General features: G+C 63.8%; 54 protein-coding genes, 4 tRNA genes and 1 pseudogene. 32 read left to right on the plus strand and 27 right to left on the minus strand.

The genetic code is table 11. The features are described 5' to 3' along the window. Positions 1-240: 240 nt before the first annotated feature. On the minus strand, positions 241-684 hold the full coding sequence (locus tag P5705_RS07985; RefSeq protein ID WP_277460311.1) for a GNAT family N-acetyltransferase: 444 nt from the start codon (positions 682-684) through the stop codon (positions 241-243). A gap of 188 nt (positions 685-872) precedes the next feature. Between P5705_RS07985 and P5705_RS07990 the strand changes: the two genes are divergently transcribed. Then, the gene (locus P5705_RS07990; protein ID WP_277460315.1) at positions 873-1,433 is read left to right on the plus strand and encodes an isochorismatase family protein; all 561 of its coding nucleotides are present in this window, start codon (positions 873-875) and stop codon (positions 1,431-1,433) included. Positions 1,434-1,451: 18 nt separating this feature from the next. Here P5705_RS07990 and P5705_RS07995 read toward each other — a convergent pair whose 3' ends face one another. From P5705_RS07995 to P5705_RS08010, 4 genes are all read right to left on the minus strand, one after another. Next, the gene (locus P5705_RS07995; RefSeq protein WP_277460316.1) at positions 1,452-2,147 is read right to left on the minus strand and encodes a GntR family transcriptional regulator; all 696 of its coding nucleotides are present in this window, start codon (positions 2,145-2,147) and stop codon (positions 1,452-1,454) included. Positions 2,148-2,169: 22 nt separating this feature from the next. Next, positions 2,170-2,871 (minus strand): FadR/GntR family transcriptional regulator, encoded by a 702-nt coding sequence (locus tag P5705_RS08000; RefSeq protein WP_277460317.1) that lies wholly within the window; start codon positions 2,869-2,871, stop codon positions 2,170-2,172. 70 nt (positions 2,872-2,941) lie between these two features. Further along, positions 2,942-4,252 carry a C4-dicarboxylate transporter DctA gene (locus P5705_RS08005; protein WP_240065000.1) on the minus strand — a complete coding sequence of 437 codons (1,311 nt, stop codon included), beginning with the start codon at positions 4,250-4,252 and terminating at the stop codon, positions 2,942-2,944. 208 nt (positions 4,253-4,460) lie between these two features. Further along, positions 4,461-4,775 carry a helix-turn-helix domain-containing protein gene (locus tag P5705_RS08010; RefSeq protein WP_213660347.1) on the minus strand — a complete coding sequence of 105 codons (315 nt, stop codon included), beginning with the start codon at positions 4,773-4,775 and terminating at the stop codon, positions 4,461-4,463. Positions 4,776-5,051: 276 nt separating this feature from the next. Between P5705_RS08010 and P5705_RS26365 the strand changes: the two are divergent. The 3 genes and pseudogenes from P5705_RS26365 to P5705_RS08020 all read left to right on the plus strand — a co-directional run. After that, positions 5,052-5,333: pseudogene (locus P5705_RS26365) on the plus strand (PAS domain-containing protein); the annotation flags it as partial. A gap of 174 nt (positions 5,334-5,507) precedes the next feature. After that, entirely contained in the window at positions 5,508-6,617 is a 1,110-nt protein-coding gene (locus P5705_RS08015; RefSeq protein ID WP_431196933.1) for a methyl-accepting chemotaxis protein, read from the plus strand. 12 nt (positions 6,618-6,629) lie between these two features. After that, entirely contained in the window at positions 6,630-8,318 is a 1,689-nt protein-coding gene (locus tag P5705_RS08020) for a putative bifunctional diguanylate cyclase/phosphodiesterase (RefSeq protein ID WP_277460320.1), read from the plus strand. Positions 8,319-8,458: 140 nt separating this feature from the next. Here P5705_RS08020 and P5705_RS08025 read toward each other — a convergent pair whose 3' ends face one another. The 8 genes from P5705_RS08025 to folD form a co-directional block, all read right to left on the minus strand. Beyond that, on the minus strand, positions 8,459-8,950 hold the full coding sequence (locus P5705_RS08025) for an Lrp/AsnC family transcriptional regulator (RefSeq protein ID WP_213660351.1): 492 nt from the start codon (positions 8,948-8,950) through the stop codon (positions 8,459-8,461). A gap of 13 nt (positions 8,951-8,963) precedes the next feature. Further along, positions 8,964-9,782 (minus strand): ABC transporter ATP-binding protein, encoded by an 819-nt coding sequence (locus tag P5705_RS08030; RefSeq protein ID WP_277460322.1) that lies wholly within the window; start codon positions 9,780-9,782, stop codon positions 8,964-8,966. Positions 9,783-9,786: 4 nt separating this feature from the next. Beyond that, positions 9,787-10,500: a histidine ABC transporter permease HisM gene (gene hisM / locus P5705_RS08035; RefSeq protein ID WP_277460323.1), complete on the minus strand. Its 714-nt coding sequence runs from the start codon at positions 10,498-10,500 to the stop codon at positions 9,787-9,789. Continuing rightward, positions 10,497-11,204, minus strand: coding sequence for an ABC transporter permease (locus P5705_RS08040; RefSeq protein ID WP_277460324.1), 708 nt, complete (start codon positions 11,202-11,204; stop codon positions 10,497-10,499). Before P5705_RS08040 ends, hisM begins: the two co-directional genes overlap by 4 nt. Before the next feature lie 71 nt (positions 11,205-11,275). Beyond that, the gene (locus P5705_RS08045; RefSeq protein ID WP_431196932.1) at positions 11,276-12,058 is read right to left on the minus strand and encodes an ABC transporter substrate-binding protein; all 783 of its coding nucleotides are present in this window, start codon (positions 12,056-12,058) and stop codon (positions 11,276-11,278) included. A gap of 324 nt (positions 12,059-12,382) precedes the next feature. Beyond that, positions 12,383-13,429, minus strand: a complete 1,047-nt coding sequence (locus tag P5705_RS08050) for an ornithine cyclodeaminase (RefSeq protein ID WP_277460326.1) — start codon at positions 13,427-13,429, stop codon at positions 12,383-12,385. A gap of 19 nt (positions 13,430-13,448) precedes the next feature. Then, positions 13,449-14,366 (minus strand): citrulline utilization hydrolase CtlX, encoded by a 918-nt coding sequence (gene ctlX / locus P5705_RS08055; RefSeq protein WP_277460328.1) that lies wholly within the window; start codon positions 14,364-14,366, stop codon positions 13,449-13,451. Positions 14,367-14,659: 293 nt separating this feature from the next. Beyond that, positions 14,660-15,514 carry a bifunctional methylenetetrahydrofolate dehydrogenase/methenyltetrahydrofolate cyclohydrolase FolD gene (gene folD, locus P5705_RS08060; protein ID WP_011533109.1) on the minus strand — a complete coding sequence of 285 codons (855 nt, stop codon included), beginning with the start codon at positions 15,512-15,514 and terminating at the stop codon, positions 14,660-14,662. A gap of 252 nt (positions 15,515-15,766) precedes the next feature. Here folD and P5705_RS08065 point away from each other — a divergent pair. The 12 genes from P5705_RS08065 (at position 15,767) to P5705_RS08120 (ending at position 26,826) form a co-directional block, all read left to right on the plus strand. Further along, positions 15,767-15,843, plus strand: a tRNA-Arg gene (locus P5705_RS08065). Positions 15,844-15,878: 35 nt separating this feature from the next. Then, positions 15,879-15,954 (plus strand) — tRNA-His (locus tag P5705_RS08070). A gap of 56 nt (positions 15,955-16,010) precedes the next feature. Continuing rightward, a tRNA-Leu gene (locus tag P5705_RS08075) sits at positions 16,011-16,095 on the plus strand. Positions 16,096-16,131: 36 nt separating this feature from the next. After that, positions 16,132-16,207, plus strand: a tRNA-His gene (locus P5705_RS08080). A gap of 311 nt (positions 16,208-16,518) precedes the next feature. Further along, positions 16,519-17,298 (plus strand): class I SAM-dependent methyltransferase, encoded by a 780-nt coding sequence (locus P5705_RS08085; protein WP_011533111.1) that lies wholly within the window; start codon positions 16,519-16,521, stop codon positions 17,296-17,298. 134 nt (positions 17,299-17,432) lie between these two features. After that, positions 17,433-17,732: a DUF6388 family protein gene (locus P5705_RS08090; protein ID WP_277460329.1), complete on the plus strand. Its 300-nt coding sequence runs from the start codon at positions 17,433-17,435 to the stop codon at positions 17,730-17,732. A gap of 639 nt (positions 17,733-18,371) precedes the next feature. Next, positions 18,372-19,685, plus strand: a complete 1,314-nt coding sequence (gene tig / locus P5705_RS08095) for a trigger factor (protein ID WP_277460331.1) — start codon at positions 18,372-18,374, stop codon at positions 19,683-19,685. A 90-nt stretch (positions 19,686-19,775) separates the two neighbouring features. Beyond that, positions 19,776-20,417 (plus strand): ATP-dependent Clp endopeptidase proteolytic subunit ClpP, encoded by a 642-nt coding sequence (clpP, locus tag P5705_RS08100; RefSeq protein WP_011533114.1) that lies wholly within the window; start codon positions 19,776-19,778, stop codon positions 20,415-20,417. A gap of 108 nt (positions 20,418-20,525) precedes the next feature. Then, positions 20,526-21,809: an ATP-dependent Clp protease ATP-binding subunit ClpX gene (gene clpX / locus P5705_RS08105; protein ID WP_044487893.1), complete on the plus strand. Its 1,284-nt coding sequence runs from the start codon at positions 20,526-20,528 to the stop codon at positions 21,807-21,809. A gap of 155 nt (positions 21,810-21,964) precedes the next feature. Next, a complete protein-coding gene (lon, locus tag P5705_RS08110; protein ID WP_277460332.1) occupies positions 21,965-24,361 on the plus strand; it encodes an endopeptidase La in 2,397 nt (798 codons plus the stop codon). Positions 24,362-24,513: 152 nt separating this feature from the next. Continuing rightward, entirely contained in the window at positions 24,514-24,786 is a 273-nt protein-coding gene (gene hupB, locus P5705_RS08115; protein WP_011533117.1) for a nucleoid-associated protein HU-beta, read from the plus strand. A gap of 180 nt (positions 24,787-24,966) precedes the next feature. Further along, a complete protein-coding gene (locus P5705_RS08120) occupies positions 24,967-26,826 on the plus strand; it encodes a SurA N-terminal domain-containing protein (RefSeq protein WP_277460333.1) in 1,860 nt (619 codons plus the stop codon). Positions 26,827-26,952: 126 nt separating this feature from the next. On the opposite strand, the gene P5705_RS08125 is transcribed toward P5705_RS08120, so the two are convergent. Beyond that, positions 26,953-27,993 carry a patatin-like phospholipase family protein gene (locus tag P5705_RS08125; protein WP_277460334.1) on the minus strand — a complete coding sequence of 347 codons (1,041 nt, stop codon included), beginning with the start codon at positions 27,991-27,993 and terminating at the stop codon, positions 26,953-26,955. Between the two features lie 157 nt (positions 27,994-28,150). Here P5705_RS08125 and P5705_RS08130 point away from each other — a divergent pair, with 157 nt between their 5' ends. From P5705_RS08130 to P5705_RS08140, 3 genes are all read left to right on the plus strand, one after another. Next, positions 28,151-28,429, plus strand: a complete 279-nt coding sequence (locus P5705_RS08130; protein ID WP_046854892.1) for a hypothetical protein — start codon at positions 28,151-28,153, stop codon at positions 28,427-28,429. 15 nt (positions 28,430-28,444) lie between these two features. Beyond that, entirely contained in the window at positions 28,445-29,203 is a 759-nt protein-coding gene (locus P5705_RS08135; RefSeq protein WP_277460335.1) for a CHAD domain-containing protein, read from the plus strand. A gap of 81 nt (positions 29,204-29,284) precedes the next feature. Continuing rightward, complete coding sequence (locus P5705_RS08140) at positions 29,285-30,082, plus strand: acyl-CoA thioesterase (RefSeq protein WP_277460336.1); 798 nt, start codon at positions 29,285-29,287, stop codon at positions 30,080-30,082. Positions 30,083-30,198: 116 nt separating this feature from the next. On the opposite strand, the gene P5705_RS08145 is transcribed toward P5705_RS08140, so the two are convergent. The 3 genes from P5705_RS08145 to P5705_RS08155 form a co-directional block, all read right to left on the minus strand. Then, on the minus strand, positions 30,199-30,567 hold the full coding sequence (locus P5705_RS08145; RefSeq protein ID WP_277460338.1) for an Mpo1-like protein: 369 nt from the start codon (positions 30,565-30,567) through the stop codon (positions 30,199-30,201). A gap of 88 nt (positions 30,568-30,655) precedes the next feature. Beyond that, positions 30,656-32,134 (minus strand): methyl-accepting chemotaxis protein, encoded by a 1,479-nt coding sequence (locus P5705_RS08150; protein ID WP_277460339.1) that lies wholly within the window; start codon positions 32,132-32,134, stop codon positions 30,656-30,658. 86 nt (positions 32,135-32,220) lie between these two features. After that, the gene (locus tag P5705_RS08155) at positions 32,221-33,027 is read right to left on the minus strand and encodes a TatD family hydrolase (RefSeq protein WP_277460340.1); all 807 of its coding nucleotides are present in this window, start codon (positions 33,025-33,027) and stop codon (positions 32,221-32,223) included. 158 nt (positions 33,028-33,185) lie between these two features. On the opposite strand from P5705_RS08155, the gene P5705_RS08160 reads away from it, so the two are divergent. The 4 genes from P5705_RS08160 to greB all read left to right on the plus strand — a co-directional run bounded on the left by P5705_RS08160 (position 33,186) and on the right by greB (position 36,356). Beyond that, the gene (locus P5705_RS08160) at positions 33,186-34,592 is read left to right on the plus strand and encodes a transglycosylase SLT domain-containing protein (RefSeq protein ID WP_277460341.1); all 1,407 of its coding nucleotides are present in this window, start codon (positions 33,186-33,188) and stop codon (positions 34,590-34,592) included. A gap of 113 nt (positions 34,593-34,705) precedes the next feature. Further along, complete coding sequence (locus P5705_RS08165) at positions 34,706-35,140, plus strand: DoxX family protein (protein ID WP_277460342.1); 435 nt, start codon at positions 34,706-34,708, stop codon at positions 35,138-35,140. 340 nt (positions 35,141-35,480) lie between these two features. Further along, complete coding sequence (locus P5705_RS08170) at positions 35,481-35,789, plus strand: hypothetical protein (RefSeq protein ID WP_011533128.1); 309 nt, start codon at positions 35,481-35,483, stop codon at positions 35,787-35,789. A 90-nt stretch (positions 35,790-35,879) separates the two neighbouring features. Further along, positions 35,880-36,356 (plus strand): transcription elongation factor GreB, encoded by a 477-nt coding sequence (gene greB, locus P5705_RS08175; protein ID WP_277460343.1) that lies wholly within the window; start codon positions 35,880-35,882, stop codon positions 36,354-36,356. A 99-nt stretch (positions 36,357-36,455) separates the two neighbouring features. Here greB and P5705_RS08180 read toward each other — a convergent pair whose 3' ends face one another. Next, a complete protein-coding gene (locus tag P5705_RS08180; protein WP_277460344.1) occupies positions 36,456-38,963 on the minus strand; it encodes an ABC transporter permease in 2,508 nt (835 codons plus the stop codon). After that, positions 38,963-39,646 carry an ABC transporter ATP-binding protein gene (locus tag P5705_RS08185; protein ID WP_277460345.1) on the minus strand — a complete coding sequence of 228 codons (684 nt, stop codon included), beginning with the start codon at positions 39,644-39,646 and terminating at the stop codon, positions 38,963-38,965. Before P5705_RS08185 ends, P5705_RS08180 begins: the two co-directional genes overlap by 1 nt. 10 nt (positions 39,647-39,656) lie before the next feature. Between P5705_RS08185 and P5705_RS08190 the strand changes: the two genes are divergently transcribed. From P5705_RS08190 to P5705_RS08200, 3 genes are all read left to right on the plus strand, one after another. Then, complete coding sequence (locus P5705_RS08190) at positions 39,657-40,262, plus strand: arylesterase (RefSeq protein ID WP_277460346.1); 606 nt, start codon at positions 39,657-39,659, stop codon at positions 40,260-40,262. 58 nt (positions 40,263-40,320) lie between these two features. After that, on the plus strand, positions 40,321-40,602 hold the full coding sequence (locus tag P5705_RS08195) for a hypothetical protein (RefSeq protein WP_248919458.1): 282 nt from the start codon (positions 40,321-40,323) through the stop codon (positions 40,600-40,602). A 105-nt stretch (positions 40,603-40,707) separates the two neighbouring features. Beyond that, positions 40,708-41,685: a L,D-transpeptidase family protein gene (locus P5705_RS08200; protein WP_277460347.1), complete on the plus strand. Its 978-nt coding sequence runs from the start codon at positions 40,708-40,710 to the stop codon at positions 41,683-41,685. Between the two features lie 130 nt (positions 41,686-41,815). On the opposite strand, the gene oprI is transcribed toward P5705_RS08200, so the two are convergent. After that, complete coding sequence (gene oprI, locus P5705_RS08205; RefSeq protein ID WP_003259780.1) at positions 41,816-42,067, minus strand: outer membrane lipoprotei OprI; 252 nt, start codon at positions 42,065-42,067, stop codon at positions 41,816-41,818. A 501-nt stretch (positions 42,068-42,568) separates the two neighbouring features. On the opposite strand from oprI, the gene P5705_RS08210 reads away from it, so the two are divergent. Continuing rightward, on the plus strand, positions 42,569-42,850 hold the full coding sequence (locus P5705_RS08210) for a GNAT family N-acetyltransferase (protein WP_011533135.1): 282 nt from the start codon (positions 42,569-42,571) through the stop codon (positions 42,848-42,850). Positions 42,851-42,905: 55 nt separating this feature from the next. Here P5705_RS08210 and P5705_RS08215 read toward each other — a convergent pair whose 3' ends face one another. Continuing rightward, complete coding sequence (locus P5705_RS08215; RefSeq protein ID WP_277460348.1) at positions 42,906-43,982, minus strand: 3-deoxy-7-phosphoheptulonate synthase; 1,077 nt, start codon at positions 43,980-43,982, stop codon at positions 42,906-42,908. 158 nt (positions 43,983-44,140) lie between these two features. Then, on the minus strand, positions 44,141-44,575 hold the full coding sequence (locus P5705_RS08220; RefSeq protein ID WP_277460349.1) for a PilZ domain-containing protein: 435 nt from the start codon (positions 44,573-44,575) through the stop codon (positions 44,141-44,143). Between the two features lie 121 nt (positions 44,576-44,696). On the opposite strand from P5705_RS08220, the gene P5705_RS08225 reads away from it, so the two are divergent. The 3 genes from P5705_RS08225 to cysB all read left to right on the plus strand — a co-directional run bounded on the left by P5705_RS08225 (position 44,697) and on the right by cysB (position 47,341). Further along, a complete protein-coding gene (locus tag P5705_RS08225; protein ID WP_277460350.1) occupies positions 44,697-45,638 on the plus strand; it encodes a putative 2-dehydropantoate 2-reductase in 942 nt (313 codons plus the stop codon). A gap of 104 nt (positions 45,639-45,742) precedes the next feature. Further along, positions 45,743-46,240, plus strand: coding sequence for a universal stress protein (locus tag P5705_RS08230; RefSeq protein ID WP_240064970.1), 498 nt, complete (start codon positions 45,743-45,745; stop codon positions 46,238-46,240). A gap of 126 nt (positions 46,241-46,366) precedes the next feature. Beyond that, the gene (gene cysB / locus P5705_RS08235) at positions 46,367-47,341 is read left to right on the plus strand and encodes an HTH-type transcriptional regulator CysB (RefSeq protein WP_011533140.1); all 975 of its coding nucleotides are present in this window, start codon (positions 46,367-46,369) and stop codon (positions 47,339-47,341) included. Positions 47,342-47,480: 139 nt separating this feature from the next. Here cysB and P5705_RS08240 read toward each other — a convergent pair whose 3' ends face one another. The 5 genes from P5705_RS08240 to P5705_RS08260 form a co-directional block, all read right to left on the minus strand. Next, a complete protein-coding gene (locus P5705_RS08240; protein WP_252091088.1) occupies positions 47,481-48,215 on the minus strand; it encodes a phosphoadenylyl-sulfate reductase in 735 nt (244 codons plus the stop codon). A gap of 123 nt (positions 48,216-48,338) precedes the next feature. Beyond that, the gene (gene pabB, locus P5705_RS08245; protein ID WP_277460351.1) at positions 48,339-49,682 is read right to left on the minus strand and encodes an aminodeoxychorismate synthase component I; all 1,344 of its coding nucleotides are present in this window, start codon (positions 49,680-49,682) and stop codon (positions 48,339-48,341) included. Positions 49,683-49,857: 175 nt separating this feature from the next. Beyond that, positions 49,858-50,838: an alpha-L-glutamate ligase-like protein gene (locus P5705_RS08250; protein ID WP_277460352.1), complete on the minus strand. Its 981-nt coding sequence runs from the start codon at positions 50,836-50,838 to the stop codon at positions 49,858-49,860. Next, the gene (locus P5705_RS08255; RefSeq protein WP_277460354.1) at positions 50,838-52,373 is read right to left on the minus strand and encodes an inactive transglutaminase family protein; all 1,536 of its coding nucleotides are present in this window, start codon (positions 52,371-52,373) and stop codon (positions 50,838-50,840) included. The genes P5705_RS08250 and P5705_RS08255 overlap by 1 nt, the downstream gene beginning before the upstream one ends. Positions 52,374-52,378: 5 nt before the next feature. Further along, positions 52,379-52,915 carry an ATP-dependent zinc protease family protein gene (locus P5705_RS08260; protein WP_011533145.1) on the minus strand — a complete coding sequence of 179 codons (537 nt, stop codon included), beginning with the start codon at positions 52,913-52,915 and terminating at the stop codon, positions 52,379-52,381. 284 nt (positions 52,916-53,199) lie between these two features. Between P5705_RS08260 and P5705_RS08265 the strand changes: the two genes are divergently transcribed. Both P5705_RS08265 and prpB read left to right on the plus strand, forming a co-directional pair. Next, positions 53,200-53,916 (plus strand): GntR family transcriptional regulator, encoded by a 717-nt coding sequence (locus P5705_RS08265; protein WP_248919467.1) that lies wholly within the window; start codon positions 53,200-53,202, stop codon positions 53,914-53,916. After that, positions 53,913-54,803 carry a methylisocitrate lyase gene (prpB, locus tag P5705_RS08270; RefSeq protein ID WP_277460356.1) on the plus strand — a complete coding sequence of 297 codons (891 nt, stop codon included), beginning with the start codon at positions 53,913-53,915 and terminating at the stop codon, positions 54,801-54,803. The genes P5705_RS08265 and prpB overlap by 4 nt, the downstream gene beginning before the upstream one ends. The last annotated feature ends 86 nt before the right edge of the window (positions 54,804-54,889 follow it).

Genomic DNA, 54,889 nt, shown 5'->3' on the forward strand with positions numbered 1-54,889 from the left:
GGGGTGGGGCAGGTGGGCGTTTACCGGCGCAGCCGGCGACGGCCAGCAGCAGGCAGAGCGCGAATGCCACGAGGAGGGATTTCACGTGGATTGCCTCCTTGGTAAGAGGCCGCTGGTGATTTATCCGAAGTATAGATTGGGCCTGAGGGCCTCATCGCGGGTAAACCCGCTCCTACAGGTACCGCGCAATACCCGCGATGGGCCGCGAAGCGGCCCCTTTTGCAGGCTTGAACGACATGCTCAGCCCTCCAGCTTCAGGTGCAGCAACGGGTACGGATCACCCTGCCCATCCACCTCGGAGCGTCCGACCTGGACGAACCCCTGCTTCAGGTAGAACCCCACTGCCTGCGGATTCTGCTCATTGACGTCCACCTCCCGCACACCCAGCTCATCGACCACGCTGGCCAGCAGTGCCTTGCCGATACCCTGGCCACGGCAGGCGGGATCGACGAAGAGCATTTCCAGCTTGCCGTCATGCACGCCGGCAAAGCCGTGGATGCGTCCGTCATCATCGCGCCAGGCGCGCAGCTCGACGAAACCCAGGTACTGCTCGCGCACCAGCGGGCGCAGGCGTTCTATATAGCCTTCAGGCAGAAAGTCGTGGGTCGCCCGTACCGAGGCTTCCCAGAGCTCGGTGAGGCGGTCGTAGTGTTCCGTGCCCACCGGCACGATGCTGTGGTTCATGGTGTCTCCAGATGAAAAGGGTCTCATGGTGTTCGCGCATCCTTTCGGGATCAGAGGTGTGTGCTGACTGTACAGGCCTGTTCGCCGGCAAGGCCGGCTCCTACAGGACGTGCTTCGGGTGGCATGGTACTGGCCTGAAAGGCCACTGCGCTATGCTCGCATTCCGGTCCTTGAATCTGGAGACACGCGTGGCAGCCACCTCTGTTCCTCAAGCCGACGCTCTGCTGTTGGTGGATGTGCAATGCGCGTTCATGCAAGGCCAGGACGCCGTTCCGGGCCACCTGGCCTTGCAGGTGAGCATCGCCCGCCTGTTGGCCCGGGCGCGCGCGGCCGGCGTGCCGGTGATCTTCCTGCAGAACGATGGTGCTCCCGGTACGCCGGATGCCCCGCACAGCGCCGGTTGGTCGCTGTATTTTCCGCCAGCCCGAGGCGAGCACGTGCTGTTCAAATGCGAGGATGACGGGTTCGCCGAAACCCGGCTGGAAGCGTTGTTGCGTGAGCTGGACGTGCAGCGCCTGGCCCTGTGCGGCCTGCTGTCGGAGATGTGCCTGGCGGCCACTGCCCGTGCCGCCTTGCAGCGTGGCTTTGACGTGCTGCTGCCCCACGATGCCCATGCCACCTATGACGTGCCGCCCGGACCGGGTGGTTCGCCGGGTGTGCCCGCGGCACTGGCGGCGCGGGCGGCGGAATGGTCGTTGGGGGATGAGGTGGTGATCTTGCCGGGCGTCGATGCCGTGGTTTTCCTGTAGGCGCCAGCAAGCTGGCGCCTACAAGGGAGGCTGTTGGTCCAGGTCGAGCTTGGCTTCGAGGCGGTCGAGGTGTTCGTGCATCAAGGCCAGCGCGGCCTCGCTGTCGCCGCTTTCCACTGCATCGATGATGGCCGCGTGTTCCTGCCAGGCGCAGTGTTCGCAGCAGGGCGACTCATAGCGGGCAATGATCAGCGAGGTCATCGGCACCAGGCCATTGAGAAAGCGCGCCAGCGGTGCATTGGCGGCCATCTGCGCGAGCTTCATGTGGAACTCGCCGCCCAGGCGGATCGCCGTGCAGCGCTGGCCTTGCTCGTGGTGGTGGCGTTCACGCTCGACCAACTGGCGCAACTGGCGGATCTGCGCCGGCCGGGCACGCTGGGTGGCCAGGCCGATCAATGTGGTTTCTGCCAGGCGCCGGGCACTGAGCACCTGGCGCGCCTGCTGCGCATCGGGCGCCGCCAGCTGCGCGGTGTGGCTGGGGCGCTGCACGATCACCTGCTGGTCGGACAGGCGGCCAAGCACCCGGCGGATCACCGTGCGGCTGACCCCGAAGGCATTGCCGAGGGCCTGCTCGGGCAGCGCGGTGCCCGGTGGCAGGCGCTGTTCGAGGATGGCGTCGAACAGGCGCGGGTAGATCTGCTCGGCCGACAGGCGGGTTTCACCTGCGCCGAGCAGGGCGGGCAGGCGGGGGGCGGCTTGGGCGCAGGCGGTCATGGTCGCTCTCCTTCTTCTTTATTCAGGTGCCCGGCTGGTCGTCCGGAATGTTCAGGGCGATGCCCATGCGCTGGCCCTCGGCGAGAATGTGCAGGCGCATCTGCTGGCTGGCCTTGGCGCTGTTGCGCTCGCGGATGGCCCGCACCACGGCCTCGTTCTCGCTCAGGCGCGCGGCCAGGTGTTCGGGCGAGTTGCGCAGCATCTCGGCGCTTTGCTTGAGGGCGTTGCCGGTCTGCTGCACCACGCTCTGGAAGATCGGGTTGGTGGTCAGGGCGAACAGCGCCTCGTGGAAGGCGATGTAGGCATTGATGCCGGCCTCGCTGTCACGGGCGTCGAGGGCCTCGCGCATGTCCATCAGGGTCAGGCGCAACTGGCCGATGTCCTGGCTGCCCGCCGATTGCGCGACCAGCCCGGCGATGAAGGGTTCGAGGGTGTAGCGCAGTTCCAGTACGTCGGCCAGGCTGGCGGCGGCGATGGCTTCCGGCTCCTGGGCCTGGGCGCTGTCGGCGTCCAGCACCAGCACCCCCTTGCCCGGCATCGAGCGCACCAGGCCCAGGGTTTCCAGCACGATGACCGCCTCGCGCAGGCTGGGGCGGCTGATGCCCAACTGCTCGGCCAGCTCGCGCTGGCCGGGCAGCATGTCGCCGCTGCGCCACTGGCCACGGGCCAGGGCCTGGCGGAGTTTCTCCACCACTGAATTGACTACCGTCGACGAGCTGATCACGTTTCGCTCCTTGGTTGACGCCGCATCTTCGCGTCTGGCGGGCCGGCGCCGGGCGCCGGCCTCGCGTGGCTCAGAATTCCTGTTGATGGGGTTGGCCCTGCTTGCGGGTTATTGGCGCGAAGCCCGGTTTGTTGGCCAGTACATTGTGCGCACGCTCCAGGTCGATATCTTTCTCCCAGCGCGCGATGGCCACGGTGGCGACGCAGTTGCCGATCAGGTTGGTCAGTGCCCGGCCGATGCCCATGAACCAGTCCACCGCCAGCACCAGCACCAGGCCCACCACCGGGATCGCCGGCACGGCGGTCAGGGTGGCGGCGAGAATCACCAGCGCCGAGCCTGGGATGCCGTGGGCGCCCTTGGAAGTCACCAGCGACACCAGAAGAATGGTCAGCAGGTCGGTCATGGCCAGCGGTGTGCCGGTGGCGTTGGCGATGAACACGATGGCCAGGGTGAGGTAGATGGAGAAGCCATCGAGGTTGAACGAGTAGCCGGTGGGGATCACCAGGCCGACGGTGGAGCTGCCGATCCCCAGGTGCTCGAGCTTGCGCATCACCTGGGGTAGCACGGCGTCGGACGAAGCGGTGCCGAGCACGATGGTCAGCTCTTCACGCAGGTACTTGATGAACGGCAGCAGCTTGAGGCCGGAAATACGCATCACCGTGCCCAGCACGATCAGCACGAAACCGGCGCAGGTCAGGTAGAACAGCGCGACCAGGCCGCCCAGGTGCTGCAGCGAGCTCAGGCCATATTTACTGGTGGTGAAGGCGATGGCGCCGAACACGCCGATGGGGGCCAGGCGCACGATCATGCCCATGATGCGGAACACCACGTGGCTCAGTTCGTTGATCAGCCGCGAGATGCCCGAGGCCGATTCACCGACCAGGTTCAGCGCGCTGCCGAACAGCACCGAGAACAGCAGTACCTGGAGGATGTTGTTGTCGGCGAAGGCGCCGACCACCGAGGTCGGGATCAGGTCCATCAGGAACGTGGCCGTGCCGTGGATGTGCTGGCCGCGCTCGGCGAGGGCACCGGCATCGGCGCTGGACAGCTGGTCCAGGTGGATGTTGGCGCCACTGCCGATGCCGCTGCTGAAGGCGAACACCAGGCCGATCACCAGCGCCAGGGTGGTCAGCACTTCGAAGTAGATCACTGACTTGAGGCCAATGCGCCCGACCTTCTTCAGGTCGCCGGCGCCGGAAATGCCGCTGACCACCACGCAGAACACGATCAGGCCGATAAGCATCTTGATCAGCTTGATGAAGCCGTCACCCAGGGGTTTGAGTTGTAGGGAGAGGTCGGGGAAGCTCAGGCCGCAGACGATGCCGAGGGCAAGGCCGAGCACTACCTGGAGGAAGATCGAACGCGAACACCATTTGAGCATGGGAGGAGTCTCTGGTCGGTGTCCTTGCCCCCCAGCCACACGGAGCGAAAGAGTGCAGGACTTAATTATTGTGGTCTTACCGGTTTGTTCACTGCGAGGGCCATGAAACGCCGAAAATTTGGACATTGCAAGACTTTTTGGCCTGACCGGTCTGACCAGTTGTGGTGCATCGACGGAGAACCTGCTCTAGCGTGGTGCATGGGGGATTTCAGGGTTTGGACAGGGCCTGATCGACGGCGGCGATCAGTTTGCCGAGGTCCTTGGGCGGGGCATTGTGGATGACGCCGAACAGGTAGGCGCGTTGCTCTTCTTCGTCGTCCGGCTCGGCGAAAAAGACTTTGGGTTTCACCCCCAGCGCTTCGGCGAAGTTCATCAGCGCCTCGATGCTGGGGGTGTACGTGCCGGTTTCGAAGCGGCTTATGGTCTTGGGGTCGAAGCCGGTGCGTTCGCCCAGTTGCGCCTGCGTGAGGCTCGCCAGCTTGCGGTAGCGGCGCAGGGCAGGGCCGAGGCCTGTTCTGGTCATCGCTTAATTCCCATTTAGAATCAAGCACTTAACGATATCTGTCGATACAGTGCAACGCTATGATCCATCACCTTTATTTGCAAAGTGTGATGGAATTCGTAGAATCCGCCGCTTTGATTGGTCAGCCATTCAAGCAATTGTCCAAGGTGATCCGGCCATCTGTCGGCTTGCGTGAGCCTGTTGTCGAACATTGGAACTGATCCGGGATGAACGGTTCCGGCACCCCTGGCCACGCGCCAGGCCATTCGTCGGACCGCCTATGAAGGGAGTCTCATCGTGCGTCTGAACCTGCCGGTCAATCCGGTCGAGCAAAGCTTTCCCGAGCATCAGCGGCTCATCTCGGCGACCGACACGGCCAGCCTGATCACCTACTGCAATGCCGAGTTCGCCGCCATCAGCGGCTACAGCCAGGATGAGCTGATCGGCAGCCCGCACAACCTGGTGCGTCACCCGGACATGCCCGAAGCGGTGTTCGAGCTGATGTGGCAATACCTCAAGGCCGGCCGCAGCTGGATGGGGATCGTCAAGAACCGCTGCCGCAACGGCAATTTCTACTGGGTGAACGCCTACGTCACGCCGATCCTGGAGCAGGGCCGGGTGGTCGGCTACGAATCGGTGCGCGTGCGCCCCAGCCGCGAGCAGATCGCCCGGGCCGAAGCGCTGTATGCACGGTTGCGCGCGGGCAAGGCGGTGCTGTCACCGGCACGCCGCCTGGCCCTGCTGGCACGCGGCATGACCCTGCCATTGCTTGGTGGCGCGCTGGCCATCGGCGTCAATCAGCTGTGGCCGGGCCTGGCGGCCCAAGGCCTGACCCTGGCACTGTTCGCCGGTGTCGGGGCCTGGGCGCAAAGCCGGATCGGTCGTCACCTGCGGCGCATCGCGGATGGCGCGGGCAATACCTTCAGCGATCCGGTCGCGGCGCTGACCTATAGCGACCTGCCGGGTGCGGCCGGGCAGTTGGAGCTGATCCTGATCAGCGAAGAGGCGCGGCTGAAGACCGCGCTTACCCGTCTCAGCGACCTGGCCGCGCAGATGGCCGAGGCCGCCCTGGATGCCGGGCGCCTGTCCCGCGGTACCGAGTCGGCCTTGCTCGAGCAGCGTGCCGAGACCGACCTGACCGCCACCGCCATGACCGAGATGGCCGCTTCCATCGGCGAAGTCGCCGGCCACGTGCAGTTGACGGCGCAGGAGGCGCACACCGCGCACCTGCTCGCCGAGCAGGGCAGCCAGGTCGCCGACGCCAGCGGCGCGGCGATTCGCGAGCTGGCCGGCACGGTCGGGCAGATCAACCAGGCGGTCAACGACCTGGCCGGTCAGACCGGTGATATCGCCGAGGCAGCCGGGATGATCCGCGCCATTGCCGAGCAGACCAACCTGCTGGCGCTCAATGCTGCGATCGAGGCGGCGCGGGCCGGCGAGCAGGGGCGCGGTTTCGCGGTGGTCGCCGACGAGGTGCGCGCGCTGGCCGACAAGACCCGCCAGTCCACTTTGCATATCCAGGCGATCATCGACAGCCTGCGCAGTGGTGCCGGGCAGGCGGTGAGCATCGCCAGCCAGGGTCTCGCAGGCGCGGAGCAGGGGGTCTCCCAGGTCGCCCAGGCCCAGCAGGCGCTGCAAGGTATCCGCCAGGCCGTGCTGCGCATCAGCGACATGAGCCAGCAGATGGCCGCCGCTTCCCAGGAGCAGTCGGCGGTGGCCGAGGACGTTTCGCGACAGATCAACGGTGTGGCCGGCACGGTGCAGCAGAGCGCCCGACGGGCCAATGCCGCCGCTTCACGCGGCGCCGAGCTCGAGCAGGTCTGTGCCGGGCTGCGCGCCCTGGTGGAGCGTTTCAACCGCTAGGGCGGGCTATTTATGGATGATATCTACCGCGCGGCCGTGGATGCGGCCGCGATCTTTTCCGAGACCGACCTGCGCGGGCGTATCACCTACGTCAACCAGCAGTTCTGCAGTATCTCCGGCTACAGCCGCGAGGAGCTGCTGGGCGCCAACCACCGTATTCTCAATTCCGGGTTGCATGAGCCGGCGTTCTTCTTCGATATGTGGAACGCCCTGGCGGCTGGTCGGGTGTGGAAAGGCGAGATCTGCAACCGCGCCAAGGATGGCTCGCTGTACTGGGTCGACAGCACCATGGTGCCGCTGATCGACCCGCACAGCGGCAAGGTGCACAAGTACGTGTCGATCCGCTTCGACGTCACCGAGAAGCGCCAGTTGCTGCACACCTTGCAGTGGCGTGTGGGCCATGACGTGCTGACCGGGCTGCCCAACCGCGCGTACCTGTCCGACCTGCTCAACCAGGCCCTGGCGTTCTCGCGCCGCGAGCGCATCCCGCTGGCGGTGTGCATGCTCGACCTGGATGGTTTCAAGGCGGTCAACGATGGCTATGGCCATGCCACCGGCGACCTGCTGCTGGTCGAGGTGGCGCAGCGCCTGCAGGGCATCCTGCGCGGCGGCGATGCGGTGGCGCGGCTGTCGGGCGATGAGTTCGTGCTGATCCTGCGCCACATCGAAGGCCCTCGTCAGTTGCATGCCGCGCTGCAACGGGTACTGCTGTCGCTGGCGGCACCCTACGTGGTCCGGGAACACGCCCTGACCCTCAGCGCGAGCATCGGCGTCACCTTGTTCCCCCAGGACGACGAGGACGCCGACACCCTGGTGCGCCACGCCGACCAGGCGATGTACGTGGCCAAGCAGCAAGGGCGCAACCGCTACCACCTGTTCGACGTGTCCCAGGAGCTGGAGCTCAAGGCCACGCACCAGACCGTGGCGCGGGTGCGCCAGGCCATGCGCCAGGGTGAGCTGTGCCTGCACTACCAACCGAAGGTGAACATGCGCAGCGGGCAGGTGATCGGTTTCGAAGCGTTGTTGCGCTGGATGCACCCCACCAAGGGGCCGGTGCCGCCGGGCGAGTTCCTGCCGTTGGTGGAGCAGACCGACCTGATCGTGGAGCTGGGAGAGTGGGTCATCGAGCAGGCGCTGGCCCAGCTGGGTCAATGGCGGCAGGAAGGGCGGGGATGGTCCTTGAGTGTCAACATCGCCGCCCGCCAGTTACAGCGTGGTGACTTTTCCCAGCGTCTGGCGCGGCTTCTCGAGCGCCACCCCGGCGTGGACCCGGCGCAACTGGACCTGGAGATCGTCGAGTCGGTGGCCATCGACAACCTGGCGCGGGTCGGCCACTGCCTGGATGCCTGTCGTGCCCTGGGTGTGCGCTTCTCGCTGGACGACTTTGGCACAGGCTATTCATCGCTGAGCTACCTCAAGCGCTTGCCGGCACAGACCATCAAGATCGACAAGTCGTTCGTGCGCGACATCCTGCATGACCACGACGACCTGGCCCTTGCCGGTGCGGTGATCGGCCTGGCGCGTGCGTTCGGCCGAGCAGTGATTGCCGAAGGGGTGGAAACCGTCGAGCACGGGCGGGTGCTGATGGGTCTGGGTTGCGAGCTGGCCCAAGGCTATGGCATTGCGCGGCCCATGCCGGCGGGCGAGGTAGTCGAGTGGGTGGCCGGTTATCGCCAGCCTCCGGAGTGGCTGGCGGGTTGAGGCGGGGAGGGCCATGCGCCCCTCCGCCGGCGTGTAGGTCGCAGGTCAGCGTTGCGCCGGGGGTACCTGGGGCGTCGAGCAACGAGCCTCGCAGTGCCCGCCCTGGCGCCATCGGTAGCACCCGGCGGGCTGCGTGGTGGTCAAGCCAGGGGCGCCGTGCTTTTGACCGCCGCCAGCTCCGGATGGGCGACCAGCTTGTCGATGTGCAACTCGTCGTTGTTCATCCAGGTTTCGGTCAATACCCGGTAATGCTCCATGTCGCGGCAGCGCATGCGCAGGCTGTAGTCGAAGTGGCCGCTGATCAGCTGGCATTCGTACACCTGCGGGCAGGCCCGCACAGTGGCTTCGAAGGCCTTCTGCGCGGAGCGCCCGCTCTGGTTGGACAGCGCCACCAGCACCAGCAATGACAGGCCGGGCGAGACCTGCTGCAGGTCGATGATCGCCCCGTAGCCGCGGATAACGCCGCGCCGTTCCAGCTTGCGCACCCGTTCCAGGCAGGGCCTGGGCGTCAGGTGCACGAGGGTGGAGAGCTTTTCATAGGTGATCCTTCCCTGGTGGCGCAGCACGTCGATGATGGCTTCATCGATGCGATCCAGTGGTGCGACGGCGGTGCTAGTGGCCTTGGTATCCATATACGGCGTGACTTCACTTGAGGCGGTTGGAGAGGAACTGCCGCAGGCGCTCGCTCTGTGGCCGGTCGAGGATCTCGGCGCTGCCGTGCTCTTCGACCAGGCCCTGGTGCAGGAACAGCACCTGGCTCGACACCTGGCGGGCGAACCCCATTTCATGGGTGACCATGAGCATGGTACGTCCTTCCTCGGCGAGCGTCTGTATCACCTTGAGCACCTCGCCGACCAGCTCCGGGTCGAGGGCCGAGGTGGGTTCGTCGAAGAGGATGATCTCCGGCTCCATGGCCAGCGCCCGGGCAATGGCCACGCGTTGTTGCTGGCCGCCGGAGAGGAACGCCGGGTACTGCTCGGCGGCGCGCGCCGGCAGGCCGACCTTGTCCAGGTATTTGCGGGCTCGGGCCTCGGCTTCGCTGGCACTGACGCCCAGCACCTTGCGCGGCGCCAGGCAGATGTTCTCCAGCACCGTGAGGTGGCTCCACAGGTTGAAGTGCTGGAACACCATGGCCAGGCGCGTGCGCAGGTTCTGCAACTGGGCCGGTGGCGGGGTGCGGGTGCCGGGGTGGATCTCCAGGGTCTGGCCGTCGAGGGTGATGCTGCCGGCGTCGGGCTGCTCGAGGAAGTTGATGCAGCGCAGGAAGGTGCTCTTGCCCGAGCCGCTGGCGCCGATCAGGCTGATCACGTCGCCCTTGCGCGCCTGCAACGAGACGCCCTTGAGCACCTGGTGATCGCCGTAGTGCTTGTGCAGGCCCTCGACGCTGAGCTTGATGGCGCCGGCATGGGCACGCGCTGCCGGGGCCTGTTCGAAGGAGTTGAGTGGCAATGCGGTAGCAGTCATGAAATCAGCCTCGGGCAGGGACAAGGAAGCGCATCCAGCGGCGCTCGGCCAGTCGGAACAGGCCGACCAGGGCGAAGGACAGCAGCATGTACAGCAGGGCGGCCACACCAAAGGCCTGGAAGGTCAGGAAGGTCGCGGCATTGGCGTCGCGGGCCACCTTGAGGATGTCGGCGACGGTGGCGGTGAAGGCCAGCGAGGTGGCGTGCAGCATCAGGATCAGTTCGTTGCTGTAGGCCGGCAGCGAGCGGCGCAGGGCGGCAGGCAATACCAGGAACAGGTTGAGCTTCCAGCCTCTGAGCCCATAAGCCTGGGCTGCCTCCAGCTCACCGGCCGGCAGGTTGCGGATGGCTCCGGCGAAGATTTCCACGGTGTAGGCGCAGGTGTTGAGCACGAACGCCAGCAATGTGCAGTTGATCGCGTTTCGGAAGAACTGGTCGAGCAGAGCGTGCTCGCGCACCACCTGCAGGCTATAGAGGCCGGTGTAGCAGATCAGCAACTGGATATAGAGCGGCGTGCCGCGGAACACGAAGGTGTACAGCTGCACCGGCAGGCGCAGCCAGGCGTTGCGCGAGGCCCGGGCCAGGGCCAGGGGCAGGGAGAGCGCCAGGCCCAGGACCATGCTGGCGACAAACAGCCAGAGGGTCATGGCCAGCCCCGACAGGCCGTTGCCATCGCTGTACAGGTAGGCCAGGCCATATTCCTGAAGGAGTTCGATCATCGCGCCAGCTCCTTGATGCCGATGTTGTAGCGCCGCTCAAGGTGCCTGAACAGGCGGTTGGAGAGGGTGGTGATGAGCAGGTAGACCAGCCCCGCCAGGCTCAGGAAGAACAGCACGTCGTTGGTGGTCTTGCCGGCGTTCTGCGCGGCCTTGACCAGGTCGGCCAGGCCGATGATCGAGACCAGTGCGGTGGACTTGAGCAGTACCAGCCAGTTGTTGCCCAGCCCCGGCAGGGCGAAGCGCATCAGTTGCGGGAACAGCACCAGGCGAAAGCGCTGGGCGCGGCTCAGGCCATAGGCGGTGGCCGCCTCCAGCTGGCCGGCCGGCACGCTGAGGATGGCGCCACGGAAGTTCTCGGTGAAGTAGGCGCCATAAATGAAACCGAGGGTGATCACCCCGGCGCCGAACGGGTCGATCTCCACGTAGTCCCAGCCCAGCGCCTCGGTCAGGTCGTTGAGCCAGATCTGCATGCTGTAGAAGATCAGCAGGATCAGTACCAGGTCGGGAACGCTGCGGATCAGCGTGGTGTAGAGGGTGGCCGGTACGCGCAGCAGGGGTGAGCGGGACAGCTTGGCGCTGGCGCCGAGCAGGCCGAGCAACAGGCTCAGGGCCAGCGACAACAAGGCCAGCTTGATCGTCATCCAGGTGCCTTGGGCCAGCAGCGGGCCGAAGCCTTGCAGGCCGCTTGTGAGGAAATCGTGCATGGGCGGAATCTCGCGGGGAGGCTATCGCGGGGCAAGCCCGCTCCCCCTAAGGGAGCGGGCAGCCTGCCGGGTCACTCGTTGTAGATGTCCAGGTCGCCGACATACTTCTTCTGGATCTCGGCATAGGTGCCATCGGCATGGATCATGGCGATACCCTTGTCGAGCAGGGCCTTGAGCTCCGGGTCGGTCTTGCGCAAACCCATGGCGATGTCCAGCGGCAGGGTCGGGTCCTTGATCGCCGGGCCGCTCTTGAAGTCGGCGCCTTCAGGCTTGGAGAGGAAGTTGAGCTGGGCCTCGAGCTTGTCGGTGACGGTGGCATCGAGGCGCCCGTTCATCAGGTCGGCGTAGTTCTGGTCCTGGGCCTGGTAGGCCCTGACCTGCGCCCCCAGCGGCGCCAGCACGGCGCGGGCATAGGCCTCCTGCAGCGAACCCTGCAGCACGCCGACCTGCTTGCCCTTGAGCGATTCGACCGTGTCGCCGAAAGCGGCCGACTTGCGCACGATCACCGAGGTCGGGCTGAGGAACAGCTTGTGGGTGAAGTCGATCTGTTTCAGGCGCGCCGGTGTAACCGCCATCGACGACATGATGGCGTCGAACTTGCGTGCACGCAGGGCGGGGATCATGCCGTCGAATTCGTTGTGCACCCAGGTGCATTTGACTTGCAGTTTCAAGCAGATGGCGTTGCCCAGTTCGATGTCGAAGCCTTGCAGGCTGCCATCGGCGGCAACGGATTCGAAGGGGGGGTACTCGGGGTAGACGCCGAAGCGGATCTCGGTCCATTCCTTGGCGTGGGAAACGGTGGTGGCACACAGCGAGAACAGCAGCACGCCGAGGCGTTTTCGCATGGAGAGCATGGTCTTGGGTCCCTGGGTGTTGTTATTGGTAGTAGGGCGATTACCGCGTGTAGGTCCGTCGGTGACTCATGGGTCGGGCTCAGGATGCGCGAGATAGACCGGTTTTTTGTGTCGTTTGCTAGCGCGCGGGGTGCCGGAATCGGCTGTTAGGCTCCTCGTGGCAGCGGAATCGGCTGTTCCGACAAAGATTTATGGAAGTGCGACAGCGGATTCCGCGTATCCAGCGCGCCCCGTAGGAGCGGCTTCAGCCGCGATCACCCGCGAAGCGGGTGCCAGGCACCGCGGCGTCTGCATCGCGGCTGAAGCCGCTCCTACAAGGGGCAATCAGGCTGCGTTGGCCTTGGCTCGTGCCGCGGTGGGCTGCAGCAAGGCGAACAGGTCTTTCGGGTTCTCAAGTGCAGGCACCAGCGCGATGTCATGCCCGATATCCAGCGCCCGGGCCACATCCAGCACATAACGCAGCGCCGAGTAGTCCTCCAGGGCAAACCCGACCGAATCGAACAGGGTTACCTGCGTAGCGTTCTCGCGGCCCACCACGCGGCCTTCGACGACTTCCCAGAACTCGGTGGTCGGCGAGTCGCTCGGCATCTGCTGGATCTCGCCCTCGATACGGCTTTGTGGCTCGTACTCGACGATCACCCGCGCACGCTCGACGATGTCGCGGTGCAGCTCGGTCTTGCCTGGGCAGTCGCCACCGACCGCATTGAGGTGCATGCCCGGCTCGATCATCTCTGGGGTGAGGATGGTGGCGTAGGCCTTGTCCGCGGTCACCGTGGTGACGATGTCGGCGCCGCGCACCGCTTCGGCCACGTTGTTGGCGATGGTCAGCTTGAGGGCTGGATAGCCCGCCAGGTTGGCGGCCAGTTTTTCACTTGCCGCACGGTCGATGTCGAACAGGCGAATCTCGTCGATGCCCAGCAGCGTGTGGAAGGCGATCGCCTGGAATTCGCTTTGCGAGCCGTTGCCGATCAGCGCCATGCGCTTGCTGTCCGGGCGCGCCAGGTAGCGGGCGGCCAGGGCCGAAGTGGCGGCGGTGCGGATCGCGGTGGTCAGGGTCATCTCGCTGAGCAGCACCGGCGTGCCGGTGTCGACATCGCCCAGGGCACCGAAGGCCATTACCGTGAGCAGGCCGTTGTGGGTGTTCTTCGGATGCCCGTTGACGTACTTGAAGGCGTACAGGTTGGCGTCGGACACCGGCATCAGCTCGATCACCCCGTCAGGCGAGTGGTTGGCCAGGCGCGCGCACTTCTCGAAGTCGTGCCAGCGCAGGTAGTCCTGGCGAATGTACTCGGCCATCTCTTCCAGGCAGGTGGGCAGGCCCTTGCGGTTGACCAGGTGGGCGAGGTCTTGCACATCGATATAACGGGTCATGATGAGGCTCCTTTTCAAGTCAGTGGCGCGAGGGCAGGTGGACTTCGGCGAGCATGCAGCGTGCGCTGCCGCCACCGATGCGTTCGATATGATCGATATTCACCACCACGGGGTGGCTGTGCTGCTCCACCTGGTGGCGTTGTCGCGGGTCCAGCGAGCGCCAGGCGCTGCGTGACATCACCAGCAGCGAGCGACCGTCACGGTCGTGGACTTCGAGCATGTTGCCGGCGAAGTTCTCCAACTGCTCGAAGGTCAACGCCAGGACCTGTTTGCCGGTATCGCGCAGCGAATGTTCGAGGGCGCGGCGTTCGGTGGTGTGGGGCAGGGCATCGAGACAGGCCACGGCCAACTGGCGGCCGACGTTCATCATCACGTTGCTGTGGTAGATCGGAGCGTGCTGGCGGTCGACGGCGTGGAACAGGCACAGGCGGTAGTCGAGCTGTTCGGCGAACTGGCGCAGGGCGTGTTCGTGGGTGCGGCCGGAGTGGCAGGCATAGCTGATGCGGTGCTCGCGGTCGAGAACCATGCTGCCGGTGCCTTCGAGGAACAGATTCTGCTGTTCCAGCGGGCTCAGGTCGACGGTGCGTTGGATGGCAAAACGCTCCTCCAGTACGCGCAAGGCCCCCTTGTCGCGCTCCAGGCGACGGTTGCGGCCTTCCATCGGGTAGAGCACCAGGCTGCCGTCGGCATGGCTGCTCCACCAGTTGTTGGGGAAGATCGAATCCGGCGTGTGGGGCTCGGGCGTATCCTGCACCACCAGCACCTCGACACCATGCAGGCGCAGGGTTTCGACGTAGCCGTCGAATTCTTCCAGGGCCTTCTCGCTGGCCGTCGCCGGGTCCAGTGGCGCTTGCTGGAAGCGGTTGTTGAGCGCGGTGTCCGGGTTGAAGGTGAACCGCGCGGGGCGAATCATGAGGACGGTATTTGTTGTTTGCATTGGGCACGCATCCACGGGTGGGCTGTGTGTCCATTGTCGAGGGGATCGGTAAAAGATCCCGGCTGAAGCGTGAATGACTGGCAGCCGGAACCAGCTGAAATAGGGTGGCCGTCAGCCGAATCGGCTGTTGCGTCTCGTAGGCGCCGGCCTTGCCGGCGAACACCAGCGCAGCCGGTGCCATGCGTCGCGGCGCTTGTTTCGCCAGCAAGGCTGGCTCCTACAGGGCCTTTGCACGGGGGCGCAAACAGAAACGGCGCCTCGAAGGGCGCCGTTTCTCTTAATGCCTGAACAACTTACTTATGCAGCTCTTCAGCCGCATACAAGGTGTTTTCCAGCAGGCACGCACGGGTCATCGGGCCCACGCCGCCCGGCACCGGGGTGATCCAGCCCGCGCGGGGCAGGGCGGTCTCGTAGACCACGTCGCCCACCAGCTTGCCGTCTTCCTGGCGGTTGATGCCGACGTCGATGACGATGGCGCCTTCCTTGACCCACTCACCCTTGACCAGGCCCGGCTTGCCGGCGGCGACCACCACCAGGTCGGCGCGGCCGACATGGCCGGCCAGGTCCTTGGTGAAGCGGTGGCAGACGGTCACGGTGCAGCCGGCCAGCAGCAGCTCCATGGCCATGGGGCGACCGACGATGTTCGAGGCGCCGACGATCACTGCGTTCATGCCGTACAGGTCCTGGCCGGTGCTTTCCAGCAGGGTCATGATGCCTTTCGGGGTGCAGGGGCGCAGCAGGGGAATGCGCTGGGCCAGGCGACCGATGTTGTACGGGTGGAAGCCGTCGACGTCTTTATCCGGGCGGATGCGCTCGAGCAGCAGCGAGGCATCCAGGTGTGCCGGCAGCGGCAACTGCAACAGGATGCCGTCGACGGCCGGGTCGTCGTTGAGGCGGTCGATCAGGTCGGTCAGGGCTTGCTGCGTGGTATCGCTGGGCAGGTCGAACGCTTGCGAGATGAAGCCGACTTCTTCGCAGTCCTTGCGCTTGTGCGAGACATAGACTTGGGAGGCCGGATCGGTACCGACCAGGATCACCGCCAGGCCTGGTGTGCGCAGGCCCTGCTGGCGGCGCTCGGCGACACGTTGGGCGATCTGCTGGCGCAGGTTGGCGGCGATCGCCTTGCCATCGATAAGGTGTGCAGTCATAGACGCGTGATTAACCATCGAGAAGGGAACATGAAGAAGGCGGCATTCTCTCACGAGACGGCCCGAGGGCAAAGGCGGATGGTCGGGCAAATTCCCTAAGCCCTTCAATAAATTATATTTTTTTGAAAAATATGTTGACGCCCTGCAGGGTCGTCTATAAGATTCGCCGCACTTGTCGGGCACTGCCTGGCACGGGTTGGCAAGGTCGGGCAGAATAAGCGGTTGGTTTGTTCGGCTTGACTGTAAGCTTAAGCGCCCGTAGCTCAGCTGGATAGAGCATCCGCCTTCTAAGCGGATGGTCGCAGGTTCGAGTCCTGCCGGGTGCGCCATTAAGGCCTGGGCAAGTAAGCAGTACCGCAATATGGTGGGCGTAGCTCAGTTGGTAGAGCGCCGGATTGTGATTCCGGTTGTCGTGGGTTCGATTCCCATCGTCCACCCCAGATTCTACAGGGGCGCCTTGATTGAATGATCCGGCGCCTTTGTTTTTGAGTGTCATGCGGACGTGGTGAAATTGGTAGACACACTGGATTTAGGTTCCAGCGGCGCAAGCTGTAAGAGTTCGAGTCTCTTCGTCCGCACCATGTTTCTGTAAGTTTGTACCGCAATATTGCATTATGGTGGGCGTAGCTCAGTTGGTAGAGCGCCGGATTGTGATTCCGGTTGTCGTGGGTTCGATTCCCATCGTCCACCCCATATTTCAGAAGGCGCCTTGATCCTATGGTCAGGCGCCTTTTTTGTCTCTGTCTCCTGTGAAAATGCCGCAGAACGCGGCATTTTTCGTTTCTGCGCCCTGGGTCGACGGGGCGGAATTCTGGCGCGAGCGTCATTTCGCTGGCGTCGCACCGCCTGCGAGTGGGCAGCAGGTGTGCAATGAGTGCCGGTGTCGCAAGGGTTGCAGGCGGCAAGTAGGAGCTGGTCGGTTTCTTGCTAGGGGTTGGTTATTGCGCGCGCGTCCATCGCTGGTATGCACGGGCGTGGCCATTCTCTGAAAACAAGGAAAGACCATGAAAGTCTGTAACGCGTATCGGGAAAACATGTACCACCTGCTCGGGGCGGTATTCAATGCGCTGGAGAAACGTCCGGTAGTGGCTGAGCTGGGTGTGCTGCGTGGGGGAAATGCGATCAAGCTGCACGAGGCGCTGGCGCCGGAGCGCATGGTGCTGATCGACAGCTGGAGCAAGCTGTCCAATGAAGCTTACAGCCCCTTCGACCAGCTGCCGCCATGGGTGTCTCCGGTGGACGAGTACGAGTACTACTATGGTGGCTCGCTGCATGACGACGCGACCTGGGACAAGCTCTACCAAGAGTGCCTGGATAATGTTGCCCATCTGTCCGATGTGACGGTGATCCGCTCCGACACCATCGGCGCCATCGACAAGGTGCGCCAGCAGACAGGTATCGAGCAGTTCGACGTGGTCTATGTCGACGCCAGCCACCAATACGAGTTCGTCCTGCGCGACCTGATGTACTACCAGGAACTGGTCGGCCCGGATGGCGTGATGATGCTCAATGACTGCTGCCATAGCGTCAATGGCACCAAGCAGAACCTGGGTGTGCTGGAAGCGCTGGGCAGCTTCATGAAGCGCTCCGATTTCATTCCGGTCGCGATGACCAATACCGATTGGTCCGATGTGATCCTGGTGCGCCGTAATTCGGTCATGGTCCAGCTGCTGGACATGGCGCTGGCAAACTCGGATGTGCCTTACGTTGAAATCCCTCATCAGTTGATCACGGCGGCGCGCGTGGTCTATGGCGCTCAACGTCACAACGTCAGTTTCGTCTGATTCCTGCGCGGGTGTTTCGTCACCTTGGTGCTCTTTGCGTGGGGCGGTAGTGCTTCCTCTGGTGGCGGCAGCCTGAAAGCTGATAGATTTCAGCCGGTTGAAATACCGGCCTGGAGCCGGCAGGGGAAATACCGATGATTGCCAAAGAAGCGCGCCAGGCCCTGGCATTGCAGCGTTTTGCCGAAGCCAATCCGCAATTGCTCGAGGAGATCCGTGAGCTGGATGCGCGCGAGCAGGCCCAGCAGATCGAGTGGGCGTTCGAGGATGCGGCGCAGGAGCAGGGCGTCGAGCCGTGGGAGTATGCGCTGCAGTTGATCGCCGAGTCGCCGGAGCAACTGCAGGCCATGCGCCTGGAGACCCATCGTGAGGTGGCCGAGGCGCTGGGCATGGAATGGGAAGAGTACTGCCAGTTCAATGAGATCGATCCGGAATAGGGTTGGGGTTTTCCGGTGGTATCGCGTTGAGGCGGCCAGGTGTGGGGCAATAGTCTTGCGGCGGTCATGAGATCGAGCGCCGCCCGCGCGGCGCATCGCGGATGAATCCGCTCCTACATTTGTTGCAACGTGCCTATGCCTGATAGGTCATGGTTGTACGCCTTGTTGGAATGGCGCGATTTATCGATTGGTGCTGCCGCCGCCCCGCCTGATTCACGCCATGCGCCAAGGCTGGCAACCATGGCTTAACAGGTGCGGTACGTTGCAATAGATGTAGGAGCGGATTCATCCGCGATGCGCCGCGCGGGCGGCGCTCGATCTCAAGAGCGCTGCAAGATCTTCGGCAAGCCCTCGCCGGCCTCTACGCAAATTCCCTTGAAATCCCGAAAAAAAGCCACATATCAACCGCCTGTGGTTTGTTTGACAAAGTTTTACAGTCGCACGGCTTACGATGTCCGCCGCGACCCTGATAACGAACGGCCCGGCGCCGCAGCGGGCGGGCCTTTCAATGAATTCGACCGGCGTGGTTTGCCGACCCTCCAGGTGGCGTGACTTCTGTTGCATGAGTCACTAGAATGTTTGCCCTTGATTCTGGAGTCGGGCTATCGCCGGCTAACGTCTGTGCAACGAGGAATATCCATGCAAGTTTCTGTTGAAAACACTTCCGCTCTCGAGCGCCGCATGACCATCGCCGTTCCGGCCGAGCGCGTCGAGAACGAAGTCAACAAGCGTCTGCAGCAGACTGCCAAGCGCGCCAAGGTTGCCGGCTTCCGTCCGGGCAAGGTGCCGATGAGCGTGATCCGCCAGCGTTTCGAAGCCGATGCCCGCCAAGAGGCTTTCGGTGACCTGGTCCAGGCTTCCTTCTACGAAGCCATCGTCGAGCAGAAGCTGAACCCGGCTGGCGCCCCTGCCGTCGAGCCAAAATCGTTCGAGAAGGGCAAGGACCTCGAGTTCGTCGCCATCTTCGAAGTCTTCCCTGAATTCACCGTTGCCGGTTTCGAGTCGATCGCCGTCGAGCGCCTGAGCGCCGAAGTCGCTGACGCCGACCTGGACAACATGCTGGAAGTCCTGCGCAAGCAGAACACCCGTTTCGAGGCTGTCGAGCGCGCTGCTGCGAACGACGACCAGGTCAACATCGACTTCGTCGGCAAGATCGACGGTGAGGCCTTCGCCGGTGGTTCGGCCAAGGGCACTCAGCTGGTGCTGGGCTCCGGCCGCATGATCCCTGGCTTTGAAGACGGCCTGGTCGGCGCCAAGGCTGGCGAAGAGCGCGTGGTCAACGTGACCTTCCCAGAGGACTACCAGAACCTGGACCTGGCTGGCAAAGCCGCTGAATTCACCATCACCGTGAACAGCGTTTCCGCGCCTGTGCTGCCTGAGCTGAACGAAGCCTTCTTCGCCCAGTTCGGCATCAAGGAATCTTCGCTGGAAGGTTTCCGCGCCGAAGTTCGCAAGAACATGGAGCGTGAACTGCGCCAGGCCATCAAGGCCAAGGTCAAGAACCAGGTCATGGACGGTCTGCTGGCTGCCAACCCGATCGAAGTCCCGAAAGCCCTGCTGGAAAACGAAGTCAACCGTCTGCGCGTGCAGGCTGTTCAGCAGTTCGGTGGCAACATCAAGCCTGAGCAACTGCCGGTCGAACTGTTCGAAGAGCAAGCCAAGCGCCGCGTCGTGCTGGGCCTGATCGTGGCCGAAGTGGTCAAGCAGTTCGAACTGAAGCCTGATGAAGCCGAAGTTCGCAAGGTGATCGAGGAAATGGCCTCGGCTTACCAAGAGCCTGAGCAGGTCGTTGCCTGGTACTACAAGAACGACCAGCAACTGAACGAAGTCCGTTCGGTTGTACTGGAAGAACAAGTTGTAGATACTGTCCTGCAGAAAGCGACTGTGACCGACAAATCGGTCTCGTACGAAGAAGCTGTCAAGCCAGCACAGGCACCTGCCGCCGCTGAGTGATAAGGCTTCTCTCGTAGGAACCCCACAAGCCAGCCTTCGCGCTGGCTTGTGCGTATTCAAGCCATGACTATTTGGGAGTGAGTGCAGGACATGTCCCGCAATTCTTATATTCAGCAGAGCTCTGACATCCAGGCCGCAGGCGGCCTGGTCCCGATGGTTATCGAGCAGTCCGCCCGTGGCGAACGCGCCTATGACATCTACTCGCGCCTCCTGAAGGAGCGGGTGATCTTCCTGGTCGGCCCCGTAGAAGACTACATGGCCAACCTGGTGGTGGCGCAACTGCTGTTCCTTGAGGCGGAAAACCCGGACAAGGATATCCATCTGTACATCAACTCGCCGGGCGGTTCGGTGACTGCCGGCATGTCGATCTACGACACCATGCAGTTCATCAAGCCGGACGTCTCGACCATCTGCATCGGCCAGGCCTGCAGCATGGGCGCCTTCCTGCTGGCGGCCGGTGCCGCTGGCAAGCGCCACTGCCTGCCCAACTCGCGGGTGATGATTCACCAGCCGCTGGGTGGCTTCCAGGGCCAGGCGACCGACATCGAGATCCACGCCCAGGAAATCCTCAACATCAAGGCGCGCCTGAACGAGCTGCTGGCCCATCACACTGGCCAGTCGCTGGAAACCATCAAGCGCGACACCGAGCGTGACAACTTCATGAGCGCTGCGCGCGCGGCCGAGTACGGCCTGATCGACTCGGTCTACGACAAGCGGCAACTGGCATCCTGAAGCAATGCGCCAGAGCGGGCGGGCACGGATTGTGCCCGCCCGCGGACTTGAAAAAGCCAGCGATTGCCTTCATCTTGTGTTTCAAGCCTACCGGATTGGATCGATCGAATGACTGACACCCGTAATGGCGAGGACAACGGCAAATTGCTCTATTGCTCCTTCTGCGGCAAAAGCCAGCACGAAGTACGCAAGTTGATTGCCGGCCCCTCGGTATTTATCTGCGACGAGTGCGTCGACCTGTGCAACGACATCATCCGTGAGGAGGTGCAGGAAGCCCAGGCCGAGAGCAATGCGCATAAATTACCCTCGCCGAAAGAAATCAGCGGCATCCTGGACCAGTACGTCATTGGTCAGGAGCGCGCGAAAAAGGTCCTGGCCGTAGCGGTGTACAACCACTACAAGCGCCTGAACCAGCGTGACAAGAAGGGCGACGAAGTCGAACTTGGCAAAAGCAACATCCTGTTGATCGGGCCGACTGGCTCGGGCAAGACCTTGCTCGCCGAGACGCTCGCGCGCCTGCTGAACGTACCGTTCACCATTGCCGACGCCACCACCCTGACCGAAGCCGGTTATGTGGGTGAGGACGTCGAGAACATCATTCAGAAACTGCTGCAAAAGTGCGACTACGACGTGGAAAAGGCCCAGATGGGCATTGTCTACATCGACGAGATCGACAAGATCTCGCGCAAGTCGGACAACCCGTCCATCACCCGTGACGTCTCGGGCGAGGGCGTGCAGCAGGCACTGCTGAAGCTGATCGAAGGCACTGTGGCTTCCGTACCACCACAAGGTGGCCGCAAGCACCCGCAACAGGAATTCCTGCAGGTTGATACCCGCAACATCCTGTTCATTTGCGGTGGCGCCTTCTCTGGCCTGGAAAAAGTCATCCAGAACCGTTCCACCAAAGGTGGTATCGGTTTCAGCGCTGAAGTGCGCAGCAAGGAAGAAGGCAAGAAGGTTGGCGAGTCGCTGCGTGAAGTCGAGCCGGACGATCTGGTCAAGTTCGGCCTGATCCCCGAGTTCGTCGGTCGCCTGCCTGTACTGGCCACGCTGGACGAATTGGATGAGGCTGCGCTGATGCAGATCCTCACCGAACCGAAGAACGCGCTGACCAAGCAATACGCCAAGCTGTTCGAGATGGAAAGCGTCGACCTCGAGTTCCGCAGCGATGCGCTCAAGGCCGTGGCACGCAAGGCTCTGGAGCGCAAGACCGGCGCCCGTGGCCTGCGTTCCATCCTCGAAGGCGTGCTGCTCGACACCATGTACGAAATTCCTTCGCAGAAGGAAGTCAGCAAGGTGGTGATCGACGAAAGCGTCATCGAAGGGACTTCGCAGCCGCTGCTGATCTATGAGAACAGCGAGCCGCAAGCCAAGGCCGCCCCCGACGCCTGATCGGGCAGGGGTGCAGCAACCAGCAAAGGGGCCTTCGGGCCCCTTTCTGCATTTCATGGACACTGCGCTTGTAATTTCCCAAGGCTGCCCCCACATTAGCCCCAAGCACCATTTCCAACGGTTTCCGGCCACAAGGCCGCTGTAGAGGCGAAATCATGAAGACCACCCTCGACTTGCCTCTTTTGCCATTGCGGGACGTCGTCGTCTATCCGCACATGGTCATCCCGCTGTTCGTGGGGCGTGAGAAGTCCATCGAAGCCCTCGAGGCCGCGATGACAGGCGAAAAGCAGATCCTGCTGCTGGCCCAGAAGAACCCCGCCGACGATGATCCGGGCGAAGACGCCCTGTATCGCGTCGGTACTGTCGCAACCGTGCTGCAACTGCTCAAGCTGCCTGATGGCACCGTCAAGGTGCTGGTCGAAGGCGAGCAGCGTGGCGCGGTCGAGCGCTTCACCGAAGTCGAAGGGCACATCCGTGCCGAAGTCAGCCTGATCGACGAAACCGAGACCGCCGAGCGCGAGTCCGAGGTGTTCGTGCGCACCCTGCTGTCGCAGTTCGAGCAGTACGTGCAACTGGGCAAGAAAGTCCCCGCCGAAGTGCTGTCCTCGCTCAACAGCATCGAGGAGCCAGGCCGCCTGGTCGACACCATGTCCGCGCACATGGCGTTGAAGATCGAGCAGAAGCAGGAGATTCTCGAGATCGTCGACCTGCAGGCCCGTGTCGAGCACGTGCTGGCGTTGCTGGATGCCGAGATCGACCTGTTGCAGGTCGAAAAACGCATCCGTGGTCGCGTGAAGAAGCAGATGGAGCGCAGCCAGCGCGAGTACTACCTGAATGAGCAGATGAAGGCCATTCAGAAAGAGCTTGGTGATGGCGACGAAGGCCACAACGAAGTCGAGGAGCTGAAGAAGCGCATCGACGCAGCTGGTTTGCCCAAGGACGCCCTGGCCAAGGCTCAGGCCGAGCTGAACAAGCTCAAGCAGATGTCGCCGATGTCGGCTGAAGCCACCGTTGTGCGTTCGTACCTGGACTGGCTGGTGCAAGTGCCATGGAAAGCCCAGAGCAAGGTGCGTCTGGACCTGGCCAAGGCCGAAGAGATTCTCGACTCCGACCATTACGGTCTGGAAGAGGTCAAGGAGCGTATCCTCGAATACCTCGCCGTTCAGAAACGCGTGAAGAAGATCCGTGGCCCGGTACTGTGCCTGGTCGGCCCGCCCGGTGTCGGCAAGACCTCGCTGGCCGAATCGATCGCCGCCGCCACCAACCGCAAGTTCGTGCGCATGGCCCTGGGTGGTGTGCGTGACGAGGCCGAGATCCGTGGCCACCGCCGCACCTACATCGGTTCGATGCCAGGTCGTTTGATTCAGAAGATGACCAAGGTCGGTGTACGCAATCCGCTCTTCCTGCTCGACGAGATCGACAAGATGGGCAGCGACATGCGTGGCGACCCCGCCTCGGCACTGCTGGAGGTGCTCGACCCCGAGCAGAACCACAACTTCAACGATCACTACCTGGAAGTCGACTACGACCTCTCGGACGTGATGTTCCTGTGCACCTCGAACTCGATGAACATCCCGCCGGCGCTGCTTGACCGCATGGAAGTCATCCGCCTGCCGGGTTACACCGAGGACGAGAAGATCAACATCGCGGTCAAGTACCTGGTGCCCAAGCAGGTCAAGGCCAACGGCCTGAAGAAGGATGAATTGGAGGTCGACGTCTCGGCGATCCGCGATATCATCCGCTTCTACACCCGTGAAGCCGGCGTGCGTGGCCTGGAGCGGCAGATTGCCAAGGTCTGCCGCAAGGTGGTCAAGGAACACACCGGCAGCAAGCAGGTCAAGGTCAAGGTGACCGGCGAACAGCTCGAGCAACTGCTGGGTGTGCGCAAGTTCCGCTACGGCCTTGCTGAACAGCAAGACCAGATCGGTCAGGTCACCGGCTTGGCCTGGACCCAGGTGGGTGGCGAACTGCTGACCATCGAAGCCGTAGTCATCCCGGGCAAGGGCCAGTTGATCAAGACCGGTTCGCTCGGTGACGTCATGGTCGAGTCGATCACCGCCGCGCAGACGGTCGTGCGTAGTCGTGCCCAGAGCCTGGGGATCGCCGCAGACTTCCATGAGAAGCGCGACGTTCACATCCACATGCCGGAAGGGGCCACCCCCAAGGATGGCCCGAGCGCCGGCATCGGCATGTGCACCGCGCTGGTGTCTGCATTGACTCAGATTCCTGTGCGTGCCGACGTCGCCATGACCGGTGAGATCACCCTGCGTGGTCAGGTCCTGGCCATTGGTGGGCTCAAGGAAAAACTGCTGGCGGCGCACCGTGGCGGGATCAAGACGGTGATCATTCCCGAAGAGAACGTTCGCGACCTCAAGGAGATTCCGGAAAACATCAAGCAGGATCTTCAGATCAAACCGGTCAAATGGATTGACGAAGTCCTCCAAATTGCGCTGCAATACGCCCCGGAGCCCTTGCCGGATGTGGCTCCGGAGATTGTCGCGAAAGATGAAAAGCGCGACGGCGATGCTAAGGAAAGAATCAGCACGCACTAGTACGTATTTCGCTGGGGGGCTTGGTTGACAGCATTTTCGGGGCCTTGCTATAAAGCGGCACGCCAGTGTCAACAGGCCACTCAGCGCTCGTTTCATTAGCTTTTCATTACATACTTAGAAACAAACTCAATAGAGAAATAAGGGGACTTAGAGTGAACAAGTCGGAACTGATTGACGCTATCGCCGCATCTGCTGACATCCCGAAAGCTGTAGCCGGCCGTGCGCTGGACGCAGTCATCGAATCCGTCACCGGCGCCCTGAAGCAAGGTGACGATGTGGTACTGGTTGGCTTCGGTACCTTCTCGGTCAAGGAGCGCGCCGAGCGCACCGGCCGCAACCCGCAAACCGGCAAGGCGATCAAGATCGCTGCCGCCAAGGTTCCAGGCTTCAAGGCTGGCAAGGGCCTGAAAGACGCCGTCAACTAAGTCGTCTCTTCAGCCGGCTCGGGCTTCAACGAGCCGACCGCGTGACGGCGGGTCGCAAACGTTCCCGCTGGCACGCTCGCTTCGAAAAGGCGCATCCACTGGATGCGCCTTTCTTCTATCAGGATTCTACCCACGCTCCGCGGTTGTCGACGCAGTGGTACAGCCGTTTCTGGGGGACGCATGCTGCAGAATATCAGGGACAATTCACAAGGTTGGATTGCCAAGACCATCATTGGCCTCATCGTCGTGCTCATGGCGTTGACCGGTTTCGAAGCCATCTTCCAAGCCGCCACCCATAGCCAGGACGCCGCCAAGGTAAACGGCCAGACCATCAGCCAGAACGAGCTGAGCCAGGCCGTCGACATGCAGCGCCGCCAGCTGATGCAACAGCTGGGCAAGGATTTCGACCCTGCGCTGCTGGACGAAAAGATGCTGCGCGAAGCCGCGCTCAAGGGGCTGATCGATCGCAAGCTGCTGTTGCAGGGTGCCGAAGATGCCAAGTTCGCTTTCTCCGAGGCCGCGCTGGATCAACTGATCCTGCAAACGCCTGAATTCCAGGTCGATGGCAAGTTCAGCGCCGAGCGCTTCGACTCGGTCATCCGCCAGATGGGCTACGGGCGCATGCAGTTCCGCGAGATGCTGGCCCAGGAAATGCTCATCGGCCAACTGCGCACCGGCCTGGCCGGCAGCAGCTTCGTCACTGACAAGCAGGTCGAAGCCTTCGCCCGTTTGGAGAAGCAGACCCGTGACTTCGCCGCGCTGACCTTCAAGGCCGACCCGGCCGCGGTCAAGGTGAGCGACGAGGAAGTCAAGGCACACTATGACCAGCACGCCAAGGAGTTCATGACCCCGGACCAGGTGGTCATCGACTACATCGAGCTGAAGAAGTCGGCCTTCTTCGACCAGGTCAAGGTCAACGACGACGAGCTCAAGGCATTGTACGAGAAGGAAATCGCCAACCTTGGCGAGCAGCGCCACGCCGCGCACATCCTGATCGAGGTCAACGACAAGACCTCCGATGCCCAGGCCAAGGCCCGCATCGAGGAAATCCAGCAACGCCTGGAAAAAGGCGAGGACTTCGCCAAGCTGGCCAAGGAGTTCTCCCAGGACCCGGGCTCCGCCAATGCAGGCGGTGACCTAGGCTTTGCTGGCCCAGGTGTGTACGACCCGACCTTCGAGGAGGCGCTGTACAAGCTGAACAAGGATCAGGTGTCCACCCCGGTGCGCACCCAGTTCGGCTACCACCTGGTCAAGCTGCTGGGCGTCCAGGCACCTGACGTACCGAGCTTCGCCAGCCTGAAGGACAAGCTGACCCACGAACTGAAGACCCAGCAAGTGGAGCAACGCTTCGTCGAGGCGACCAAGCAACTCGAGGATGCGGCATTCGAGGCATCCGACCTGGTCCAGCCTGCCCAGGACCTGGGCCTGAAAGTGCAGACCTCCGCAGCGTTCGGCCGTGAAGGCGGCGAAGGTATCACCGCCAACCGTGCGGTGATCCAGGCAGCCTTCAGCGAGCAGGTGCTGGAGGAGAGCGCCAACAGCAACGGCATCGAGCTGGATCCGGAGACCGTGGTGGTACTGCGGGTCAAGGAGCACCGCAAGCCTGAACAGTTGCCGCTGGAGGCCGTGGCCAAGAACATCAGCCAGCACCTGGCCAAGGAGAAGGCGACCGCCGAACTCAAGACCAAGGCCGACAAGCTGATCGCCGGCCTGCGTGATGGCTCGGTCAAGGCCGCCAGCCAGAGCTGGAAGGTCCAGGAAGCGGCGACCCGCGGTCAGGACGGTATCGACCCGGCCGAACTGCAGGCGGTGTTCCGCATGGCCAAGCCCGAGTCCAAGGACAAGCCCGTGTATGGCAGCGTGGTGCTGGGCGATGGCAGCCTGGTGGTCCTGCAGCTCAAGGGTGTAAACGAAGGCGCCGCCGCCACCGACGAGGAGAAGGGGCAGATTCGTCGCTACCTCGCTTCGCGTGCCGGTTCGCAGGACTTCGCGGCCTACCGCAAGTTGCTCGAAGGCAGTGCTGATATCACGCGCTACTGAGTGGTGCGCTGATCACGAAACAGGCCGCTTATGCGGCCTGTTTCGTTTCCAGCCATACGGCCTGTAGGAGCGGCTTTAGCCGCGATGCGGTCGACGCAGTACCTGAGCATCGGGCAGGGCCCCGGGCTAGCGTCGCTTACCTTCATGGGCATCCAGCGTGTCCCGCGCAATTTCCCGCCCCAGGGCAATCAACTCCGGCGCCTTGTAGAACTCGAAAAACCGGCAGACCCGCTTGGGCACGTTGATCAGCACATCGGGTGGATAGCCTGCGATCTTGTACTGCGCCAACGACGTCTGCATCACCTCGAAACTCTGGTTGATCAGGTCGAGCAGGGAGGCCGGGCCGACGTTGTCGATGATGAAAGAGCCCGTGGCTGATTTCGGGGCGCCTTCGCTTTCCGGTGCCGCTGCCGGCTGCTGGCCTTCGGGTTCGGCACTCTCGCCCAGCCAAGGGTTGGGGGGCGCCAGGCTCTCCACGGTGATCTCCTGCTCGATGCGCATCAATTGCTCTGCCGGCTTGCGGCGGAACGGCAGGCGTGAGCCGAGCGAACTGATCAGTGAGTCGAAACGCATCTTGAACGCCGCCGGGCGCTCGATCACGGGTAGCTGGTATTGCTTCTGGTTGGTGGCGTTGAGGTTGACCGCGATGATCAGGTCACAGTGGCTGGACACCACCGGAACGATCGGCAGTGGGTTGAGAATGCCGCCGTCGACCAGCATCCGATTGCCCTGCACCACAGGGGTGAACAGGCTGGGGATCGCCGCCGAGGCGCGCATGGCCTGATGCAGGCAACCCTCCTGGAACCAGATTTCCTGTTGGTTGGTCAGGTCGGTGGCCACCGCAGTGTAGGGAATGCGCAGTTGTTCGATGTTGATCTCACCGACGATCTTGCGAATCTGCCCGAACACCTTGTCGCCCCTTATGGCTCCCAGGCGAAAGCTCACATCGACCAGACGCAGCACGTCGAGGTAGTCCAGGCTTGCGATCCAGTTACGGTACTCATCCAGCTTCCCGGCGGCATAGATACCGCCGATCACGGCGCCCATCGAGCAGCCGGCGATACAGCCGATCTCGTAGCCACGTCGCTCGATTTCCTCGATCACGCCGATGTGCGCGTACCCTCGGGCGCCGCCCGAGCCGAGTACCAGTGCCACGCGTTTGCTCATGATTTTCCCCCCAGGCTTGTGCCACCATGGTCCAACAATGCACCCATTGCCGCCTGTGCTTCAATGTAGCCCGCGCTGAACTACGCTGAGCAGGGCACTTTTCGTTTGCTTTGCCGTCGAACGGCCACTTATGTCATACAGCCTTGAGGTATCACCGATGAAAGCTTGGATCACCCTTCCTCTGATTGCCCTGGCCCTGGCGGGTTGCGCGGGCAAGACGGCCTACCGCGACAGCTGTGCGACGCAGCTCGATGCCGCCTGGAAGGAGTTGGACCTGGCCAAGGCCGAAGGCTTCGCCGGCACCGTCAGTTACTCCAAGGCACTGTCGCTGCTGACCGGGGCCAAGACCCAGCAGCAGTTCGAAGGTTTCGAGGGCTGCACCCGCAAAGCCGAAAAGGCACGGTTCTATATTCGTGAGTCTCGCGCCGGGCGTTGACCCGAGGAGGGCGCCATGCTCGACCATGTGGTTTCCCAGGTACTTGCCCTCAACATACGCCTGCTGGCCTGCCGCGAGCGCCTGGCCGCGGATACCGACAGCGAGGCGCTGCACGACCTGCGCATAGCCCTGCGCCGTCTGCGCAGCTTGCTGCGGCCCTTGCGCGAACTCCCGGGTGTCGAGCAACTGGAAGGCGCCACGGCGTCGCTGGGTACGCTTACGACGCCGCTGCGCGATCGTGAGGTGCTGGCGGCGCAACTGATCGAGCATGGCCACCTGCAGGCGGGGCAGCGGCGCCTGGAGGGCAGGGCGCATACCTTCGCCAGTGTCGCGGCAAGCCCCCAACTGGCACGGGTGCTGGCGATCCTGGATGCCTTCCCGCAGTTTCTCCGGGCGGCGGATCGCGAGGGGTTGGCGAACAATCTCCGGCGCCGTATCGACAAGCGCCTGGAAAAACAGTGGCGCACGCTTGCCAAGGCGTTGGTAGACCCGGCCCACGATCGCCACCGCCTGCGCCTGCTGATCAAGCGGGTGCGCTACGGCGACGAAGCCTACCCGCAACTCGAGCATGCCCGCCGGCCGCTGCAGCGGTTGCTCAAGCGCGCGCAGGGCGACCTCGGCGACTGGCACGACCGTGTGCAGTGGTTGTTGCAGGTTCGCGAACACAGCGATCTGGCCGGTTGCAAGGTGGCCTGGGAGCGCGAGCTGCATGCGGCCGAGCGCCGCTCCGACATCACCCTCGAAGCGCTGCGCGAGGCCCTGGCGCGCCGATAGCCGCTGCAAATGACCGATATGCGGGCTGCCGCCGAAGCGGCCGCTGGTTAAGATCGAGACTTTTGCGCAGGAGCCTGGGGCATGAACTTCACTGATTTGATAGCGGCGGCGCGCGCGCACCCCGAGGCGGTCAGCGTGCCTGCCAGCTGGGCGCAGGGGCGGGCGGTATTCGGTGGGCTGATGGCGGCGATGGTGCATGAGGCGATGCGCCAGAAGCTGGTGGATGATCGCCCGGTGCGCTCGCTGGCCATCACCTTCGTCGGCCCTGCGGCACCGGATGTGCCGATCAGTCTCGAAGTCGAAGTGCTGCGCGAGGGCAAGGCGGTCAGCACGCTGCTTGGGCGCGCGGTGCAGGATGGCCAGGTCGTGACCTTGGTGCAGGGCAGCTTCGGTGCCGGGCGCCCGTCGGGGGTCGCGGTCGAGGCGCAGCCGGCCATGGCCATCAAGCCGCTGGAGCAATCGGCGCCTGAGCTGCCTTATATCAAGGGTGTGACCCCCGAGTTCATGCGCCATGTGGCATTGCGCTGGGCGATTGGCGGCCTGCCGTTCAGTGGCAACGACTCGCGGCACATGGGTGGCTGGGTGCGTTTGCGCGATGTGGCCGAGGGGCCGGTGGAAGTAGCGCATCTACTGGCGCTGGTCGATGCCTGGCCGCCAAGCCTGATGCCGTTCCTCAAGCAGCCTGCTGCCGGCAGCACCTTGACCTGGACCATCGAGTTCATTCAGCCCATGCCCAGTCTGTCGACCCTGGACTGGTGCCGCTACGTCGTCGAAACCGAGCATGCGCGCGATGGCTATGGGCATGCCGCGGCGGCGTTGTGGACGGCGCAAGGGGAATTGCTGGCGTTGAGCCGGCAGACGGTGACTGTTTTCGCTTGAGCGCTGGTGCTCACGTCCTCTGTAGGAACGGCTTCAGCCGCGATGCCGGCAACGCGGTGGCTGGTACCTGCTTCGCGGGTGATCGCGGCTAAAGCCGCTCCTACAGGCCTTGCGCATCAATGCCGATGCTTGTGCCGTTCGCGCCACGCACGCCACCAGGCGCCGCTGAGGACAAACCGCGGGAAGGTGATGAACTGCTCGGTCAGCAGTCGTTGCACGGCGTCCTTGCGGTTGGCGAAGGGCTCGGGTTGTTCGGCCTCCAGGCGGTGCCCCTGGCGCTGCAGGCCGAGGCCGGCAATCAGGGCAATGACGCCAACGGCAATCTGCGACAGCTCCAGTTCGAACAGCCCCGACAGCACCAGCAGCGCGCCCAGGATGAACAGCGGCACGGCGATCAGGTGCAGGACCAGGTTGGTCGGGTGGCGGTGATTGTGGTGGTAGCCACGCCATTGCCAGGCGGGCAGGTTGGGCAGTCGTTTGCTCATGGACAGGTTCCTCGCAGGGATGTCCAAAGCTTAGTGCGGCCCCCGGGTGGGGGCCAATCGAGGCTGGCTATGGTGGCTATAGCATGGCCTAGAGCTTGAGCTGGCCGATCGCCTTGTTCAGCTCGCCGGCCAGGGTAGCCAGTTCGCTGCTGGTGGTGGCCGAGCCCACGGTCTGCTGCACCGTCTCTTCGGTGACATCGCGGATGCTCACCACCGCACGGTTCATCTCTTCGGCCACCTGGCTCTGCTGCTCGGCCGCCACCGCGATCTGGGTGTTGCTCTCGCGCATCTGCGCCACCGCGCTGGTGATCTCGGCCAGGGCCTCCCCGGCCTCGCGGGCCTGCTTGACGCAATCGTCGGCCTTGTACGAGCTCTCCTGCATGAAATCCACTGCGTCACGGGTGCCGGCCTGCAGGTCGGCGACCATGGTGGTGATCTCATCGGTGGAGGTCTGCACGCGCTTGGCCAGGTTGCGTACTTCGTCGGCGACCACGGCGAACCCGCGGCCCAGGTCACCGGCCCGGGCCGCCTCGATGGCAGCGTTGAGGGCGAGCAGGTTGGTCTGTTCGGCGATGCTGTGGATCACGCCGACGACGCCGTTGATTTTCTGGCTGTCGTCGGCCAGCTGACGAATCATCTCGGCGGTCTGTTGCACGCCGCTGGACAGGCCGGCGATCGAGTCCTGCACGCGGCTGACCACGGCCTGGCCGCTACCGGCGAGGGTGTCGGCGGTCTGCGACAGGTCGCGAGTGGCGCCGGCGTGCTGAGCGATGTGGTGCACGGTGGCGGTCATTTCGTTGATCGCCGTGGCGGCCTGGTCGGTCTCGCTTTGCTGGCCGATCATGCCGTGGCGCACCTCGCTCATGCTGCCGGCCAGGCGTGCAGCACCCGAGTCGAGCTGGGCCGCGGTGCGCGCCACGGTGCTGACCACGCGGTGGTAGGTGGCCTGCATGGCGTTGAAGGCCCCCGCCATCTGGCCAACCTCGTCGCCACAGGCCAACGGAACCCGGGCCGAGAGATCACCGGTTTTTTCGACGTGGAGCATCACATCCTTGAGCGTGTTGAGCTGGCTGAGCAGGAAGCGGATCAGCAACTGCGAGGCGCACAGCATGGCCAGCATCAGGATCAGCACACAGACGGCATAATTGCTGAAACGTTCGAAATAGACTTGGCGCAGGCTAGGGGATTGGGCGAGAACGGCCAGGTGCTGGTCGCCCTGGCGAATCACGTGGGCGCCGAACAGAGGGTTGTCGCCGAGGATCCAGGCGGCGGGCAGGGCGACCCAGCCTTGGGCATCGCGCAGGGCTTCCAGGGGTTCGCCGGCAAAGGTGGGGGGCTGGCCGCTGCGCCAGGTGATCAGGTTGCCTTGGGTGGGCAGGGGCTGCCCGGCTGGCCAGGCGGCCAGCAGCTGGGCCTGGTTCTGCACCTGGGCCTCGACGCCGCTGGCGCGGGCCTGTTGCTCCAGGTACACGGCGTAGAGCACGAGCATCAGGGTGGTGACGAACGCCACCGCGTTGACGGCCCAGAACTTGTACTTCAGGGAAATATTGCTAAGCCAGGCACCCATGGTAGGTCTTCTCTGAGTTGGCGGAAACATTATTGGCAAGGTGCCATCATTGTGCCCGCCAAGGCCAGAACCCTTCTTGATATGCGTCAAGAAACCTCAGGCAGGCCAAAGAAGGTGCGGGCGCAGGCGGTGGTGTGTGCCGCGGTGTGTTCGGCCGTTTCAGCGCGATGCAGCGCCACCTCGCGCAGCACCTCGGGCAGGAAGGCCGGTTCGTTGCGGCCGTTCTTCGGTTTCGGGCGCAGGCTGCGTGGCAGCAGGTAGGGCGCGTCGCTTTCCAGCATCAGGCGGCCTGCCGGGATGTTGCCCACCAGCGGATGCAGGTGAGTGCCGCGACGCTCATCGCAGATCCAGCCGGTGATGCCGATATGCAGGTCCAGGTCGAGGTAGGCGAACAGCGCCTGGCGCTCACCGGTGAAACAGTGCACCACGGCGGCGGGCAGTTGGTCGCGGTAGCCCTTGAGGATGGCCAGCAGGCGCTCGCTGGCGTCGCGCTCGTGGAGGAACACCGGCAGGCGCAATTCGACGGCCAGGGCAAGTTGCGCCTCCAGGGCCTTTTCCTGCTGGGGGCGTGGGGAGAAGTCGCGGTTGAAGTCCAGGCCGCATTCACCCACGGCCCTGACCCTGGGTTGCGCGAGCAGGTCGCGCAGTCGCCGCTCGCTGTCGGCATTCCAGTGGCTGGCGTCGTGGGGGTGCACACCGGCAGTGCTGAACAGGCGTTGGCCGGTCTCATCCAGCTGCTGGCACAGTTCGAGTGCCGCATGGCTCACGTCCAGGCTGGTGCCGGTGAGCACCAGCTGTGCCACGCCGGCCTGCACGGCGCGTTCGACGACCGCTGCTTGCTGGTCGTGAAAACTGCTGTTGGTCAGGTTGACGCCGATATCGATCAGTTGCATGTTGCTACCTCGTGCCGCGGGGCGGCCAGCATAGCAAAAACCGGTAAAACGCGGAAAATTCAAGAACTTCAAACGTTTGCCGTTGTCTTTTGCAGCCATTTATCAAGGATCGATCACAGCACATGGTGCTCGCCAACCCCTTTCGGACCCTTTCCTCCATGCTGCGAACCTTGCTGATCACGTTACTGGTGTCCGGGGCGATCATGATCGGGCCAGCCCATGCCGCACAGCCGGGGCCTCAGCAGCATGTGCCGGCCGGCAAGGTGCGCGACTTGGAGCAGGTGCGCTCGAGCAAGGTGCTGCGGGTGCTGGTCAACCAGAGCCGTAATAGCTCCGGCGAGGTCAAGGGCGAGCCGGTAGGCGTCGAATACTATCGGTTGAGGTCACTGGAGCATGCGCTCAACACGCGTGCTGCCGACGGCCAGGAAATCCGACTGAAGATCATTCCGCGGGCCAAGGAGCAGCTGATCGGCGCTTTGCTGCGCGGCGAGGGGGATTTGGCCGCGCCCGGCGAACTGCTCGACCCGACCCAGGTGCTGGGCGTCGAAGCCAGTGCACCGGTGGTGGACCAGGTGCCCTTGCTGCTGGTTGGGCGCAAAGGCGACCGTAGCTACAGCCATGTTGAGCAGTTGTCCGGGCGCACCATCGCCTTGACCAGCGCCAGCGCCGCGGGTGCGGCGATCCAGGTCATCAACCAGCAGCTGCAATTGCGTAAACGGGCACCGATCAAGGTGGAATGGGTCGACCCGACCCTGGCGGTGGAGGATGTGCTGGAGATGGTCCAGGCCGGCATCTACCCGCTGACCGTGGTCGAGCGGCCGATCGCCCAGCGCTGGGCGCGGGTGATGCCGCGCCTGCGCCTGGATGGCAAGGTGGCGCTGGCGCAACCCGGGGCGATGCGCTGGTATGTGCGGCGCGACGCCCCTCAGTTGAAGGCCGCAGTCGATCGCTTCCTGGCCAGTTACCGGGCACCGGAGAACCAGGATGCCGCGTTCGAGCGTATCTACCGGCGCCAGTACCGGGTGCACAACCCGCTGGCCAGCAAGGACCGCCAGCGCTTGGCGTCTTTGCGTCCGGTGTTGCAGAAACATGGCGGCGACCTGCAGATCGACTGGCTCAACCTGGCGGCCCTGGCCTACAAGGAGTCGACCCTGGACCCCTCGGCAAGGGGTATGGGCGGTGCCCATGGGCTGATGCAGATCACCCCGTCGGCGGCCAAGCGTGTCGGGGTTGGCAACACCGCCACGGTCGACGGTAATGTCCAGGCCAGTGCGCGCTACCTGGCCATGATCCGCCGGCGCTTCTTCGCCAGCCCCCAGCTCAATGAGCGTGAGCGCATGGCGTTCGTCCTGGCGGCCTACAATCTCGGCCCGGAGCGGGTCCAGGCCATGCGCGCCGAGGCGCGGCGGCGCGGCCTCAATGGCAACCAGTGGTTCTTCCAGACCGAACGTGTCGCGATGGAGCAGGTCGGCATGGGGCCGGTGAACTTCGTCAACAGCGTGAACAAATACTTCCTGGCGTTCAATCGTGAGCGGGCGTCGCTCGAGCGGGTGGCGAAGCGCTGAACAATCTAATTAATCGATATTAAAGACGCATTATTTGCGATTTTATTATCTGTTGATTTGATTAAGATGGCGCTCATCCCACACACACATCTGCTCACCCAAGGAAGCAAGAAATGAACAACTCCCTCAAAGCCCTGTTTGCCACCCGCGCCGGTTTCGGTCTGAGCGTCGTGCGTATCCTGGTCGGTGTCATCTTCATGGCCCACGGCGCCCAGAAACTGTTCGGTCTGTTTGGTGGCTACGGCCTGGAAGGCACCGGTCAGTGGATGGAGAGCATCGGCCTGGCGCCGGGCTATTTCATGGCCCTGCTGTCCGGCAGCGCCGAGTTCTTCGGCGGCCTGGCCCTGGTGCTCGGCCTGCTGGCCCGCCCCGCGGCGCTGGCCCTGACCGTGACCCTGGTCGTGGCGATCTTCTCGGTGCATATCAATAACGGCCTGTTCATGTCCAACAACGGTTATGAGTTCGCCCTGGCCTTGATGGCCGGTACCGTGGCGGTGCTGATCGAGGGCGCGGGCCGACTGTCGCTGGATCGCTTGATCGCACGTTGAAGCAGGGTCTTGTGTAGGAGCGGCTTTGGCCGCGATGCAACCTACGCGGAGTCTGGCACCCGCTTGGCGGGTGTTCGCGGCTAAAGCCGCTCCTACAGAGGTGGCGCAGGGCTGAGGCTGGCGTGATCGCGGTGGGAGCGGGCTTGCCCCGCGATTACGTTTGAACATCCGCTTGTAACTTCAAGCGTCAGCCTCTAGCATACGGACTGCGCCGATTTAAACAGCTACTTGCGGGGCGCGGGAGAAGCCCCGGTGGGTCATCCGAAATACCGCTAAAGCGCTGGTTCGGTGACGCCTCCCACCGCTGCCCAGCGGGTTCAGCGAGGCGGAGAGAGACTCCATGAGTTGCCCACGTACCAGTGTCTGTTTGACCCCCCTGGCCAAGAATCAGGCCTCCCGCACCCCGCGCATCCTGCTCGGCGGCCAGCATCAACCCACGCTTTTACGCAATCTCGACGGTTTCTCCCGACGCAAGGGCCAGGCCTGCGCCTTTCTCATCCAGTTCTCCGATACCTGTGATCAGCTCGACCAGTACGGCAACGACCGCTTCGACCTGGCCGTGATCCCGGCACCGGCGGCCGAAGATGCCGCCGAAGTCATCGGCCAGCTGACCCGCATCGCTCGCCAAGGCCTGATCACACGCCCTTGAACGGCATGTCGCCACCGCGCGTTTTTCGCTAAGCTCGGTCACTCGGTGGGCGCCCTGGCGCCTGCCGCGGATGCACTGAGGAGACAGTCGTTGAGCACCAACATCATCACGACGGAAGGTCATGAAGCCCTGAAGAAGGAGCTCGACCATCTGTGGCGGGTCTATCGCCCGGAAATCACCCAGAAGGTGACCTGGGCGGCATCGCTTGGCGATCGCAGCGAGAACGCCGACTACCAGTACAACAAGAAGCTGTTGCGCGAGATCGACCGTCGCGTGCGCTACCTGCGCAAGCGCCTGGAGGACGTCAAGGTCGTCGCCTATTCGCCGCAGCAGGAAGGCAAGGTGTTCTTCGGCGCGTGGGTCGAGATCGAGAATGACGACGGCGAGCAGCTGAAGTTTCGTATCGTCGGTTATGACGAGATCCATGGGCGCAACGATTACATCTCCATCGACTCGCCCATGGCGCGTGCCCTGCTCAAGAAAGAGGAGGGCGACGAGGTGGTGGTGCATACGCCCACGGGCGAGGCCACCTGGTATGTCAATACCATCAGTTACGACCTGACGTGATCTCTGTAGGAGCGGCTTAAGCCGCGATCACCCGCTTCGCGGGTGCCAGGCACCGTGATGCCCCCATCGCGGCTGAAGCCGCTCCTACAGAGGTGAACCTCAACTTTCTCGCAAGACCGCCAGCGGGCTGGCATTGAGTGCCCGGCGCGTTCCGATTACACCGGCACCGCCTACCAGTATCGCGCCTGCCAGTGGCAGCAGCAGTAACCACGGGTGCGGCGCCCAGTGCAGGTCGAAGGCGTAGCGATACAGTGCCCAGGTGATCAGTTCGCAGCCGAGTGCGGCCAGCACGCCGCTGGCCGCCCCGAGCAGGCCGAACTCGATGCGCCGCGCCTTGACCAGCAGCGGTCGCGTAGCCCCCAGCGCACGCAGCAGCGCGCCCTGGCGAATACGCTCGTCGAGCGTTGCCTGCAGTCCGGCGAACAACACCGCCAGCCCGGCCGCCAGCACGAACAACAGCACATACTCCACCGCCAGGGTGACCTGGGCGAGGATGCTGCGCAGTTGGGCGAGCAGGGCATCGACCTGGAGGATGGTTACTGCCGGGAAGGCACGTGACAGGGCCACCACTTCCTGGTCATGCCCTGGCGCCAGGTAGAAGCTGGTCAGGTAGGTGGTGGGCAGTCCCTGCAAGGTGCCGGGTTGGAAGATCATGTAGAAGTTCGGCTGGAAGCTGTCCCAGTGCACCGTACGCAGGCTGCTGACCCGTGCCTGGCGCTGCAGGCCGCCGATATCGAAGGTCAGCAGGTCGCCCAATTGCAGCTTGAGGCTTTGCGCCAGCTCCGCCTCCACGGAGACGCCGGGCACCTGGTCGCTGGAAGGTGCCTGTTGCCACCAGGTGCCGGCACTCAGGGCATTGCCCTGGGGCAGCTCGGCGGCCCAGGTGAGGCTGAGGTCGCGCTGGATGGCGCGCTCGCCGGTGGACTCCTTGCTCACCAACTGGCGGACCGGCTGATCGTTGATGTGCGTGAGGCGCCCCGGAATCACCGGGTACAGCGGCGCGGAAGTGGCACTGATCTGTGCCAGGCGCTCGGCGAAGGGCTGGCGATCGTCGGCAAGAATGTTCAGGGCGAAATGGTTGGGGGCGTCCTTGGGTAGCTGCGCCTGCCAGGTGTCGAGCAGTTCCGCCCGCAGCAAGGCGACCAGCCCCATGGCCAGCAGGATCAGGCCGAAGGCCAGGGTTTGGCCCGCGGCGGCCAGCGGGTGGCGTAGCAACTGCCCCAGTCCCAGGCGCCACGGGAGTGGCGCTTCGGCCAGAAGACGGCGTAGGTGACGTAGCCCGAGCAGCAGCAGGCCGCCGAGCAGCAGGGCAGCGATCAATCCACCCCCAAGCAGGGCGAAGGTGAGCAGCAAGTCCAGGCTCAGGCGCCACATGATCAGGCCCAGGGCGAGCAGGGCGGCGCCATACACCAGCCAGCTGCTCGGTGGTATCGGCAGCAGGTCGCGGCGCAGTACGCGCAAGGGCGGCACGCGGCCCAGGGCGGCCAGTGGGGGCAGGGCGAAACCGGCCAGTGCCACCAGGCCGGTGCCGATCCCGGCCAGTGCTGGCGCAAGGCCGCCGGGTGGCACCTGGCTGGGCAGCAGGCCGGCGAGCAGGTTGAACAATCCCAACTGCGCCAGCCAGCCGAACAGGGCGCCGGCTAGCGCCGCGACCACGCCAAGCATGGCCAGTTGCAGGCAATAAAGGCCCAATGCCTGGTGCCGGGACAATCCGAGGCAACGCAACAAGGCGCTGGCATCCAGGCGCCGGGCGGCATAGCGCGAGGCCGACAGGGCCACGGCGACGCCGGCCAGCAGCACAGCCACCAGGCTGGCCATGTTCAAGTAGCGTTCGGCCTTGCCCAGGGCACCGCCGATCTGTCGGTTGCCATCACGGGTATCGAGCAAGCGCTGGCTGGCCGCCAGGCTGTTTTCGGTCGCCTGGCGATAGCGTGCCAGGGGCTCGGCATCGCCTCGCCAGAGGTCACGGTAACTGACTCGGCTGCCCGGCTGGATGACCCCGGTGGCGTCGAGGTCGACGATGTTCATCAGCACCCGTGGGGTGAGGCTGTAGAAGTTGTTGGCGCGGTCCGGCTCGTAGGTGAGCACGCGGCTCATGCGCAGGGTCGTCATGCCCACGTCGATGCTGTCGCCAATTGCCAGGCCAAGGGCCGCCAGCAGGCGTGGCTCGACCCAGGCCTCACCCGGCGCCGGCCCGCCACCGACTATCTCCTGCGCATAGGGGGCCGGGGCGCTGCGCAGCTGACCACGCAGTGGATAGGCGGGATCGGCGGCCTTGATGCTCGACAGCTGGATGCCGCTGTCGCCGCCGACCACGCTGGTGAACTCCACCACCCGCGCATGGCGCAGGCCCAGTGCAGCACCGCTGGCAATCTGTTGCTCGGTGGGTGGGGCGCTACCCTGCAGGACAAGGTCGGCACCGAGGAACTCGCTGGCACGCAGTTGCATGGCGCCATTGAGTCGCGCGCCGAAGTAGCCGATGGCGGTGCTGGCGGCCACTGCCACGAGCAAAGCGAAGAACAGTACCCGCACTTCACCGGCGCGGGCGTCGCGCAGCAGTTGGCGCAGGGCCAGGGCGCACAGGCGCGGGAAGGGCAGTCGGGTCATCATGGCTCCAGGGGGGCCACCAGGCGACCGGCGTCCAGGCGGATCCGGCGCCGGCAGCGGGTGGCCAGGCGCTCATCGTGGGTGACCAGCACCAGCGTGGTGCCGCGCTCCTGGTTCAGTTCGAACAGCAGGTCGCTGATGCGCTCGCCGGTGTGGCTGTCGAGGTTGCCGGTGGGCTCGTCGGCGAACAGCACGGCCGGTTGCGCGGCGAAGGCACGGGCGATCGCCACCCGTTGCTGCTCGCCGCCGGAGAGCTGGCGTGGTGTGTGGCTCAGGCGCTTGCCCAGGCCGACCCGCTCGAGCAGGCTGCGGGCGTGTTCGCGGGCGTCACGACGGCCGTCCAGCTCCAACGGCAGCATGACGTTCTCCAGGGCATTGAGGCTGTCGAGCAACTGGAACGACTGGAACACGAAGCCGACATGCTCGGCGCGCACCCGGGCGCGCTGGTCCTCGTCCAGCGGCCCGAGGTCGTGGCCGGCCAGCACGACCTTGCCGGCGCTGGGGCGGTCGAGGCCGGCGAGCAGGCCGAGCAATGTCGACTTGCCCGAACCGGACGCGCCGACGATGGCCAGGCTGTCGCCCTGGGCGAGGTCGAGGGAGAGCGCGTGGAGGATGATCAGGTCGCCTTCCGCGCTGGGGACCACTTTGCTAAGGTTCTGCGCAACGAGAATGCTGGGGCCCATGGAGAATCCAATGCGAATGTGGTGGTTGAGTGCCGGGCTTGCCCTGTGTTGCCTGGCCCAGGGCGCGGTGGCCGGAACCGTGCTGGTCGTCGGCGATAGTATCAGCGCCGGTTTTGGCCTGGATACCCGCGAGGGGTGGGTGGAACTGTTGCAGCAGCGCCTGAAGGACGAGGGTTTCGACGACCAGGTGGTCAATGCCTCGATCAGCGGTGACACCAGCGCGGGAGGCCGGGCGCGGCTGCCGGCGCTGCTTGTGGCGCACAAGCCGGACTTGGTGGTGCTGGAACTGGGGGGCAACGATGGCTTGCGAGGGCAACCGCCCCAGCAATTGCAACAAAATCTTGCGCTGATGATCGACCGTGCCCGCCAGGCCGGCGCCAGGGTGGTGCTGTTGGGCATGCGCCTGCCACCTAACTATGGCGTGCGCTACACCACGGCTTTCGCCCAGGTCTATGAGCAGCTGGCCAGCGACAAGCAGGTGCCGTTGGTGCCGTTTTTCCTGGAGGGTGTGGGCGGGGTGCCGGCGATGATGCAGGCCGATGGCATCCACCCCGCGCCGGTTGCCCAATCGCGCTTGCTGGAAAATGCCTGGCCGACGATAAAACCCTTGCTGTGACGCTTTAATCGGGGGCCGCTTTCGGATAATGTTGCGCCCCCCGTTTCGAGTGCCCCCGATGCCGCGCCCCGCCTGGTCCCTGTACGCTTATCAACTGATCGAGCCCGACGAGCAGTTGGATCTGTTCGCCTGCCAGGAAGTGCGCATCCACCTGGCGGCCCGCCAGCTCGAGCTGGGTGTTCCGGTCGACCGCACCCTGTGCGGTGGTCTGCTGCCGGCGCAGCCGCGCTGGTCCGGTGTGGAGCGCTCGATCTACCGCGACGAACGCCTGTGCCTGCTGTGCAAGGCGATCCTCGATGCCCAGCGGCGCGGCATGCGCCCGGTGTGGCCGGAACTCTGAGCGCCTTTCATCATCTGAAACGCTTGCAGGGCGCCTGCGCCTCCCGCTTGTTTCCGCGCGGGTGTACAATCGATCTCTTGACTGAACTTTCGAAGGATTTACCGGATGTTGCCGCGCTTTCCCGCCGTCACCCGTAGCCTCTCGCTTGCCGCCTTGCTGGCAGCAGGCCCTGCTGTTGCGCTGGAGCTGCCGTTGCCACCGCCCGGTGAGGACGTCGTCGGCCAGGTCCAGACCATCAAGGCCAAGTACGAAGACACCTTCGCCGATATCGGCACCGCCAACGACCTGGGCTACCTCGAGATGATCGCCGCCAACCCGGGTGTCGACCCGTGGTTGCCGGGCGCCGGCACCGAGATCGTCCTGCCCACCCGCTACGTCCTGCCACCTGGGCCACGCGAAGGCGTCGTCATCAACCTCGCCGAGTACCGCCTGTACTACTACCCGAAAGGGCAGAACGTGGTGCACACCTTCCCCTTGGGTATTGGCCGTGAAGGTTGGGGCTCTCCCATCGCCAACACGAAGATCACCGCCAAGACCCCGAACCCGACCTGGACGCCGCCAGCTTCGATCCGTGCCGAGCATGCCGCCGATGGCGATATCCTGCCGGCGGTCGTGCCGGCAGGCCCAGACAATCCGCTGGGCCCGTTCAAGTTCACCCTGGGCGTGCCGGGCTACCTGATCCACGGTTCGAACAAGAAGTTCGGCATTGGCATGCGCACCAGCCACGGCTGCTTCCGCATGCTCAACAACAATGTGCTGGAACTGTCGAAGATGGTGCCGGTGGGCACGCCGGTACGCATCATCAACGAGCCCTACAAGTTCGGTATCAGCGGCGGCAAGGTCTACCTCGAGGCGCATACACCGCTGGACGACCATGGCAACCCGTCGGTGGTCGACAAGCACACCGCCGTCATCAACGCCTTGCTCAAGCGCGAAGACCTGGCCAACAACTTGCGCATGAACTGGGACATGGTGCGTGACGTGGTTGCCGCTGAAGACGGCATGCCCGTTGAAATCGCCGTGCCGGTCGGTACCGCTGCCGGTGCGCCGATCGTGTCGAGCATTCCGCCCGAACTGCAGTAAGCCATTTCGTACTACTCTCGAGGGCCTGCCTTAGTGCAGGCCCTTTTTTGTTTGTGCGGCCTGGCGTTCTTCGGGCAATAAAAAAGCCGACCCACAAGTGGGTCGGCTCCATAACAATCCGTGAGGATTATTACTTGCGGCTGGCTTTGTCCAGCATACGCAGAGCGCGCTCGTTGGCTTCGTCAGCGGTCTGCTGAGCCTTCTGAGCAGCTGCCAGAGCGTCATCAGCTTTGCGGTAGGCTTCGTCTGCACGAGCCTGGGCGCGAGCTGCTGCGTCTTCGGTAGCAGTCAGGCGAGCTTCGGTTTCTTTGGATACGCTGCTGCAACCGGTAGCCAGAACTGCGGCCAGAGCCAGAGCAGAGAATTTCAGAACGTTGTTCATCGTGTTCCCCTTCAAGGACTTTCTATTAAATAGCCATCTCTCGGAAAAGAGAAACTGGCCGGCGTACATAGTACCCATTACTTGTAGTAAGTAAACTGACTGAGCGCAAGAACTGCAAAAAAAATGTCGCGACGGGGGTGCGCGACGGGGTTTGTGAGCAAAGTGTGAAAATCTTGCACGGCGTTCGCAAGCGATTGTAGTACGGGAACTTTTTTGTTGAACTAACGGTGACTTTAACTGTCGGTTGGCGTCTTAGCCCTAGAACATCCGGTTGCTGTTGTCCTGCCAGGGCATGAGTGGGGAGGTTGCTGTCAGCATTTTCATACGTGATGGCTTGAGCAATCTTGCAGGCGCCGCCTACTATTTGAGGGTGCCATGCGCGGCAGAACGACCCAGGTCGCCCCGCTGTCCAACGGCCAACAGGTGGCGTAGAGGTTCCTCCGCCGGATAATCCCCATCGGTAAGGTAAGGGTCTGCCGACAAGACCTGCGAGGAGTAGTGATGAGCGAGACGCTGACCATCCACCATGACCAGGCGGGTCATCAGTTCGAGACCACCGTGGACGGTCACCGGGCCTACCTGACGTATATGGACCTGGGCAAGCAGACGCTGGATATCTATCGCACCTTCGTGCCCAATGCCTTGCGTGGCCGTGGGATCGCCGCCGCGCTGACCGAAGAGGCCTTGGCCTACGCCGAGCAGATGGGCTACACGGTGATCCCGTCCTGCTCCTACGTCGAGCGCTACATGGAGCGCCAGCAGCGCCACTCGAGCAAGGTCTGAGCAGGCCACTTACGAAAACGCCGGGCATTGCCCGGCGTTTTCGTGTGCGTGGCGGTCAGCCGCGCTGGCGCTTGGGGAGCACGTCCTTGAGCTTGGCATGCATGCTGCGCAAGGTTTTCTCGGTGGCCGCCCAGTCGATGCAGGCGTCCGTCACCGACACGCCGTACTGCAGTTCGTCGAGGTTCTTCGGAATGGCCTGGCAGCCCCAGTTCAGGTGGCTCTCGACCATCAGGCCGATGATCGACTGGTTGCCTTCGAGGATCTGGTTGGCGACGTTCTCCATCACCAGTGGCTGCAGGGCCGGATCCTTGTTGGAGTTGGCGTGGCTGCAGTCGACCATGATGTTGGCCTTGATCTTGGCCTTGGCCAGGTCCTGTTCGCACAGGGCGACGCTGACCGAATCGTAGTTGGGCTTGCCGTTGCCACCGCGCAGCACCACGTGGCCGTAGGCGTTGCCTTTGGTCGTGACGATCGATACGCCGCCTTCCTGGTTGATGCCGAGGAAGCGGTGCGGCTTGGAGACCGATTGCAGGGCGTTGATCGCCACGGTCAGGCCGCCGTCGGTGCCGTTCTTGAAGCCGACTGCCGAAGACAGGCCCGACGCCATTTCGCGGTGGGTTTGCGATTCGGTGGTGCGCGCGCCGATGGCTGACCAGCTGATCAGGTCCTGGAGATACTGCGGGGAGATCGGGTCGAGCGCTTCGGTGGCGGTGGGCAGGCCCTTTTCCGCGAGGTCCAGCAGCAACTGACGCCCGATGTGCAGGCCGTCCTGGATCTTGAACGAGTCATCCAGGTACGGGTCATTGATCAGGCCTTTCCAGCCCACCGTGGTGCGCGGTTTCTCGAAGTAGACGCGCATCACCAGGTAGAGGGTGTCGGAGACTTCTTCGGCCAGCACCTTGAGGCGCTCGGCATACTCGTGGGCGGCCTTGATGTCGTGGATGGAGCAGGGGCCGACCACGACGAACAGGCGATGGTCCTTGCCGTCGAGGATATTGCGCACCACTTCGCGGCCGGCAGTCACGGTCTGCAGGGCCTTGGCGCTGAGGGGGATTTCCTTCTTGAGCTGATCAGGGGTGATCAAGGTCTCGTTGGAGGCAACGTTCAAGTCATCGATCGGTAAATCAGCCATCGTGTTACTCGTCAGGTCACGGGTGCCGGCCGCCAGCAATCCCCGTGCGGCCCAGCAGCAGTTTGTTCGCAGCGGGGAGCCCCGAACCTTAACGCGTTAGCGGGGGCGCGACAATGGCCTGGGCCCGTAATCACGGGGTTTTTGCAGGAGGGGCGGGCTCAGGTGGGCGAGGAAGCGTGCAGGCTGGCCTCGGAGAAGGCGTCGGCGTGCTGGTCGACCCATTGCGCGGCCAGGCGCTGGGTGGTGTCGCTGTCCAGCTCGCCGGGTACCTGCTGCTGGCAATAATGATGGATCTGGCACACCTGTTCGCTCATGCGCGCGGCGAACAGCGCCTGGCTGTCGGTGAAGGCCACGCCCACCCGATAGCCCGCGTCGAGCTTCTGGCACCAGGCGACATAGCCGGGGTAGCGTGCATCCAGCCCCAGCGAGGGCATCAGCACCTCCACCGCGGTGCCGCGCCGGTAAGCACGTGGCTGGTTGCAGGCGATGCCGCCCAGGCCTTGGGTGTGGAGGTGGCGACGAAAGAGGCTGGATGATGGACGCAGGGCCAGTTCGACAGGAATATCATCGGGATGGGGCAGGTAGACGCACATGCTCGACTCCGTGTCGATTATTTGACCTTCATTGCCCCAGTATAGTGAGGGATCGAAAAACGGCGGGTTTACGTGTAGAAAAACCGGACAAACAACAACGACACCCGACCAGGAGTGCAGCATGGACCCTCGCAATATCCGTATCGGCATCATTGGCAGCGGCGCCATCGGTGGCTTCTATGGGCTGATGCTCGCCCGCGCCGGCTTCGATGTGCATTTTCTTTTGCGCAGCGAGTATCACGTGGTGCGCACCCAGGGGCTGAAACTCGACAGTGCCGTGCATGGCCAGCTACGGCTGGACAACGTGCAGGCCTATGCCTCGGCCACCGACATGCCGCCTTGCGACTGGTTGCTGGTCGCAGCGAAGGCCACCAGCAATGCCGAGCTGGCGCCACTGATCGTCCAGGTGGCGGCGCCGGGTGCAAGGGTGGTGCTGCTGCAGAACGGCCTGGGGGTGGAGGATCAGTTGCGGCCTGCCCTGCGCCCGGATATGCATCTGCTTGGCGGGCTTTGCTTTATCTGTGTGAACCGCGAGCGCCCCGGTGAAATCCGCCATCAGGCGCTGGGCGCGGTCAACCTGGGTTATCACAGCGGGCCGGGCGGCCTGGACGTGGTGGAAGAGGGGGCCACGCTGTTCCGTGCCGCAGGTATCGACTCCCAGGCCATGACCGACCTCAACCAGGCGCGCTGGCAGAAGCTGGTGTGGAACGTGCCCTACAACGGTCTTTCGGTATTGCTGAAGGCCAGCACCACGCCATTGATGAATGACCCCGACAGCCGGGCGCTGATCCAGGCGTTGATGGCCGAAGTGGTCGAGGGCGCCAAAGCGTGTGGGCATGAATTGCCGGCGGGGTATGCCGCTCACCTGTTCCGCGTCACCGAACAGATGCCGGACTACTGGCCGAGCATGTACCACGACCATGTCCAGCAGCGGCCGCTGGAGCTGCAGGCGATCTACGCCGAGCCCCTGGCCCGCGCCCGAGCGGCCGGATGCAACCTGCCGCGCATGGAGGCGCTTTACCAGGCGCTGGCGTTCGTCGACCGGCACAATCGCATGCCTTGACCCTCCCGCAACCCGCGCCGGCAGCGCGCTGGACGGCAAGGCGCCAGTCCATGGCGCTGCTAAGCTGAACCTTGCTCTGCCGCAGCGGCAGTCGAGGAGGTCGAATGATCCGTTCCATGTTGTACGCCACTGACCTCGGTGTGTACGCGCCTTTTGTCATGCAGCACGCGCTGGCGCTGGCGCGGACCTTCAACGCAGAGCTGTATGTCATCCACGCGGTCGAACCGATGGGCCAGTTCGCCGAATCCCTCCTGCAGAGCTACCTCGACGAGCAGACCCTCGACGCCTTGCACAGCGAGGGGGTCAACACGGTGATGGCCAATATCGAGCAGCGGGTGCTGGACAATTTTCGTGAAGAGTTGGGCGAGGCGGCCGATCTTGCGCTGATTCGCGCAGTACGGGTGCGTCAGGGCGACCCGGCACAGGTGATCCTTGAGCAGGCGCAGCGCCTGTCGGTCGATTTGCTGATTTTCGGTAGCCACAGCGCGGGCGCCGGGGTGGACGTCCCCATCGGTCGCACGGCGGTGCGGCTGCTGCAACTGTCCCCGGTGCCGGTCTACATGGTGCCCCTCGCCCAGCATCTTGGGCGTAGGAAAGGGTGAAGTTGGAGGTAGGTAATTTCCGGCGATCGTAACAAAATAGTTCTAGATTTATTTCTCAAGCCACTAATATAGTTATAACTCGTCGCTGCCGGCGCGCCGGTGACCTACCGCCTTTGAGGGATATCTATGAAGCTTCAGCAACTGCGCTACATCTGGGAAGTGGCGCACCATGACCTCAACGTTTCCGCGACGGCGCAGAGCCTGTACACCTCCCAGCCCGGTATCAGCAAACAGATCCGCCTGCTCGAGGACGAGCTGGGCGTCGAGGTCTTCGCCCGCAGCGGCAAGCACCTGACCCGCGTCACCCCGGCCGGCGAGCGCATCATCAATACCGCCGGCGAGATCCTGCGCAAGGTCGAGAGCATCAAGCAGATCGCCCAGGAATTCTCCAACGAGAAGAAGGGCACGCTGTCCATCGCCACCACTCACACGCAAGCGCGCTATGCCTTGCCGCCGGTGATCAGCAACTTCATCAAGCAATACCCGGAAGTGGCCCTGCACATGCACCAGGGCTCGCCCATGCAGATCGCCGAAATGGCGGCCGATGGCACCGTCGATTTCGCCATCGCCACCGAGGCGCTGGAGCTGTTCGGTGACCTGATCATGATGCCTTGCTATAAGTGGAACCGTTGCGTGGTGGTGCCGCAGGGGCACCCGCTGACCAAGCTGCCGAAGCTGACGCTCGAGGCGGTGGCCGAGTACCCGATCGTCACCTACGTGTTCGGTTTCACTGGCCGTTCCAAGCTGGACGAGGCGTTCAACCATCGCGGCCTGACCCCGAAGGTGGTGTTCACCGCCGCCGATGCCGACGTGATCAAGACTTATGTGCGCCTGGGGTTGGGCGTGGGCATCGTGGCCAAGATGGCGGTCGATCCCAAGCTCGACAGCGACTTGGTGTGCCTGGATGCCAGCGAGCTGTTCGAGGCCAGCATCACCAAGATCGGTTTCCGCCGCGGTACTTTCCTGCGCGGCTTCATGTGCGACTTCATCGAGAAGTTCGCCCCGCACCTGACCCGTGAGGTGATGGCCAAGGCGATCCAGTGCCATAACAAGCAGGAGCTCGAAGAGCTGTTCGAGGGCGTCGAGCTGCCGGTGCACTGATTCAAGATCGTACGGGGCCGCTTTGCGGCCCATCGCGGCACAAGGCCGCTCCTACAGGTACAGCACCGCCCGCAAATGCGCTGCAATACCTGTAGGAGCGGCCTTGTGCCGCGATGGGCCGTGAAACGGCCCCGACTATTTATGCCTTGGTAATCAGGTTGCCGGCATGCAGCCCGCATTCCTTCTGCGTCGACTCTTCCCACCACCAGCGCCCCTCGCGCTCATGCTGGTTCGGCAGCACCGGCCGGGTGCACGGCTCGCAACCGATGCTGATGAAGCCCCGCTCATGCAGGCTGTTGTAGGGCAGCTCGAGCATGCGGATGTAGCCCCAGACTTCCTCGCTGGTCATTTGCGCCAGCGGGTTGAATTTGTACAGAGGGCGCTCGGGGGTGGAGAAGGCGCTGTCGATCTCCAGTGCCGCGACCTGGCTGCGGGTGCCGGGGCTCTGGTCGCGACGCTGGCCGGTGGCCCAGGCGCTCACGGTGGCCAGCTTGCGCCGCAGCGGCTCGATCTTGCGGATGCCGCAGCATTCACCGTGACCGTCCTTGTAGAAGCTGAACAGCCCCTTCTCCTTGACGAAAGGATCGAGCTTGTCGCGGTCAGGGCTGAGGATCTCGATGGGCAGGTTGTACTGTTCGCGCACCTGGTCGATGAAACGATAGGTTTCCGGGTGCAGGCGCCCGGTATCGAGGCTGAACACCTTGACCTGCTTGTTCAGGCGCCAGGCCATGTCCACCAGCACCACATCCTCGGCGCCACTGAAGGAGATCCACAGGTCGTCGCCGAAGTGTTCGAAGGCGAGCTTGAGGATCTCCTGCGGGGACTTGCTGGCGTAGGTCGCGGCCAGGGCGGCGACGTCGAAGGGTTGGCTCATCAGGCGGTTTCCATCAGGTGAGTGGCGCTGTGCGCTCGTAGTGTCCAGATGGTAACAAAAAATGGCGGGGTAGACGTTCCAGGAACGCGGGGCAAGCCCGCTCCCACGACACGCCGCGATACCTCACAGTGCCTGAAGTGTCTCCATCAACACCCGCACCTTGGCGATCGACTCTTCGTATTCGGCCTGCCAGTGCGAGTCGGCCACCACCGCGCCGCCGCCCCAGCAACTGACCTGGCCATCCTTGACCAGCAGGCTGCGAATGGCGATGGAGCTGTCCATCTCGCCGCGCACGTCGAGATACAGCAGCGAGCCGCAGTACAGCGCTCGGCGGGTGGGCTCCAGCTCGTCGATGATCTGCATGGCGCGGATCTTCGGCGCGCCGGTGATCGAGCCGCCCGGGAAGCTGCCGCCGATCAGGTCCAATGCGTCGCGGCCAGCGGCCAGGCGCCCGGTCACGCTGCTGACCAGGTGGTGGACGTTGGGGTAGCTCTCCAGGCTGAACAGCTCCGGCACCTTCACCGAACCAATCTCGCAGGTGCGGCCGATGTCGTTGCGCAGCAGGTCGACGATCATCAGGTTTTCCGAGCGATCCTTCGTGCTGTTCAGCAGCTCGTCAGCGTTGCGTGCATCCTCGATGGGATTGTTCGCGCGTGGGCGGGTGCCCTTGATCGGGCGAGTTTCGACCTCGCCTTGGCTGACGTGGATGAAGCGCTCGGGAGAAAAGCTGAGCAGGGCCGTACCGGCATCCAGTTGCTGGTACCCGGAAAACGGCGTCGGGCACGCCGCGCGCAGGGCCTGGTAGGCGTGCCACGGATCGCCCTGGCAGGGGGCGCGGAAGCGCTGGGTCAGGTTGATCTGATAGCAGTCGCCGGCCTGGATGTACTGCTGGACCTTGTCGAACGCGTTGCGGTATTGCTCGGGGGTCAGGTCGCCGGCCATGGGGGCGAGTAGGTGGAACTCACCGGGCTTGGTGGTGACGGGAGCTGCAAACAGCTGAAGCAGGCGGTGCCGCTCGGTCGCTTCGAGGCTTGGGTGGAACACCAGTTGGCTGCATTGCAATTGATGGTCGGTCACCAGCGCCCAAGCATAGAGACCCAGGTGGGCGTCGGGCAGTGCGAGGTCGTCCTGGGCCGCGGCTGGCAGATGCTCCAGGCGGCGTCCGAAGTCGTAGCTCAGGTAGCCGATCAGCCCGCCGGCGAATGGCAGCTCCACGCCTTGCGGCAGTTGTGCCGTGCCCAGCTCGGCCAGGGCTTGGCGCAGGCGTTGCAGGTAGCCCTGGCCGGTTTCGCCAGGCTGCGCCTGCAACTGTTGCCGTGGCCAGGCGCTGAGCAGGTCGAAACGGCCGCGCTCGGCGCTGGGGCGGGCGCTGTCGAGCAGGATCGCGCCTGGCGCTGTGCGCAGGCGTGCGAAATAGAACGCGGGGTCGGGCTGGTAGGGCAGGGGGTGGAGCGTACAGGTCGGCATCAGAATGGACGGCGATGAAAAAAGCGAGGGGGCGATTGTAGACCTGTGTAGGAAATGCGCCTAGCGCTGGGGCGACATTAAACGAACCCATGGCGCCCTGTTTGCTGTAGGAGCCAGCCTTGCTGGCGAATGCCAGCGGGTGGTTCGCCAGCAAGGCTGGCTCCTACGGGGCTTGCTAGAGCGGCTGAACGTGCCCGAACAGCCCTTGCGACACCCGTACGCGTTGTGCGGCGTTCTCGGTCCGGCCTTCCTTGGCGAGCATTTCCAGGTGCGCCTCGATGGCGTGGGTGCGTTGCGTGAGCCCGCAGTCGTTGGCGATCTGGATGTTCAGGCCTGGGCGGGCGTTGAGCTCGAGGATCAGCGGCCCCTTGTCCTGGTCCAGCACCATGTCCACGCCGATGTAGCCCAGGCCGCACAGTTCGTAGCAGCTGGCGGCGAGCTTCATGAAGCCGTCCCAGTTGGGGAGTTGCACGCCGTCCACCGCGTTGGTGGTGTCCGGGTGTTTGCTGATGATCTTGTTCAGCCAGGTGCCACGCAGCGTCAGGCCCGTGGCCAGGTCAACGCCCACGCCGATGGCGCCCTGGTGCAGGTTGGCCTTGCCGCCGGACTGGCGGGTCGGCAGGCGCAGCATGGCCATCACCGGGTAGCCCATCAGCACGATGATGCGGATATCCGGCACGCCTTCGTAGCTGATGCTCTTGAAGATCTGGTCCGGGGTGACCCGGTACTCGATCAGCGCGCGGTCGCGGTGCCCGCCCAGCGAGTAGAGGCCGGTGAGGATGCTGGAGATCTGGTGCTCGATTTCCTCGTGGCTGATGATCTTGCCCGAGACCGTGCGGTAGCGGTCCTCGAAGCGGTCGGCGATCACCAGGATGCCGTCACCGCCGGCCCCCTGGGCCGGCTTGATGACGAAGTCGTTGCGTTCGCCGATGATCTCGTCGAGCCGCTCGATCTGCTTCTCGGTCTCGATGATGCCGTACATCTCCGGCACATGGATGCCGGCCGCCAGTGCGCGCTCCTTGGTGATGATCTTGTCGTCGACGATCGGGTACAGGTGGCGCTTGTTGTACTTCAACACGTAGTCCGCGTTGCGCCGGTTGATACCCATGATGCCCCGGGCCTCCAGGGCTTTCCAGGTCTTGAACAGGCCGAACATCAGGCGTCAGCCTTCTTCAGGAAGGCCTTGAAGCGCACGAGCTCGGTCAGGCGGTAGCCGCGGTAGCGACCCATCGCCAGCATGAAGCCCACCAGGATCAGCAGCACCGCCGGGAAGGTGAAGACGAAGTAGGTCAGCTCCGGCACGGTCATCAGCAAGTGCGCGACGGAGGCGGCGAACAGGGTGCCGATGGCCACTTTCATGGCGTGGCCGCCACCGCGCTCTTCCCAGGTGATCGACAGGCGTTCGATGGTCATGGTCAGGATCACCATCGGGAACAGCGCCACCGACAGGCCGCGTTCAAGGCCGAGCTTGTGGCTGAACAGGCTGATGGCGGCGATCAGCACCACGACGAAGGTCAGCACCACCGACAGGCGCGGCAGCATCTGCAGCTTCAGGTGCTCGAGGTACGAGCGCAGCGACAGGCCCAGCGCGGTGATCACCGTGAACAGCACGATGCCGAAGCCCAGTTGCGTCTCGCGGAAGGCCAGGGCGATCAGCACCGGGGTGAAAGTGCCCAGGGTCTGGATGCCGATCAGGTTGCGCAGCACCAGGATCACCAGCACACCGATCGGGATCATCACCATGATCATGAAGGTCTGCTGCGTTTGCAGCGGCAGGCCGTACAGCGAGTACTCGAGGAAGTCGGCGTCGGTGTTCTCGTCGGTCAGCTTGGCCAGGCGAATGGCGTTCATCTCGCTGTTGTTCATGCTGAAGGTGACGTTGGCCTTCTTGCCGCCATCGACGCTGATCAGGTTCTCGTCGCCGGTCCACCACAGCAGGCGGTCGGCGGGCAGGCCTTGTTCGCCGGTGTCCGGGTTGAAGTACAGCCAGTCGTTGCCGTTGAAGCTGCGCAGCCACAGCTCAGGCGTTTGCGGGGTGTCGGCAATCAGGCGGATGGTGTGGACTTTCTCCAGCGGCACGTGGGCGATGGACAGCAGCAGATCGATGATCTGGGCCTTTTTCATCGACGAGGTGTCGCCAGCCAGCAGCAGCTTGACGTTGTCGTCGTTGAGATTGTTGACACGCTTGATTGTTTCGCTGACGAAGGTCTCGACGTCGGCCGAGTGCTGGCGGATCGGCGCCATCAGCGCTTCGGCGGCGATCTTCTCCGGGCCTTCGAGCGCCAGGCTGTCGCGGAACGTCGGGCCCTTGATCTTGGCCTTCTCGTTGCTGTAGCGCTTCGTCAGCACCAGGCGGTAGTAGAGGGTCTGGTTGCCACTGGCGCGGCGCGCCGACCAGGTGACCTTGCGGTTGCCGTCGACGCGGTTGACGCTCACCCCATAGTTGTTGGAGATGAAGCTCTCGTTGAGGCTGACGTAGTCGCGGTTCAGCGGCGGCACGAACATCTGCACCTTGACCGGATCCTTGGCGCTGGCGACGAACTCGACCTTGGCGTCGATGTTCCACAGGTCGTCGGTTTCATCCTCGGTCACCGGGATGCCAAGGGCGAAGATCTGGTAGGCCGTGATCGCCACGCCCAGCAACACCAGGACGGTGATCAAGACTTTCAGGTGGAGGGTAAGAGAGCGCATCGGAATTACTCTGCTTTGGGAGCTTCGGTGGCACAGGCAGGTTTGCCGGCCGCGTATTTGAGACTTGGGTCGACCAGCGCACCAAAGTGCTTGAGGGCCTCGGAGCCGATCAGCAGCGGGAACTGGAAGGCGCTGCGGTCGGTGAGGTTGACCTCGATGGTGCGGCGTGTCTGGCCCATGCAGATATCGAGCTCGATAACCGGGCGGGCGGTGTAGGCCTTGCCGGATTCGGCATCATAGTCCCCGGCGCGGCGCTTGATCTTGCTGACCCGGGCCAGGGGGCGTTCGATGGGGTGTTTGTGGGCGGCGTCGATGGCCAGGTAGAAACGTACCCAGCTCTCGCCATCGCGCTTGAAGCGCTTGATGTCGCGGGCGCTGAGCGAGGCGGTCTTGGCGCCGGTGTCGAGCTTGGCCGCCACTTCCAGGTCGAGATCGCCCAGGCGGGCGTATTCGTTCAGACCGTACACGGTCTTTTCCGCCGCGGGCGCGAGGGCCGGCAGCAGGGTCAGGCAGAGCAGCAGTGAAGCGGGTGTGAGTCTCATAATCCTGGCGCGGTGCTGTGCGGGGTTCAGGGCAAGGCGACTGGCCAAGCGTCCTCAGAGTGTGTCGGTAGCATGAAAAGATGACAGGTACATGCTCCATGCTCCGAAAGGAGCGCGGCATTCTATCACGCCGATGTCTTGACGCCAGCGCGCCCGCGATCAGACCGCGCAGAGGCGAGGTAAGTTCGTTATTAGACGATTGTCGACAATATTCTTTTTGTCTTTGACTCCTGGCTGTGGTTTGGCTAGTTTTGCCGTCATTGATTTTGAAGGTGTCGACAATCATGCTGGACACAGCCCAGGCCACGACGATCACCCAGGACGAAACCGAGACCCTGTCGGAGAACGTCTTCCGGCGTATCCAGGCGGCCATCGTCAAGGGTGAGATCGCCCCCGGCAGCAAGATCTCCGAGCCAGAGCTGGCGCGCACCTACGGCATCAGCCGCGGCCCGTTGCGCGAGGCGATCCACCGCCTCGAGGGCCAGCGCTTGCTGGTGCGTGTACCCCATGTCGGCGCGCGGGTGGTGTCGCTGAGCCATGCCGAGCTGATCGAACTGTACGAGATTCGCGAATCGCTGGAAGGCATGGCATGCCGCCTGGCCGCCGAGCGCATGAGCCAGGCCGCCATCGACGAGCTGCGCCATGTGCTCGACACCCACGAGCGCGATGCCGCGTTCCAGGCCGGGCAGGGCTACTACCAGCAGGAAGGCGACTACGACTTCCACTACCGGATCATCCAGGGCAGTGGCAACCAGACCCTCTACAAGATGCTCTGCGGCGAGCTGTACCAACTGGTGCGCATGTACCGCATCCAGTTCTCCACCACGCCCAACCGGCCACGCCAGGCTTTCGCCGAGCACCACCGCATCCTCGATGCCATCGAAGCCCGCGACGGCGAACTCGCAGAACTCCTGATGCGCCGCCACATCGGCGCGTCCAAGCGCAATATCGAGCGCCACTACCAGGGCGCCGACAACAATAGCCCACGAGGTGAGTCATGACAGTGAAGAGCACCCCCGGCCAGCGTTTCCGTGACGCGGTTGCCGCCGAACATCCGCTGCAGGTGGTCGGGACCATCAACGCCAACCACGCCCTGCTGGCCAAGCGCGCCGGCTTCAAGGCCATCTACCTGTCCGGCGGCGGTGTCGCCGCCGGCTCCCTGGGCCTGCCGGACCTGGGCATCAGCGGGCTGGACGACGTGCTCACCGATGTGCGCCGCATCACCGACGTATGCGACCTGCCACTGCTGGTGGATGTCGACACCGGCTTTGGCGCCTCGGCCTTCAACGTCGCCCGCACCGTCAAGTCGATGAGCAAGTTCGGCGCCGCGGCGATCCATATCGAGGACCAGGTCGGCGCCAAGCGCTGTGGCCACCGCCCGAACAAGGAGATCGTCAGCCAGCAGGAAATGGTCGACCGTATCAAGGCCGCGGTGGATGCCCGCAGCGATGACAGCTTCGTGATCATGGCGCGCACCGACGCGTTGGCGGTGGAAGGCCTGAACGCCGCGCTGGACCGCGCCGCGGCCTGCGTCGAGGCGGGTGCCGACATGATTTTCCCGGAAGCGATCACCGAACTTTCGATGTACAAGACCTTCGCCGACCGGGTGAAGGCGCCGATCCTGGCCAACATCACCGAGTTCGGCGCCACGCCGCTGTACACCACCGAAGAGCTCGCCTCGGTCGATGTGTCGCTGGTGCTCTATCCTCTGTCGGCGTTCCGCGCCATGAACAAGGCCGCCGAGAACGTCTACACCGCGCTGCGCCGCGATGGTACGCAGAAGCACGTGATCGACACCATGCAGACCCGCATGGAGCTCTACGATGCCATTGGCTACCACGCCTTCGAGCAGAGCCTCGATGCGCTGTTCGCGCAGAAGAAGGGATGATTCAAGCGCACATCGCCCTGTAGGAGCCGGCTTGCCGGCGAACAGGCCAGACACCCGATTAGCCAGAAAAGACTTCGATAACAAAT

The organism is Pseudomonas entomophila (assembly GCF_029478665.1).
Taxonomy (GTDB): Bacteria; Pseudomonadota; Gammaproteobacteria; order Pseudomonadales; family Pseudomonadaceae; genus Aquipseudomonas; species Aquipseudomonas entomophila_F.

What these genes read in the sequence shown, in the direction of transcription:
- P5705_RS08265 (WP_248919467.1), top strand. Translation starts at nt 53,200, where the DNA reads ATGCTGGACACAGCCCAGGCCACGACGATCACCCAGGACGAAACCGAG.
- P5705_RS08155 (WP_277460340.1), bottom strand. Translation starts at nt 33,027, where the DNA reads ATGCAACTGATCGATATCGGCGTCAACCTGACCAACAGCAGTTTTCAC.
- P5705_RS08005 (WP_240065000.1), bottom strand. Translation starts at nt 4,252, where the DNA reads ATGCTCAAATGGTGTTCGCGTTCGATCTTCCTCCAGGTAGTGCTCGGC.
- P5705_RS07995 (WP_277460316.1), bottom strand. Translation starts at nt 2,147, where the DNA reads ATGACCGCCTGCGCCCAAGCCGCCCCCCGCCTGCCCGCCCTGCTCGGC.
- ctlX (WP_277460328.1), bottom strand. Translation starts at nt 14,366, where the DNA reads ATGCAAACAACAAATACCGTCCTCATGATTCGCCCCGCGCGGTTCACC.
- P5705_RS08140 (WP_277460336.1), top strand. Translation starts at nt 29,285, where the DNA reads ATGAACTTCACTGATTTGATAGCGGCGGCGCGCGCGCACCCCGAGGCG.
- P5705_RS08160 (WP_277460341.1), top strand. Translation starts at nt 33,186, where the DNA reads ATGCTGCGAACCTTGCTGATCACGTTACTGGTGTCCGGGGCGATCATG.
- P5705_RS08030 (WP_277460322.1), bottom strand. Translation starts at nt 9,782, where the DNA reads ATGACTGCTACCGCATTGCCACTCAACTCCTTCGAACAGGCCCCGGCA.
- P5705_RS08230 (WP_240064970.1), top strand. Translation starts at nt 45,743, where the DNA reads ATGATCCGTTCCATGTTGTACGCCACTGACCTCGGTGTGTACGCGCCT.
- P5705_RS07985 (WP_277460311.1), bottom strand. Translation starts at nt 684, where the DNA reads ATGAACCACAGCATCGTGCCGGTGGGCACGGAACACTACGACCGCCTC.
- folD (WP_011533109.1), bottom strand. Translation starts at nt 15,514, where the DNA reads ATGACTGCACACCTTATCGATGGCAAGGCGATCGCCGCCAACCTGCGC.
- pabB (WP_277460351.1), bottom strand. Translation starts at nt 49,682, where the DNA reads ATGCCGACCTGTACGCTCCACCCCCTGCCCTACCAGCCCGACCCCGCG.
- P5705_RS08180 (WP_277460344.1), bottom strand. Translation starts at nt 38,963, where the DNA reads ATGACCCGACTGCCCTTCCCGCGCCTGTGCGCCCTGGCCCTGCGCCAA.
- P5705_RS08040 (WP_277460324.1), bottom strand. Translation starts at nt 11,204, where the DNA reads ATGCACGATTTCCTCACAAGCGGCCTGCAAGGCTTCGGCCCGCTGCTG.
- P5705_RS08170 (WP_011533128.1), top strand. Translation starts at nt 35,481, where the DNA reads ATGAGTTGCCCACGTACCAGTGTCTGTTTGACCCCCCTGGCCAAGAAT.
- P5705_RS08025 (WP_213660351.1), bottom strand. Translation starts at nt 8,950, where the DNA reads ATGGATACCAAGGCCACTAGCACCGCCGTCGCACCACTGGATCGCATC.
- cysB (WP_011533140.1), top strand. Translation starts at nt 46,367, where the DNA reads ATGAAGCTTCAGCAACTGCGCTACATCTGGGAAGTGGCGCACCATGAC.
- P5705_RS08215 (WP_277460348.1), bottom strand. Translation starts at nt 43,982, where the DNA reads ATGGCTGATTTACCGATCGATGACTTGAACGTTGCCTCCAACGAGACC.
- P5705_RS08120 (WP_277460333.1), top strand. Translation starts at nt 24,967, where the DNA reads ATGCTGCAGAATATCAGGGACAATTCACAAGGTTGGATTGCCAAGACC.
- P5705_RS08045 (WP_431196932.1), bottom strand. Translation starts at nt 12,058, where the DNA reads ATGCTCTCCATGCGAAAACGCCTCGGCGTGCTGCTGTTCTCGCTGTGT.
- P5705_RS08020 (WP_277460320.1), top strand. Translation starts at nt 6,630, where the DNA reads ATGGATGATATCTACCGCGCGGCCGTGGATGCGGCCGCGATCTTTTCC.
- P5705_RS08085 (WP_011533111.1), top strand. Translation starts at nt 16,519, where the DNA reads ATGAAAGTCTGTAACGCGTATCGGGAAAACATGTACCACCTGCTCGGG.
- P5705_RS08220 (WP_277460349.1), bottom strand. Translation starts at nt 44,575, where the DNA reads ATGTGCGTCTACCTGCCCCATCCCGATGATATTCCTGTCGAACTGGCC.
- P5705_RS08260 (WP_011533145.1), bottom strand. Translation starts at nt 52,915, where the DNA reads ATGAGACTCACACCCGCTTCACTGCTGCTCTGCCTGACCCTGCTGCCG.
- hisM (WP_277460323.1), bottom strand. Translation starts at nt 10,500, where the DNA reads ATGATCGAACTCCTTCAGGAATATGGCCTGGCCTACCTGTACAGCGAT.
- P5705_RS08010 (WP_213660347.1), bottom strand. Translation starts at nt 4,775, where the DNA reads ATGACCAGAACAGGCCTCGGCCCTGCCCTGCGCCGCTACCGCAAGCTG.
- clpX (WP_044487893.1), top strand. Translation starts at nt 20,526, where the DNA reads ATGACTGACACCCGTAATGGCGAGGACAACGGCAAATTGCTCTATTGC.
- P5705_RS08190 (WP_277460346.1), top strand. Translation starts at nt 39,657, where the DNA reads ATGCGAATGTGGTGGTTGAGTGCCGGGCTTGCCCTGTGTTGCCTGGCC.
- P5705_RS08255 (WP_277460354.1), bottom strand. Translation starts at nt 52,373, where the DNA reads ATGCGCTCTCTTACCCTCCACCTGAAAGTCTTGATCACCGTCCTGGTG.
- P5705_RS08210 (WP_011533135.1), top strand. Translation starts at nt 42,569, where the DNA reads ATGAGCGAGACGCTGACCATCCACCATGACCAGGCGGGTCATCAGTTC.
- P5705_RS08125 (WP_277460334.1), bottom strand. Translation starts at nt 27,993, where the DNA reads ATGAGCAAACGCGTGGCACTGGTACTCGGCTCGGGCGGCGCCCGAGGG.
- P5705_RS08130 (WP_046854892.1), top strand. Translation starts at nt 28,151, where the DNA reads ATGAAAGCTTGGATCACCCTTCCTCTGATTGCCCTGGCCCTGGCGGGT.
- P5705_RS08165 (WP_277460342.1), top strand. Translation starts at nt 34,706, where the DNA reads ATGAACAACTCCCTCAAAGCCCTGTTTGCCACCCGCGCCGGTTTCGGT.
- P5705_RS08225 (WP_277460350.1), top strand. Translation starts at nt 44,697, where the DNA reads ATGGACCCTCGCAATATCCGTATCGGCATCATTGGCAGCGGCGCCATC.
- clpP (WP_011533114.1), top strand. Translation starts at nt 19,776, where the DNA reads ATGTCCCGCAATTCTTATATTCAGCAGAGCTCTGACATCCAGGCCGCA.
- lon (WP_277460332.1), top strand. Translation starts at nt 21,965, where the DNA reads ATGAAGACCACCCTCGACTTGCCTCTTTTGCCATTGCGGGACGTCGTC.
- P5705_RS08090 (WP_277460329.1), top strand. Translation starts at nt 17,433, where the DNA reads ATGATTGCCAAAGAAGCGCGCCAGGCCCTGGCATTGCAGCGTTTTGCC.
- P5705_RS08050 (WP_277460326.1), bottom strand. Translation starts at nt 13,429, where the DNA reads ATGACCCGTTATATCGATGTGCAAGACCTCGCCCACCTGGTCAACCGC.
- P5705_RS08150 (WP_277460339.1), bottom strand. Translation starts at nt 32,134, where the DNA reads ATGGGTGCCTGGCTTAGCAATATTTCCCTGAAGTACAAGTTCTGGGCC.
- P5705_RS08135 (WP_277460335.1), top strand. Translation starts at nt 28,445, where the DNA reads ATGCTCGACCATGTGGTTTCCCAGGTACTTGCCCTCAACATACGCCTG.
- P5705_RS08185 (WP_277460345.1), bottom strand. Translation starts at nt 39,646, where the DNA reads ATGGGCCCCAGCATTCTCGTTGCGCAGAACCTTAGCAAAGTGGTCCCC.
- prpB (WP_277460356.1), top strand. Translation starts at nt 53,913, where the DNA reads ATGACAGTGAAGAGCACCCCCGGCCAGCGTTTCCGTGACGCGGTTGCC.
- tig (WP_277460331.1), top strand. Translation starts at nt 18,372, where the DNA reads ATGCAAGTTTCTGTTGAAAACACTTCCGCTCTCGAGCGCCGCATGACC.
- P5705_RS08200 (WP_277460347.1), top strand. Translation starts at nt 40,708, where the DNA reads ATGTTGCCGCGCTTTCCCGCCGTCACCCGTAGCCTCTCGCTTGCCGCC.
- P5705_RS08240 (WP_252091088.1), bottom strand. Translation starts at nt 48,215, where the DNA reads ATGAGCCAACCCTTCGACGTCGCCGCCCTGGCCGCGACCTACGCCAGC.
- P5705_RS08195 (WP_248919458.1), top strand. Translation starts at nt 40,321, where the DNA reads ATGCCGCGCCCCGCCTGGTCCCTGTACGCTTATCAACTGATCGAGCCC.
- P5705_RS08250 (WP_277460352.1), bottom strand. Translation starts at nt 50,838, where the DNA reads ATGTTCGGCCTGTTCAAGACCTGGAAAGCCCTGGAGGCCCGGGGCATC.
- P5705_RS08015 (WP_431196933.1), top strand. Translation starts at nt 5,508, where the DNA reads ATGACCCTGCCATTGCTTGGTGGCGCGCTGGCCATCGGCGTCAATCAG.
- P5705_RS08145 (WP_277460338.1), bottom strand. Translation starts at nt 30,567, where the DNA reads ATGAGCAAACGACTGCCCAACCTGCCCGCCTGGCAATGGCGTGGCTAC.
- oprI (WP_003259780.1), bottom strand. Translation starts at nt 42,067, where the DNA reads ATGAACAACGTTCTGAAATTCTCTGCTCTGGCTCTGGCCGCAGTTCTG.